At 37.9% G+C, this 57,671-nt stretch carries 48 protein-coding genes, 3 tRNA genes and 2 pseudogenes (1 of these 53 only partly in view); 23 read left to right on the top strand and 30 right to left on the bottom strand.

Annotated elements, in window-relative coordinates; genetic code table 11:
- Window positions 1–208: 208 nt before the first annotated feature.
- From NG809_RS03280 to NG809_RS03295, 4 genes are all read right to left on the bottom strand, one after another.
- Window positions 209–604, bottom strand: coding sequence for a hypothetical protein (locus NG809_RS03280; RefSeq protein ID WP_262148049.1), 396 nt, complete (start codon window positions 602–604; stop codon window positions 209–211).
- 253 nt (window positions 605–857) lie between these two features.
- Window positions 858–930: transfer RNA gene (locus NG809_RS03285), tRNA-Met, on the bottom strand.
- A gap of 46 nt (window positions 931–976) precedes the next feature.
- Window positions 977–1,049 (bottom strand) — tRNA-Met (locus NG809_RS03290).
- A gap of 46 nt (window positions 1,050–1,095) precedes the next feature.
- Window positions 1,096–1,168 (bottom strand) — tRNA-Met (locus NG809_RS03295).
- Window positions 1,169–1,270: 102 nt separating this feature from the next.
- Between NG809_RS03295 and NG809_RS03300 the strand changes: the two genes are divergently transcribed.
- From NG809_RS03300 to prmC, 4 genes are read left to right on the top strand one after another with little or no spacing between them, the layout of a single operon-like run.
- The gene (locus NG809_RS03300) at window positions 1,271–1,882 is read left to right on the top strand and encodes an L-threonylcarbamoyladenylate synthase (protein WP_262148050.1); all 612 of its coding nucleotides are present in this window, start codon (window positions 1,271–1,273) and stop codon (window positions 1,880–1,882) included.
- Window positions 1,883–1,934: 52 nt separating this feature from the next.
- Window positions 1,935–2,693 carry a peroxide stress protein YaaA gene (yaaA, locus tag NG809_RS03305; protein ID WP_262148052.1) on the top strand — a complete coding sequence of 253 codons (759 nt, stop codon included), beginning with the start codon at window positions 1,935–1,937 and terminating at the stop codon, window positions 2,691–2,693.
- A 3-nt stretch (window positions 2,694–2,696) separates the two neighbouring features.
- Window positions 2,697–4,535, top strand: a complete 1,839-nt coding sequence (locus NG809_RS03310) for an RHS repeat domain-containing protein (RefSeq protein WP_262148054.1) — start codon at window positions 2,697–2,699, stop codon at window positions 4,533–4,535.
- A gap of 5 nt (window positions 4,536–4,540) precedes the next feature.
- Entirely contained in the window at window positions 4,541–5,494 is a 954-nt protein-coding gene (gene prmC / locus NG809_RS03315) for a peptide chain release factor N(5)-glutamine methyltransferase (RefSeq protein WP_262148056.1), read from the top strand.
- A gap of 37 nt (window positions 5,495–5,531) precedes the next feature.
- On the opposite strand, the gene NG809_RS03320 is transcribed toward prmC, so the two are convergent.
- From NG809_RS03320 to NG809_RS03340, 5 genes are all read right to left on the bottom strand, one after another.
- Window positions 5,532–6,194, bottom strand: a complete 663-nt coding sequence (locus NG809_RS03320) for a rhomboid family intramembrane serine protease (RefSeq protein WP_262148058.1) — start codon at window positions 6,192–6,194, stop codon at window positions 5,532–5,534.
- An 85-nt stretch (window positions 6,195–6,279) separates the two neighbouring features.
- A complete protein-coding gene (locus NG809_RS03325) occupies window positions 6,280–8,856 on the bottom strand; it encodes a DNA gyrase/topoisomerase IV subunit A (protein WP_262148059.1) in 2,577 nt (858 codons plus the stop codon).
- Entirely contained in the window at window positions 8,849–9,328 is a 480-nt protein-coding gene (locus NG809_RS03330; RefSeq protein ID WP_262148061.1) for a hypothetical protein, read from the bottom strand. Before NG809_RS03330 ends, NG809_RS03325 begins: the two co-directional genes overlap by 8 nt.
- A 37-nt stretch (window positions 9,329–9,365) precedes the next feature.
- Window positions 9,366–11,264: a DNA topoisomerase IV subunit B gene (locus NG809_RS03335; protein ID WP_262148063.1), complete on the bottom strand. Its 1,899-nt coding sequence runs from the start codon at window positions 11,262–11,264 to the stop codon at window positions 9,366–9,368.
- A gap of 251 nt (window positions 11,265–11,515) precedes the next feature.
- Complete coding sequence (locus NG809_RS03340) at window positions 11,516–12,286, bottom strand: TIGR00266 family protein (RefSeq protein WP_262148065.1); 771 nt, start codon at window positions 12,284–12,286, stop codon at window positions 11,516–11,518.
- A gap of 87 nt (window positions 12,287–12,373) precedes the next feature.
- On the opposite strand from NG809_RS03340, the gene NG809_RS03345 reads away from it, so the two are divergent.
- On the top strand, window positions 12,374–13,522 hold the full coding sequence (locus tag NG809_RS03345; protein WP_262148066.1) for a methionine aminotransferase: 1,149 nt from the start codon (window positions 12,374–12,376) through the stop codon (window positions 13,520–13,522).
- An 85-nt stretch (window positions 13,523–13,607) separates the two neighbouring features.
- Here NG809_RS03345 and NG809_RS03350 read toward each other — a convergent pair whose 3' ends face one another.
- The 5 genes from NG809_RS03350 to NG809_RS03370 form a co-directional block, all read right to left on the bottom strand.
- The gene (locus tag NG809_RS03350) at window positions 13,608–14,372 is read right to left on the bottom strand and encodes an SDR family NAD(P)-dependent oxidoreductase (protein WP_262148068.1); all 765 of its coding nucleotides are present in this window, start codon (window positions 14,370–14,372) and stop codon (window positions 13,608–13,610) included.
- A 90-nt stretch (window positions 14,373–14,462) separates the two neighbouring features.
- The gene (locus tag NG809_RS03355) at window positions 14,463–15,410 is read right to left on the bottom strand and encodes a helix-turn-helix domain-containing protein (protein ID WP_262148070.1); all 948 of its coding nucleotides are present in this window, start codon (window positions 15,408–15,410) and stop codon (window positions 14,463–14,465) included.
- 43 nt (window positions 15,411–15,453) lie between these two features.
- Window positions 15,454–16,557: a hypothetical protein gene (locus NG809_RS03360; RefSeq protein WP_262148071.1), complete on the bottom strand. Its 1,104-nt coding sequence runs from the start codon at window positions 16,555–16,557 to the stop codon at window positions 15,454–15,456.
- Between the two features lie 88 nt (window positions 16,558–16,645).
- Window positions 16,646–17,737, bottom strand: a complete 1,092-nt coding sequence (gene ychF / locus NG809_RS03365; protein WP_262148073.1) for a redox-regulated ATPase YchF — start codon at window positions 17,735–17,737, stop codon at window positions 16,646–16,648.
- Between the two features lie 194 nt (window positions 17,738–17,931).
- Window positions 17,932–18,483, bottom strand: coding sequence for a ferritin (locus tag NG809_RS03370; protein WP_262148074.1), 552 nt, complete (start codon window positions 18,481–18,483; stop codon window positions 17,932–17,934).
- Between the two features lie 444 nt (window positions 18,484–18,927).
- Here NG809_RS03370 and NG809_RS03375 point away from each other — a divergent pair, with 444 nt between their 5' ends.
- A complete protein-coding gene (locus NG809_RS03375) occupies window positions 18,928–20,121 on the top strand; it encodes a dicarboxylate/amino acid:cation symporter (protein ID WP_262148076.1) in 1,194 nt (397 codons plus the stop codon).
- 1,154 nt (window positions 20,122–21,275) lie between these two features.
- On the opposite strand, the gene NG809_RS03380 is transcribed toward NG809_RS03375, so the two are convergent.
- Complete coding sequence (locus tag NG809_RS03380) at window positions 21,276–21,665, bottom strand: DUF779 domain-containing protein (RefSeq protein ID WP_262148078.1); 390 nt, start codon at window positions 21,663–21,665, stop codon at window positions 21,276–21,278.
- Window positions 21,666–22,093: 428 nt separating this feature from the next.
- Window positions 22,094–23,623 carry an aldehyde dehydrogenase family protein gene (locus NG809_RS03385; RefSeq protein ID WP_262148080.1) on the bottom strand — a complete coding sequence of 510 codons (1,530 nt, stop codon included), beginning with the start codon at window positions 23,621–23,623 and terminating at the stop codon, window positions 22,094–22,096.
- Between the two features lie 184 nt (window positions 23,624–23,807).
- Between NG809_RS03385 and NG809_RS03390 the strand changes: the two genes are divergently transcribed.
- Both NG809_RS03390 and NG809_RS03395 read left to right on the top strand, forming a co-directional pair.
- Entirely contained in the window at window positions 23,808–24,728 is a 921-nt protein-coding gene (locus NG809_RS03390; RefSeq protein WP_262148082.1) for an AraC family transcriptional regulator, read from the top strand.
- A gap of 158 nt (window positions 24,729–24,886) precedes the next feature.
- A complete protein-coding gene (locus tag NG809_RS03395) occupies window positions 24,887–29,506 on the top strand; it encodes a fibronectin type III domain-containing protein (RefSeq protein ID WP_262148084.1) in 4,620 nt (1,539 codons plus the stop codon).
- Window positions 29,507–29,813: 307 nt separating this feature from the next.
- Here NG809_RS03395 and hemL read toward each other — a convergent pair whose 3' ends face one another.
- From hemL to NG809_RS03410, 3 genes are all read right to left on the bottom strand, one after another.
- A complete protein-coding gene (hemL, locus tag NG809_RS03400) occupies window positions 29,814–31,088 on the bottom strand; it encodes a glutamate-1-semialdehyde 2,1-aminomutase (RefSeq protein ID WP_262148085.1) in 1,275 nt (424 codons plus the stop codon).
- A gap of 109 nt (window positions 31,089–31,197) precedes the next feature.
- Window positions 31,198–32,247 (bottom strand): glucosaminidase domain-containing protein, encoded by a 1,050-nt coding sequence (locus NG809_RS03405; RefSeq protein WP_262148086.1) that lies wholly within the window; start codon window positions 32,245–32,247, stop codon window positions 31,198–31,200.
- Between the two features lie 66 nt (window positions 32,248–32,313).
- Window positions 32,314–33,216 carry a 1-aminocyclopropane-1-carboxylate deaminase/D-cysteine desulfhydrase gene (locus NG809_RS03410; protein WP_262148088.1) on the bottom strand — a complete coding sequence of 301 codons (903 nt, stop codon included), beginning with the start codon at window positions 33,214–33,216 and terminating at the stop codon, window positions 32,314–32,316.
- Window positions 33,217–33,282: 66 nt separating this feature from the next.
- Between NG809_RS03410 and NG809_RS03415 the strand changes: the two genes are divergently transcribed.
- Window positions 33,283–33,885, top strand: coding sequence for a hypothetical protein (locus tag NG809_RS03415; protein WP_262148089.1), 603 nt, complete (start codon window positions 33,283–33,285; stop codon window positions 33,883–33,885).
- A gap of 46 nt (window positions 33,886–33,931) precedes the next feature.
- Window positions 33,932–34,531, top strand: coding sequence for a hypothetical protein (locus NG809_RS03420; RefSeq protein ID WP_262148091.1), 600 nt, complete (start codon window positions 33,932–33,934; stop codon window positions 34,529–34,531).
- Here the strand turns inward: NG809_RS03420 and NG809_RS03425 are convergent, their stop codons facing one another.
- Window positions 34,532–34,864 (bottom strand): hypothetical protein, encoded by a 333-nt coding sequence (locus NG809_RS03425; RefSeq protein ID WP_262148093.1) that lies wholly within the window; start codon window positions 34,862–34,864, stop codon window positions 34,532–34,534.
- Between the two features lie 43 nt (window positions 34,865–34,907).
- Here NG809_RS03425 and NG809_RS03430 point away from each other — a divergent pair, with 43 nt between their 5' ends.
- A complete protein-coding gene (locus tag NG809_RS03430) occupies window positions 34,908–35,090 on the top strand; it encodes a DUF5522 domain-containing protein (RefSeq protein ID WP_262148096.1) in 183 nt (60 codons plus the stop codon).
- A 1-nt stretch (window position 35,091) separates the two neighbouring features.
- Window positions 35,092–35,622, top strand: a complete 531-nt coding sequence (locus NG809_RS03435) for a DUF4136 domain-containing protein (RefSeq protein WP_262148097.1) — start codon at window positions 35,092–35,094, stop codon at window positions 35,620–35,622.
- Window positions 35,623–35,715: 93 nt separating this feature from the next.
- Here NG809_RS03435 and NG809_RS03440 read toward each other — a convergent pair.
- Window positions 35,716–37,282, bottom strand: a pseudogene (locus tag NG809_RS03440) (IS1182 family transposase).
- 110 nt (window positions 37,283–37,392) lie between these two features.
- Window positions 37,393–38,301 (bottom strand): SPFH domain-containing protein, encoded by a 909-nt coding sequence (locus NG809_RS03445; protein ID WP_056032003.1) that lies wholly within the window; start codon window positions 38,299–38,301, stop codon window positions 37,393–37,395.
- Window positions 38,302–38,521: 220 nt separating this feature from the next.
- On the opposite strand from NG809_RS03445, the gene NG809_RS03450 reads away from it, so the two are divergent.
- Window positions 38,522–39,190, top strand: a complete 669-nt coding sequence (locus NG809_RS03450; RefSeq protein ID WP_262148099.1) for a hypothetical protein — start codon at window positions 38,522–38,524, stop codon at window positions 39,188–39,190.
- A gap of 30 nt (window positions 39,191–39,220) precedes the next feature.
- Here the strand turns inward: NG809_RS03450 and NG809_RS03455 are convergent, their stop codons facing one another.
- Window positions 39,221–40,576 (bottom strand): deoxyguanosinetriphosphate triphosphohydrolase, encoded by a 1,356-nt coding sequence (locus NG809_RS03455; RefSeq protein ID WP_262152551.1) that lies wholly within the window; start codon window positions 40,574–40,576, stop codon window positions 39,221–39,223.
- Window positions 40,577–40,646: 70 nt separating this feature from the next.
- Here NG809_RS03455 and NG809_RS03460 point away from each other — a divergent pair, with 70 nt between their 5' ends.
- Window positions 40,647–41,381, top strand: coding sequence for a DNA-formamidopyrimidine glycosylase family protein (locus NG809_RS03460; protein ID WP_396124805.1), 735 nt, complete (start codon window positions 40,647–40,649; stop codon window positions 41,379–41,381).
- A 621-nt stretch (window positions 41,382–42,002) separates the two neighbouring features.
- Here the strand turns inward: NG809_RS03460 and NG809_RS03465 are convergent.
- The 3 genes from NG809_RS03465 to NG809_RS03475 form a co-directional block, all read right to left on the bottom strand.
- The gene (locus NG809_RS03465; protein ID WP_262148103.1) at window positions 42,003–42,419 is read right to left on the bottom strand and encodes an arsenate reductase ArsC; all 417 of its coding nucleotides are present in this window, start codon (window positions 42,417–42,419) and stop codon (window positions 42,003–42,005) included.
- Window positions 42,420–42,549: 130 nt separating this feature from the next.
- Complete coding sequence (locus NG809_RS03470; protein ID WP_262148104.1) at window positions 42,550–43,020, bottom strand: DUF6428 family protein; 471 nt, start codon at window positions 43,018–43,020, stop codon at window positions 42,550–42,552.
- 58 nt (window positions 43,021–43,078) lie between these two features.
- Window positions 43,079–43,405: an ArsR/SmtB family transcription factor gene (locus NG809_RS03475; protein WP_262148106.1), complete on the bottom strand. Its 327-nt coding sequence runs from the start codon at window positions 43,403–43,405 to the stop codon at window positions 43,079–43,081.
- 158 nt (window positions 43,406–43,563) lie between these two features.
- On the opposite strand from NG809_RS03475, the gene NG809_RS03480 reads away from it, so the two are divergent.
- From NG809_RS03480 to NG809_RS03490, 3 genes are all read left to right on the top strand, one after another.
- Complete coding sequence (locus tag NG809_RS03480) at window positions 43,564–44,286, top strand: AAA family ATPase (RefSeq protein ID WP_262148108.1); 723 nt, start codon at window positions 43,564–43,566, stop codon at window positions 44,284–44,286.
- Window positions 44,287–44,447: 161 nt separating this feature from the next.
- Window positions 44,448–45,182: a DUF6882 domain-containing protein gene (locus tag NG809_RS03485; protein WP_262148110.1), complete on the top strand. Its 735-nt coding sequence runs from the start codon at window positions 44,448–44,450 to the stop codon at window positions 45,180–45,182.
- Window positions 45,183–45,368: 186 nt separating this feature from the next.
- Complete coding sequence (locus NG809_RS03490) at window positions 45,369–46,100, top strand: hypothetical protein (protein WP_262148112.1); 732 nt, start codon at window positions 45,369–45,371, stop codon at window positions 46,098–46,100.
- A gap of 627 nt (window positions 46,101–46,727) precedes the next feature.
- Here NG809_RS03490 and NG809_RS03495 read toward each other — a convergent pair.
- Window positions 46,728–48,294 (bottom strand): annotated as a pseudogene (locus NG809_RS03495) (IS1182 family transposase).
- Between the two features lie 127 nt (window positions 48,295–48,421).
- A complete protein-coding gene (locus NG809_RS03500) occupies window positions 48,422–51,415 on the bottom strand; it encodes a LamG-like jellyroll fold domain-containing protein (RefSeq protein ID WP_262148114.1) in 2,994 nt (997 codons plus the stop codon).
- 350 nt (window positions 51,416–51,765) lie between these two features.
- Between NG809_RS03500 and NG809_RS03505 the strand changes: the two genes are divergently transcribed.
- The gene (locus NG809_RS03505) at window positions 51,766–52,341 is read left to right on the top strand and encodes a hypothetical protein (RefSeq protein ID WP_262148116.1); all 576 of its coding nucleotides are present in this window, start codon (window positions 51,766–51,768) and stop codon (window positions 52,339–52,341) included.
- Window positions 52,342–52,391: 50 nt separating this feature from the next.
- Here the strand turns inward: NG809_RS03505 and NG809_RS03510 are convergent, their stop codons facing one another.
- Window positions 52,392–53,369 (bottom strand): IS110 family RNA-guided transposase, encoded by a 978-nt coding sequence (locus NG809_RS03510; protein WP_262148117.1) that lies wholly within the window; start codon window positions 53,367–53,369, stop codon window positions 52,392–52,394.
- Window positions 53,370–53,761: 392 nt separating this feature from the next.
- A complete protein-coding gene (locus tag NG809_RS03515) occupies window positions 53,762–54,628 on the bottom strand; it encodes a helix-turn-helix domain-containing protein (RefSeq protein WP_262148119.1) in 867 nt (288 codons plus the stop codon).
- 67 nt (window positions 54,629–54,695) lie between these two features.
- On the opposite strand from NG809_RS03515, the gene NG809_RS03520 reads away from it, so the two are divergent.
- The 5 genes from NG809_RS03520 to NG809_RS03540 form a co-directional block, all read left to right on the top strand.
- Window positions 54,696–55,262 (top strand): sugar O-acetyltransferase, encoded by a 567-nt coding sequence (locus NG809_RS03520; RefSeq protein ID WP_262148121.1) that lies wholly within the window; start codon window positions 54,696–54,698, stop codon window positions 55,260–55,262.
- 11 nt (window positions 55,263–55,273) lie between these two features.
- Window positions 55,274–56,452: an NAD(P)-dependent alcohol dehydrogenase gene (locus NG809_RS03525; RefSeq protein WP_262148122.1), complete on the top strand. Its 1,179-nt coding sequence runs from the start codon at window positions 55,274–55,276 to the stop codon at window positions 56,450–56,452.
- Window positions 56,453–56,462: 10 nt separating this feature from the next.
- Window positions 56,463–56,936, top strand: coding sequence for a cyclophilin-like fold protein (locus tag NG809_RS03530; protein ID WP_262148124.1), 474 nt, complete (start codon window positions 56,463–56,465; stop codon window positions 56,934–56,936).
- Between the two features lie 12 nt (window positions 56,937–56,948).
- A complete protein-coding gene (locus NG809_RS03535) occupies window positions 56,949–57,446 on the top strand; it encodes a cupin domain-containing protein (RefSeq protein WP_262148127.1) in 498 nt (165 codons plus the stop codon).
- Window positions 57,447–57,533: 87 nt separating this feature from the next.
- Window positions 57,534–57,671, top strand: the beginning of a protein-coding gene (locus NG809_RS03540; protein WP_262148129.1) for an aldo/keto reductase. 1,020 nt of this gene lie beyond the right edge of the window; the window shows 138 of its 1,158 coding nt (coding positions 1–138); the start codon lies at window positions 57,534–57,536; its stop codon lies beyond the right edge, outside the window.

Raw genomic sequence — 57,671 nt, forward strand, 5'->3', positions numbered from 1 at the left:
AAGATTTCATTTAATCAAAAATAAAAATTTTATAAATAAAAATTGGGGGCTTTAAAACGCACTAAAATATTTGTCATCACAGGCAGTATTCTTGTATGAACTTTAAAAACGCTTTACGTTTCGCTAAAAACCTTTTGTCCCTTTTGTGGAACCAAAAAAAATGAGAACCAAAGTTGATTCTCATTTTGTAATATTTACGTTTTGCCAATTAGCTCACGATATACTCAGTGATAACCGGCTGGTCTTTTTCGTTATCCCATTTCATTTTCCAGTCTTCTTTTACATCCATATCGATGTTTGCCTGCTTCATCGGAGCGACATATCTCACGTTGAAAGCAATATCAAACTCATCTTCAGAAGTTTCTGTTACTTTAATGTCTGAAACATGGTGCGTGGTGTTTCCCAGCATGCTGTTTTTGGACTCTGTGAACCAGTTGTTGAATCCTTCGTGACCAGTGAACTCGTCATTTCCGGGGAACTTCATTTTTACATCGTCAGAAAGATACTGTGTGAAGTAACTGTTCTCGTCAAGCTGATCAAAACGAGTAAACCACGTTTTCATAAATGCTTCAATTTTCTCTACCTTTTCCTGTTGTGTGCTCATAGATTTTATTTTAATGTGAATTATACTATAGTTGACCGATCAATTTAGATTTAAAAATCTGATTTTAATTTAAAATAAATTCCAGCCTAAATTCAAATGCAATCTAAAAATTTTAATTCTGAATTTCAATAAAATTTTGAAAATTATATTTCTTTTTTCATCACAGGATCCAAAATATCCATTTTTTTAAATGAAAATAAGGTTTAGATAAAAAAAAAAGAGAACTACTTTCGTAATTCTCATTAAAATCTAGTAGCGGGAACCGGACTCGAACCGATGACCTTCGGGTTATGAGCCCGACGAGCTACCTACTGCTCCATCCCGCGGTATTTCTTTTAAATCGTACCGACTGTAACGATTGTAATAAATTAGTAGCGGGAACCGGACTCGAACCGATGACCTTCGGGTTATGAGCCCGACGAGCTACCTACTGCTCCATCCCGCGGTGTTTCTTTTAAATCGTACCGACTGTAACGATTGTAATAAATTAGTAGCGGGAACCGGACTCGAACCGATGACCTTCGGGTTATGAGCCCGACGAGCTACCTACTGCTCCATCCCGCGATATTGGATTGCAAATATACGACAATATTTTACAATTCCTAATATTTCTTTTAAATAAAGGATTTCGCAGGAAATAATTTTATTTATTACTATCTTTGTTCTATGGCTAAAATACTCAGAATCTACCCCGACAATCCTCAGGAAAACCTTATCAACGAGGTCATTAAAACCCTGAACAACGGCGGACTCATCATCTACCCGTCTGATACAATCTATGCTTTGGGATGCAATATTTTCGACATCAAAGCCATGGAAAAACTTGCACAAATCAAAAAGCAGAAGCTAGAGAAAGCAAAATTCTCAATTATCTGTAATGATTTGAGCCACCTTTCTGATTTTACAAGACCTATTGACACTTCAGTTTTCAGGTTTTTGAAAAGCCACCTTCCGGGACCTTTCACTTTTATTCTGGAAGCCAACAAAAGTCTACCTTTAGCCTATAAAAATCACAAAACAATCGGGATCAGAGTTCCTGATCATCCGATTCCGCAGCTGATTGTGGAGAAACTGGGACATCCTATTGCCTCCACTTCCATTCACGATGATGACGAAATCATCGAATATTCTACCGATCCGGAACTGATTGCCGAGAAATATGATCATCTGGTTGACATCGTAATTGATTCCGGATATGGCGATAATGTTGCGTCTACGATTGTTGACCTGACATCGGGGGAACCGGAAATTATCCGTCAGGGAAAAGGTATTGTTTAGTTTAAGGTTTAAAGTTCAATGCTTAAGGTTTTTAGATTCAATTTTTATTTTTATGAAACTTATTACTTCGCCAGCCAAATTGATGAATGTAGAAAATACGACTGATCTTCTGAGATCTTCTACGCCGAAATTCATTGATGACGCAGCACATATTCACAAATATTTAAAGGAGAAAACACCGAAATATCTTTCAGATTTAATGGATATTTCGCCAAAACTCGCTGACGAGAACTGGGAAAGAAATCAAAAATGGAATGCCAAACCGACAGCAAAAAATTCCGCGCCGGCAATGTTTGCCTTTACGGGCGAGGTTTACAGAGGTTTAGATGCGAAAACTCTGGATAAAAAAGCGGTGGATTATCTTCAGAAAAATTACAGAATTCTTTCCGGATTGTACGGTTTGCTGAAACCTTCGGATAAAGTAATGCTTTACCGTCTTGAAATGGGTCGGCCGTTTGAATTTGAAGAGTATAAAAATCTTTATTCGTTCTGGACAGACAAAGTGACTGAACAGCTGAATTCTGAATTAAAAAAGAATGAAATTGTTCTCAATCTTGCGAGCAATGAGTACTTTAAAGTGATTGATAAAAAGAAACTCAATCATCAGGTCATCGATTTTGATTTTTATGAATTGAAAAACGGAAAGCCAAAAACAATCGTTGTTTACACGAAACACGCAAGAGGTTTGGTCGTAAGGTTTTGTGCTGAAACCAACGCAAAAAATTTAAATGATGTAAAAGCTTTCAACTATGAAGGCTACAGGATTGATGAGGAAAAATCTACAGATACTAACTTGGTTTTTGTGAGGTAAATCATGAAAGTCCTGACTGAACTGTTACAATTCGCCCTAAAACTTGTTTTCACAATGAGTTTCATGGTTTGCTGTTCGCAGGAAAAGAAAATCCTTTCAATCAACGGATTTCTTGACAATGATACTTATAACAGTGCTTACGAGGACACAATAAAATATACTTCAAAAAATATTTTCTCTGTAACTGAATATAAAAAACCCCAGAATAAAGGGAGCATTTCTGCCAGATTCAACGGAATTCCTTACACGAAGCAGACCTATACAGAGTATTTACAGGATGGAAGGAAAAAGTACAGTCAATACAGATCTTCTGAAACATTTATAACTGAGAAATTTCACTATGATAAGAATGAGTTGATTCTGAAAGAAACTGCTGAAAGTAAATATGGAAATTCTTACAAATGGCTTTTCTATAATCCTGACGGACTTTTAGATGAAGAAATTTATTATAAATCTGATCAGAGAAAGAAAAATTTCTTTGAAGGCTACACCAAATATCATTATTCTTCAGATGAGAAAAAAACTAATGTTAAAATAATGGATTACGGTTATGATTCTTTGGCCAACGAAGAAAAATACGAATTTGAATTCCCGATACTTACTAAAACAACTCCTCTTTACCAATCCAAAGTTCATGAATACCGTTGGATCAACGGAAAATATCAACCTACTAAAATAAAAGATTACATTGTAGAAAATCGTGACGTAACCTTTGAATACGATGAAAGCGGTCGTTTGACATCGGAAATTTGGTATCAGAATCACAACAGTCTTGAAAATAAAACCGAATTTTCTTATTCAGACAATTATAAGAACCAAACCGAACAGCAATATCATATTTTAGGAACTGAAAAGTCTACGAAAATAACCCGAAAATATGATGAGCACAAAAACCTGGTTTTTGAGCAAAGTATAGAATACACAGGGCATCCTCTGAGCGAAAATACGTTTGAATACGTATACGATAAACAGGGAAACTGGACCTCAAAAAAACATTTCAGAAAAGATGTGGATTCGGGAATTAATGCAGAAAAAGAACTTATAGATTATGAATATCGTGAGATAAAATACTACAATTCTGCCACTGTTCAAAGAAATTTTAAGTTACCTGAACTTCCTGAAATAGCAAATTCGATACGAAACAATATTCCTAAAATTGCAATTCATAAGAAAAAGAAAATTGAAGATTTTGATACCGCAGTAAAAAACGGCGATTTCGAAACCCAGATCAATCTGAAAAAAGCCAAAAATATTGAAGATTTTACTCCGGAATTCTGGACTTTAAAAGCCAAAGAATTTGGTAATCTGGATGACGAAGCCGGCGATGAAGCCGTTTGCGTTTATGAAACTCCAATTGAAGGAGATTTGGGATTCGAACAGGCACTTGTAATCTTTAAGAAAGCAGGTGAAGACTGGACTTTGTGGCATCAATCTACCAAACCCGTACTGTCTACAGCCCACGGCGGAATGATGGGAAATCCGTTTGAGGGAATCAGCATTCGAAATAAAACAATAATTGTAAGTCATTTTGGCGGAAGCAGGCAAAAATGGAGTTACACCCATCGGTACAGATTTCAAAATCAAAACTGGTACCTCATTGGTGCAAGCGTAAATTTCGGTTCGCCGTGCGATTACTTTGACTCTTTAGATTACAATTTATCGACGGGAATCGCCGTGTTTGAGCACAGTTCGGAAGACTGCAGTGATAATATAGACAAACCGAAAACAAGCCGCTGGAAAGAAACAGTCAGCAAAAAAATACAGTTGCCTCTGATGGATGAATTTTCTGTCGGTGAAAACAGAATTGAACTAAAAACAAGAAAAACAGAGATGTTTTATTAGAAAAAATGACATTTTCAGATTTAAAAAAACATTTTATACAGCAACTTTCAGAGATTTATTCCGAATCTGAAAGCGGTTTTATTTTTCAGATATTTGCTGAGTCAATTTTTGAATTGAATGCAGTTCAGCAGCGGCAGTTTTCTGATGAAAATGTTTCGGAAGATATTCAGATTCAATTTGAAAACATTATTTCAGATTTGAAAACCGGAAAACCGTATCTACAGATTTTAGGCGAAACCGAATTTTATGGAATGATGTTTTTTGTGGATGAAAACGTTTTAATTCCAAGACCTGAAACTGAGGAATTGCTGGAAATTGCTATTCAAAAAATTTCAAGGCTTCGACAAGCTCAGCCTGACACGAAGCTCCCGCAACTTTTAAACCCTAAAACCCTGGAACCCTCTGACTCTCAAACCCCAGAGTACTCCCACCCTAAAACCCCCAAACTCTCAAACCCTCAAACCCTCAAAATCCTCGACATCGGAACCGGCAGCGGCATCATTCCTTTGGTTTTGAAGAAGCATTTTCCCGACGCAGAAGTTTCTTCCATCGATTTTTCTGAAAAAGCTCTGGAAACGGCAAAGAGAAATGCAGAATTTCATGATTTGAATATTAATTTTATTCATGCAGATTATTTAAATTTAGATTTAAATGAAAATTTCGACGTCATTATTTCAAATCCACCGTACATCGGAGTAGATGAAGAAACGGAAATCGCTGATTCTGTAAAAGAATTTGAGCCGAAAATGGCTCTTTTTTCTCCAACTTCAGATGCTTTGATTTTTTACAGAAAAATTGCGGATGACTGCGGAAAATATTTAAATAGAAACGGTTTGGTTTTCCTTGAAATCAATCAGAAACTGGGTCAGGAAACTTTAGATTTATATCAAAATTTAGCGCATTCTGAGCTGGTTCAAGATCTGAGCGGAAATGACCGTTTCGTTTTTGGAATTAGATAAATTTCAATAAAATTTTCACAAAAAAAATCGGTTACTTTTAACCGATTTTTTTTCTTACAAATATTTCGAATGCCAAATAAAGCAACGGCAGCGACATAATGAATAAAAATAACGCATTTTCCATAGCCAACTGTGGAAACATCGAAACTGAAATAAGTAAACCAAAAAAAGCTCCGCCTAAATGTGCTGCGTGACCGATATTATCGTTGCTTCTGGGATTCAACATGCTGTAAACTGAATAACCAAAATAAAGCAGGCCAAAAATGTAACCAGGCAATGCAAATGCAGACGGAAGAAAAATAATTCCAATTCTAATTACGTCAGGATCTAGAGAAACTCCGGCAAATATAATTCCGGCAACACCTCCACTTGCTCCTATAGCCGAATACCAGCCTTGGTTCTTGTAGATTAATAATGAAAAAAGATTTCCCACCAAGATTGACCCAATATAAATGAGAAGAAAGCCGACGAGCCCAAAAGCTTCCAAAACATAGGGTCCAAACATGTACAGAACATACATATTCAGAGCAAGATGGATAAAATCGGCGTGTAGAAAGCCTGCTGAAAGCAATCTTACATATTCTTTACTGTACTTAATGGCTCCCACATTAAACTTGAATTTTTCAAAGTTCGGGGATCCTGCGGGAGCGGCGAAGCTCGCAATACAGGTGAGTGCTATGATTAAAATAATGATGTTCATGTTCGATTTTTTTTTTGTTTTTCAAAATTTCGCTTCTAAAACTTTGTCAAAGTTAATCTTGCTCAAAATAAAACTTTGACAAAGTTTAATTTTCTCCCTCCTGAAACAGATCACCTATCATTCCGCCTTCATCGTCCTGAGATGGCGCAAAATCGGGCTCTTCATACACTTCAGGCTCCTCCTCTACAGGCTCGGGAACAGTTATATTAATAGTTTTCACTTTAAATTTAGTGAACTGATTTCCGATGGCCTTAATTCCTTTTACTGAAATAAATTCGTCAATGTTGATGGTTTCAGGGTCACGGTCTTTGCCTTTGTCTTTGGCAAAAATAATTTCCGCTGTTGCTCCGTTGCTCACGATTACATTTTCAATGAATGATTTCGGATGTTCCGATGGCATAAAGGTCTGGATATGCGTATTGTTTTCAAATAAAAACCTTTTGATGAAATACATATCCTTCTCGCCATCGTAATAAATACACGTTACAGGCTGCTCCGGTTTCCATTTTTCGAGAATTAAATATTCATCATCAAAACGGTTTCCAAGATCGAATGAAACCAGTTTGGCTTCTCCGTTCGTATTGACTGTCAGAATTTTATCATCTCCCTTGAAATTACCTAAGAAAGTTCCGCGAACGTCTGCATTCAGCCTTCTCACGGTATCATCGTACCAGATTTTTCTCGGAGCTAATGTGGACACACCTTCTTCCTTTAAATCCACCTTTTTGATGGAATATTTGGTAACCAGATTTCCTTTGGAATCCCTTCCTTTGATCGCCAGTTCAGAAAAATCAATGTCCATTTTATTCTTTCTGATTCTCGGGTTTGGTTTAAGCAAAACACTTACCGTTTCCGCCTCACCATTCGGATTTGCCGAGAAATAAAGCGTTTCTGAGAATTTTTTATCTGAGGCCAAAGGATAATCTGTATTTCGTGTGACGCCGGTCACAGAAAAACGCTTCATGTAATAAGGTCCTTCCCTGCCTTCACGGTAGATCATATTGTAAACCGTTCGTTTATCGTTTTTCTTCCAGATGGCGACGTGCAGAATATCTTTTCCGATGAACGTTTTAGGTTCTACTTTTACCACTTTCATGCGCCCGTCTTTTCTGAAAGTAATGATGTCGTCGATGTCTGAACAGTCGAATAAATACTGATCTTTTTTTAGCGAAGTTCCGATAAAACCTTCTTCAAAATTGGCGTAAAATTTCTCGTTGGCTACCGCAACTTTTGTTGCATCAATAGTATCAAAAATTCTGAGTTCAGTTCTTCTTTCTCTGCCTTTTCCGTATTTTTTCTGGATGTTTAAATAGTAATCAACCGCATACTGAATCAAATTGGCGAGATTAAATCTCACCTGCTCAATCTTACCTTCCAATGCAGCGATATTTTCTTTAAATTTATCTAAATCGAATCTTGAAATCCTTTTGATTCTGATTTCCGTTAATCTTAAAATATCTTCCTGCGTCACAGCTCTCAGAAGGTGTGCTGTGTGAGGTTTTAATCCATCATCAATGGTTTGAAGAACATCTTCCCATGTTTCAACCTCTTCAATATCATGGTAAATCCGGTTTTCAATAAAAATTCTCTCCAGTGAAGAAAAATGCCAGCTTTCCTGCAATTCATGAAGCTCGATTTCAAGTTCTTTTTTGAGAAGGGAAACCGTATGATCGGTATTCATTTTCAGAATTTCCGAAACATTCAAAAACATCGGCTTATCACCAACAATCACGCAGGCATTAGGAGAAATCGTCACCTGACAGTCGGTAAATGCATAGAGAGCATCAATCGTCTTATCGGGAGAAACATCGTTGTGAAGGTGGATTAAAATTTCAACTTTATCCGAAGTATTGTCTTCAATTTTTTTGATCTTAATTTTTCCTCGTTCATTGGCTTTCAGGATAGAATCAATAAGATCTGATGTATTTTTTGAGAATGGGATCTCTGTAATCACCAAAGTGTTTTTATCACTCTGCGAAATTTTGGCTCTGGCTCTCACCTTTCCGCCTCTGTGCCCATCGTTGTATTCTGATACATCAAGAAATCCGGCGGTTAGAAAATCAGGATAGATTTCAAACTTTTTTCCTTTAAGATAAGCAACTGAAGCATTGATTAATTCGTTGAAATTATGCGGAAGAATTTTCGTGGAAAGTCCAACGCCGATTCCTTCAACACCCTGCGCCAGAAGCAATGGAAATTTTACAGGTAAATCAACCGGTTCGTTATTTCTTCCGTCATAGGATTTAGACCAAACGGTGGTTTTAGGATTAAAAACAACTTCGAGCGCAAACGGAGTCAGTCTTGCTTCAATATATCTCGCTGCTGCTGCAGAATCTCCGGTATAAATATTCCCCCAGTTTCCCTGAGTATCGATTAATAATTCACGTTGCCCGATTCCCACCATGGCATCCGTAATGGAAGCATCGCCGTGTGGGTGATACTTCATGGTGTTTCCGACAATGTTGGCGACTTTGTTGTAACGTCCGTCTTCCAGCTCACGCATAGAATGCATGATTCGGCGCTGTACGGGTTTAAAACCATCAAAGACAGAGGGTATTGCTCTGTCTAAAATTACATAAGATGCATAATCAAGAAACCAGTCTTTGTAGAGTCCTGAAACTTTTTTCAGGCTTTCACTTTCGTGAGAGTGTTCTTCATTCATTATTTACTTTCTCCTTATTGTTTTTTACCACTTTATTGAGTGAAAATTTTAAATCGTTAAGCTCTTTTCCAGACAGATAAGAGATTTCATATTTTAGGATCGTATTGCCGCTTTTGCTGTTGATGGTGATGTAGAGCCTTTTAAAAAAAAGAAAAGTAAACGTTTCAAATTTCACAAATTTGTATTTCGGAAACTCATCGCTCAGTGGCGTGCTCAAAAAAGGAACAATATTTCTGTTTCTGAAGTGTAAAGCCTCGCCATCACTGTCGTATTCAAAAATCTGTCTTCCGTTAAGATAAAAAACAATTATCAAAATTGCGGGAACCGCAATCAGAAGATACGCCTCCATTCCGAGCAGTTGAAACCTCATCTCTTCGGCAAAGAAAGCCAAAATCCCTATCACCAAAAGCATAATTAATGCGGTGTTTATAAAGTTGTAAAGCGGAGCTTTACGTTTATTACTGAGTCTCATTTCTAAATCAAGTGTGTTTCAGTTTAGTCTTAGTTTTTTAAATCGCTTCTGAAATAATTTCTTTTTTGTCAATTTCAGAATCGTCTTCCACTACAAGGTTCTCGAGGATAAAAGTCTGTCTGTCGGGCGTATTTTTTCCCATGTAAAATTCCAGAAGCTGATCGATGGTCTGATCTTTTCCTAGAACCACAGGCTCCAGACGGATATCTTTTCCAATAAAATTTTTAAACTCATCAGGGGAAATCTCTCCAAGACCTTTAAATCTCGTAATCTCCGGATTTTTCCCTAATTCATTCAAAGCCTTTACCCTTTCGAGTTCAGAATAGCAATATCTTGTCTCTTTTTTATTTCGTACCCTGAAGAGTGGCGTCTGAAGAATATACAAATGTCCATTTTTAATCACATCAGGGAAAAACTGAAGAAAAAACGTAATCATCAGCAATCTGATGTGCATACCGTCCACATCGGCATCGGTGGCAATAATCACCTGATTGTATCTGAGATCTTCAAGACTTTCTTCGATATTCAGAGCCGCCTGAAGAAGGTTAAATTCTTCATTTTCATACACTACTTTTTTGGTTAAACCATAGCAGTTTAAAGGTTTTCCTTTTAACGAAAATACAGCCTGAGTTTCCACATCTCTTGACTTTGTGATGGAACCTGATGCAGAATCTCCTTCGGTAATAAATATCTGAGTTTCAGCTTTTCTCTCTGCTTTCTGGTCGTTGTAATGCTGTCTGCAGTCACGAAGTTTTTTATTGTGAAGCGAAACTTTTTTTGCTCTTTCTCTCGCCAGTTTCTGAATTCCGGAAAGTTCTTTTCTTTCTCTTTCAGAAATTAATATTTTGCGTTGGAGAGCCTCGGCAATTTCAGGGTTTTTATGAAGGTAATTATCAAGTTTATTTTTTAAATAATTGATAACAAAGGTTTTAATCGTCTCCAATTCTTTACCATCTTTATCCTGACCCATTGTTGCAGAACCCAGTTTGGTTTTGGTCTGAGATTCAAAAACCGGATTTCCAACGTTGATGTAAACCGCTCCGATAATGGCTTTTCTGATATCGGTAGCTTCAAAATTTTTATTGAAAAACTCACGGATGGTTTTCACATAAGCTTCTTTAAAAGCGTTCAAATGCGTTCCGCCCTGCGAAGTGTACTGTCCGTTAACAAATGAAAAATAGGTTTCAGACTGAGATTTGTCTGAATGCGTGATCGCAAGTTCCATATCATCATCCTTAATGTGAATAATAGGATAGACGATTTCGCCGTCGATTTCCTCTTCCAACAAGTCTTTCAAACCGTTTTGAGATTCGTAGACTTCTCCGTTAAAATATATTTTTAAACCTAAATTCAGATACGTATAATTGCGGAGCATTTTGGCAACATACTCATTTCTGAATTTGAAGTTGATAAAAATGCTCTCGTCAGGCAGAAAAGTAATTTCTGTTCCGTTTCGCTCGGAAGTTTCAGCTTCTTCATGAAGAATATCCAGCCTTCCCTCACGGAATTCTGCAATTCTCATTTTACCTTCCCTTACGGATTTTACTTTAAAATAGGTCGATAGAAAGTTAACAGCCTTTGTACCAACACCATTAAGACCGATAGATTTTTTAAAGGCACCGTCATCATATTTTCCACCCGTGTTCATAATGGAAACCACGTCCACAATTTTTCCCAACGGAATTCCACGGCCATAATCACGCACAGTTACAGTGCCGTCCTTGATTTTCACATCAATTCTTTTTCCGGCCTTCATTCTGAATTCATCGATGGAATTATCGAGAACTTCTTTCAGTAAAATATAAATTCCGTCATCTACCGAAGAACCGTCTCCCAGCTTCCCGATGTACATTCCCGGCCTAAGCCTTACGTGCTCGCGGGGTTCGAGGGTTCGGATATTTTCTTCGTTATAATTCGGCTGTAAATCTTGTGGCATATTTAAAAATCAGTAAACAGACAAAAATACGGAATTGAACAAAAAAATCCGAATTTTTAAGACTTATTTTTCCATGATTTATTAAAAATAACTAAAAAGCAGTATATTTAATTTAATATTAAAAAACCACCCGTGTTCTAAGCCGTAATTTAATTGAATGTCGACAATTGCATTGAAAAAAATCTATTGAACCAACACGAAAAAAGACGCAACAAAATCTGTTACGCCTTCGATATTTTTGCATTAAAATTTTAATCCAGAAGACTTCCCAAACCTCCTAAAATACCACCTTCTTCTTTATGGCCTCCTCCTCCGAACTGTAAGATTTTTCCTGCCAAACGCGAAATGGGCAAGGTTTGAATCCAGACTTTCCCCGGACCTTTCAGTTGGGCAAAAAACAATCCTTCACCTCCGAACAAAGTATTTTTTACACCGCCCACAAACTGAATATCATAATCTACATTTTTTGTAAAAGCAACGATGCAGCCGGTATCGATTTTCAAAATTTCGCCGGGCTGAAGTTCCTTTTCCATTACGTGACCGCCACTGTGTACGAAAGTCATCCCGTCACCTTCAAGTTTCTGCATGATGAAACCTTCACCACCGAAAAGTCCGGTTCCCAGTTTTTTCTGAAACTCAATTCCAACAGAAACCCCTTTTGCTGCACAGAGAAAAGCGTCTTTCTGACAAATCACTTTTCCGCCCAACGCATTCAAATCCAGGGGAATAATTTTCCCTGAATACGGTGCTGCAAAAGTCACCTGCTTTTTGGTCTTATCAATGTTGGTAAATACGGTCATAAAAAGATTTTCACCGGTCAGCATTCTTTTTCCGGCAGAGAAAAGTTTTCCCATCAAACCTTTTTCGTTTCCGTCACCGAACATGGTTTCCATTTTTACACCTTCGGTCATCATCATAAAACTTCCGGGCTCTGCGATGACGCTCTCCTGAGGATCAAGCTCAATTTCCACACACTGCATTTCTTCGCCGTGAATTCTGTAGTCAATTTCGTGATTGTTCATGTTTGTTTTTATTTTATTTAGTTAAGTTTTTCTCTCTTTTATTTAAAAAATGCCCTAATTTTAGATATTCAAATTAAAAATTGCCCGATGATACAACTTCCTTTATCTAAACTTTCCAATGTGGGAACCACCATTTTCAGCCAGATGACACAGCTTGCCAATGAAAATGAAGCCATCAATCTTTCTCAGGGTTTCCCAGATTTTCCTGCAGATCCCGAATTACTGAATCTCGTAGATCACTACCTCAAAAAAGGATTTAATCAGTATGCACCGATGGGTGGAATGTTACCGTTAAAAGAAGAAATTGCTAAAAAAATAGAAAAATCCCATCAGGCGATCTATCATCCGGATACCGAGATTACGGTTACTGCGGGAGGAACTCAGGCGATTTTCACAGCCATTGCAACTTTGGTAAAAGATGGAGACGAAGTGATTATTTTTGAACCTGCCTACGATTGTTACGAGCCCACAGTAGAGCTTTTCGGAGGAATTGTAAAAAGATTTAAAATGACCCCTCCCGATTATGCCATCGACTGGAATGAGGTTAAAAAATTGGTTTCAGACAAGACGAAATTAATTATTCTTAACAATCCGAATAATCCGGCAGGTAAAATTTTAAATGAAGACGATCTTCAGGAACTGATTTCTATCGTAAAAGGAACTTCGATTTTTATTCTGAGCGATGAAGTCTACGAAAATATTGTGTTTGATGGAAAGGAACACCTCAGCGTCTGTAAATATCCCGAACTGAAAGAACGAAGTTTTTTGATTGCCTCCTTCGGAAAACTTTTCCACGTCACAGGCTGGAAAATCGGATATTGTGCTGCTCCTAAAAATCTGACTGACGAGTTCAGAAAAGTGCATCAATTCAATGTTTTTTCTGTTAACACTCCTATTCAATTAGCCTTTGCTGATTATATGAAAAATGAAGAGAATTATTTAAATCTCAATCAGTTTTTCCAACAAAAAAGAGATTTGATCAGAAACGGACTTTCAGGAACATCGTTTGAACTTCTTGATTGTGAAGGAACGTATTTTCAGGCTGTGAAATACGATAAAATTTCAGATAAAAAGGATCTTGATTTTGCACATGAACTTACTGTAAATCATAAAGTTGCCACAGTTCCCTTTTCGTCATTTTATAAAGATAAACTGAATGAAAATGTTATCAGACTCTGTTTTGCCAAAAAAGATGAAACTTTGGAAAAGGCTTTGGAGAATCTGGCTAAACTTTAAAATAGAAATCCCGCAGATTAAAAAGATTTTACAGATAAAAATCTGCACAATTTGTTTAATCTGCGGGAAAATTTAAATCTTTGATCTAAAAAAACATTCCTCCCGAAACTTCAATTCTCTGAGCCGTGATCCATCTGGCTTCTTCAGTACAGAGAAAAGCAACTACTCCACCAATGTCATCCGGCAATCCGGCTCTTCCCAGGGCAGTATTTGAGGAAACCATTTGATTAATATTTTCGTCATCGCGTGTTCTTCCGCCGCCGAAATCCGTTTCGATGGCACCTGGAGCCACTGCATTAACTTTGATTTTTCTTGCTCCCAGTTCCTTCGCCATATATTTGCTCAACTGGTCAACAGCTGCTTTCATGGAACCATAAACCGAAGAACCCGGCATTGCGAATCTCGCCAAACCCGATGATAGATTTACGATTCCTCCACCATCATTGATGAACGGTAAAAATTTTTGAGTCAAAAAGAAAACTCCTTTAAAATGAATGTCTACCATATCATCCAACTGTTCTTCTGTAACATCAGCAATCGGCTGGTACAAAGCAGTTCCGGCATTATTGATTAAGAAATCGATATTTCGGCTTCCTGTATTTTCTTCAAGATGGTCGCCTACATTTTTGATGAATTCGTCAAATGATTTTACGTCTTTCGTATTCAGTTGATATGCAATTGCTTTTCTACCTAAATTTTGAATTTCAGCAACGGTTTTGTCAGCTTCTTCTTTATTTGAATTGTAGGTAATAATTACATCCAGACCTTTTTCTGCAATCTTCAGGGCTGAATTTTTTCCTAATCCACGGCTTCCGCCTGTTACCAGAGCAATTTTTGTTCTTGTTTCCATTTTTTATTGATTGTTTTTGATGTTACAAAGTTGAGACAATTTCAAGCCAAAGACTTTGTCCTAATCAAACCAAAATTTGCAAAATTCAAATCAAAGTCTGAATTCCAACGGAGCGAGAGATGTTTTCTTTTTAAAAAAGTTTGAGAAATGAGCGATTTCTTCAAAACCTAAAGCGTAAGCGATTTCAGAGATGCTCCAATGGGTTTGTTTTAAAAGGATTTTAGCTTCTTGAATGACTCTTTCAGCAATAATTTCGGTGGTGGTTTTGCCGGTGCTTTCTTTTAATTTTTTATTTAGATAATTCACATGCACCGCCAATCTGTCGGCAAAATCCTTAGCAGATTTCAGCTGTAGTCTTTGCTCTGAAGTCTCAATGGGGAACTGTCTTTCGAGAAGTTCTATAAATAACGAAACTACTCTCATTGAAGAATCATTTGAAGTTGAAAGTTTTGAAGCTGGTTGCAATTTTTGTCCGTAATGAATCAGTTCCTCCACATAATTTCTGATGAGATCATATTTAAAAATATACTCAGATTCTATTTCACTTTTAATTTTATTAAATAAAATCTGAATTTCATCTGCCAGATTATCGTCAATTTCAAAAACAGGAGTGTTCCCGGGCTGAAAAATCGGCAACTCCTGAAGGTTGCTGTGTGAAAGGTTTTTCAGAAAAAAATCTTCTGTGAAAACGCAGAAACTTCCTGCCTGATTCTCATCCTCAGGAACATAATGGTAAGGAACCTTCGGCGTTGCGAAAAGCAGGGCATTTTTCTCAATGGAAATTACTTTATCTGCATACTCTGCTCTGTTTTTACCTCTGATTAAACTTATTTTGTAATATTTCCGTCTGTTGTAAGGCATTTCACTGCTTGCCCGTAAACGTTCGATTGTTTGGGCGATATCAAAAACATTGAAATGACCGATGTCTTTGTGTAAACCTTTTGGAATAAGCGTGTCTACATCTCTTCCCAATTTAACGGCAATTTCTCTGTAGAAATCTTCAAGAGAAGCGTAAGAAGTGTGAGCGGATTTTTCCATCGAACGGATTTGTAAATATCAAAGGTATGAATGAATTTTATTTTCAGATAACAATTCCGCCACTTATTTCCAAATACCACTTTCCGTTTTTGTATTGTGCGGTATAGATTGTAGTGCTACTGTTGCTCCAGTTTTGAATATAGAACATATCAGGATTTTTTTTATTCTTTTTAATCCTTCCAACGCCGTGATGTATTACATCTGAAATCTTCAGATAATCTGATCTTTTCCTGTCGTCCAGCGGTATAAACAGCACTCTGTATTTTGGATTGACTTCATGAAAATAATCGCAATCGCTGGCAAAAACTTCAAAAAAGTATTTTTTATCTGTCATATTTTCATGTCCGTAATTAGGCATGAGACTTTCGTAAAGTGCAGTAAATTTATTTTTACCTGATTTATACATCGGATTTAAGTCTTTAAAATCATCAATTCCATCAGCATCAGAATCTTTATTAGTAGGATTTAAACCAAACGTCGTTTCAAAAATATCATTATAGCCGTCACTGTCGGAATCTTTGAAGAGATCTTTTAATTTTATTTTAAATAATTTCCCATCTTCGATTGCAGAATAATCTTTATAACCTGGCAATCCACCTACTATTGTAATTTTCACGAAACTGCCTTCTAGTTCCATATATTCTTTATTGATAATGGGTCTATTCTGAACCTTATTGATGCAATAATGACTGAAACTTAAGCCTAAAAAATAAGCCTTTGGTGTATTATCTTTAATTTCAAGGAGCCAAAATCCCAGTGAATTTTCTCCAAACGCATATTCTGTTTCACCAACTTTCTGACAGTGTGAAAATTCAAACTGATCATTAAATTTTTTGCTGAACAGAGCAAATTCGATTTGATGTTTCTTCCATATTTCCTCTGCATCCTTACCGGAAATTTCGTTCTGATATTCAGCACTGTCAATTTTAAAACTTCTGAATTTTTTAAGACTGACAATCTGAACATAATCAGGTTTTTCTGCAATTATTTTATCTGCGTCAAATTTTATTGACTCTTCGAAAGTATTATCAGTCTGATCTGCATCAGTCTGAAAATCGCTGATCAGTTTGTGGTTCGATTGAAAACAGTTGTCTTCAACACTTTTTGAACATGAAAAAACAAATAGTAACAGAATGAAATATTTCATAAAATTATTTTTCAGAATGCAACAAAAAACGCTCCCAAAACTAATTTTGAAAGCGTTTTTCTATATAACTAACTTTTACTTGGTCTTCTTAGACGTTGAATCTGAAATGCATGATATCGCCGTCTTTCACGATATATTCTTTTCCTTCAACTCCCAGTTTTCCGGCTTCTTTGATTTTTGCTTCAGAGCCGTAAGTCATGTAATCATCATATTTGATTACCTCCGCACGGATAAATCCTTTTTCAAAATCTGTGTGGATTACTCCTGCAGCCTGAGGTGCCGTCCAGCCCTGTCCGATTGTCCAGGCTCTGACTTCTTTTACACCCGCTGTAAAGTAGGTTTGAAGTTTCAACAAATCGTATGCCTTTCTGATCAGGCGGTTAACACCCGGTTCAGTTAAACCCAATTCGTCAAGGAAAATTTCTCTTTCTTCAAAAGTTTCAAGCTCATTGATGTCGGCTTCAATCTGTGCTGCCAAAACAACGACTTCAGCGTTTTCAGCTTTAGCCATTTCTTCGATTTTGGTAATCCAGTCGTTTCCATTTTTGATGGAATTCTCGTCTACATTACAAACGTAAAGTACCGGTTTATTGGTCAGTAACTGAACTTCGCTGATAACGGCTTTCATACTGTCATCTGCAGCAAATTCCCTGGCGTTTTTACCATCCTCCAAATGCTTCTGAAGATTCTGAAGTGTTTCGTAAGCCAAAATATCTTCCTTTTTACCGGATTTGATGAACTTTTTAGCCTTTTCAACAGCTTTAGCCACTGTTTCCATATCTTTCAACTGAAGCTCGATATCGATGATTTCCTTGTCCCGCATAGGATCTACAGAACCTTCCACGTGCACAATATTTCCGTTGTCAAAACATCTTAAAACATGAATAATCGCTTCACACTCTCTGATATTTGCCAAAAACTGATTTCCAAGACCTTCACCTTTACTTGCCCCTTTTACAAGACCCGCGATGTCGACAATCTCTACGACAGCAGGAATTACTTTTTCAGGGCTAATGATTTTTTCAAGCTCGAATAATCTTTGATCCGGCACAGAAACCGTTCCCAAATTGGGCTCGATAGTACAGAAAGGATAGTTTGCTGACTGTGCTTTTGCGTTGCTCAGACAGTTAAAAAGAGTTGATTTACCTACGTTTGGCAAGCCTACGATTCCACATTTCATAATTTCGATTCAAAATTTAATATTCAATATTCAAAGTTTATTAATTCTGGATTCAATCTAATTTTTAAATATTGAATTTTAAACCTTGAATTTTAAGTGTGCAAAGATAAAGAAATAAAACAGAGAATCATAACAAAAAAAATCTGTCAAAAAACTGACAGATTTCCTTGAAATAATATTTCTTGCGTAGCATTTTATGGGTTTGGCCCTGTGGCATTCTGCGCCAGCTCGGCATCATCCGGTAGTGATTCAAGAGTTTTATCGAGAGTAAATAATGACTCGTCGCTTGCTCTGTCGCCACCTGCGATTTTTAATTTATCAATCAGGTTCATGGCAAATGTTTCTTCTTCAATCTGTTCTTTTACGAACCACTGAAGGAAATTCCATGAAGCCCAATCCTTTTCGTCAAATGCGATATTTACTAAGTTATAAATTGCCGTTGTATTGTCAACTTCATGCTGAAAAACAAGATCAAAACAGTTGGACAAACTTGTAGGTTCTGCACCGGGAGCTTCAAGTGCCGTAATTGTTGGTTTACCACCTCTGTTCAGTATATATTGCATAAACTTCACGGCATGGTCTCTTTCTTCCTGCGCGTGACGGAAAAGAAAATTCGAAATTCCACCATAACCCTTGTCAGCTGCCCAAATTCCGTATGAGTAATACACTCTTGACTGTAAATCTTCTGTATTCATCTGGTCACTTAAGGCCTGCTCAAGTCTTTGTGAAAGTCTGTTGGTATTCATAATTGTATATTTTTAGTGATAGCTTAACAGATACAAAAATGGTTCCGTGAAGGCGTTTTGGTTTTAAAATGTTTAATTTATAGTTATTCTAAAAAGTGGTTTTTATGATATTTTAGATAAAGCATGATTATTCTATTGAGTTTAAGCTTTAAAATCTTTTTAAATAAAATTAAGAGCCTGTTTATATTTTTTTCAAATAATTAATTATGGTTCAAAAACTCTTTGACAAGCTCAGAGTGACACCGTTAAATGGAGCGATTAGTATTAGATTTGTCAGTCTGAGCCTGTCGAAGACTCAATTAATCAAAGTATTAAAAATCAATATATTCAAACAATTTTAATAATTTTTAAACAGGCTCAATATATATTTCTATTTAAATTTAAACAGGGTCATATTAAAAGGAATAGATTTTATTGATTTATATTTGAATAAAATCACAGGAAATGCAACAGGTCTTAAAAAACTATTCGGGAATTCTACTTTTACTTTTCGGAATTACAGTCGGCAGCATCATCGGAATTGTCGCTCCTCAGGTTGTCGATTTTCTAAAACCTTTAGGAGATATTTTTCTGAATCTCCTTTTTGTAAGCGTTGTTCCGCTGGTATTTTTTGCAGTTGCCAATTCAATCGCTTCGCTCGAACAACAATCTAAGTTTGGGAAGATTATGCTTATCATGGGCTTTACTTTTCTGTGTTTCATCATTACAGCAGCAGTTTTTACCATTATTGTTGTTTATTTTTTCCCTGTTTCGGGAGTTTCCGGAAGTAGGGAGATTGTGGATGATGTAGCCAATAACGACAGTTGGGGCAACCGAATCGTAAGTTTTTTCACGGTAGGAGAATTTACGCAGCTGTTTTCAAGACAGAATATGCTGGCACTTTTGATTTTCTCATTTATGACAGGTTTCTCAGCAAGAAAAGCAGGTGAAAAAGGTCAGCCTTTCAGAACATTTATTGCATCAGGGTATGAGGTAATGAAAGAATTACTTCTAATGATTATGAAAATTGCACCGATTGGTTTGGGTGCTTACTTCGCATATCAGGTCGCAACTCTGGGACCTCAACTGTTTGGATTTTACGCCAAACCATTAGGGCTTTATTATATTGCAGGAATCGTCTATTTCATTTTGTTTTTTTCGCTGTATGCATTTATGGCTAAAGGAAAATATGGCGTAAAAAGTTTCTGGACCAATGCCATTTATCCAACGCTGACAGCTTTAAGCACCTGCAGCAGTTTCGCGACCATGCCCGCGAATTTACAGGCTGCATCGAAAATTGGAGTTCCTGCCAACATCGCCAATCTTGTCATTCCCATTGGAACAACATTACATAAAAACGGATCGTCGATGTCTTCCATCATTAAAATTTATGTTGCTTTTCTCATTATCGGAAGAGATTTTTTTGATCCTGTGAATTTGCTTTTGGCTTTGGGAATCACAGTTTTTGTAAGCATCGTTGCCGGCGGAATTCCCAACGGCGGATATATTGGTGAAATGCTGATGATTTCTGTTTACCAATTACCACAGGAAGCAATTCCTGCTGTGATGATTATCGGTACACTGGTTGATCCGCTGGCTACGGTTTTGAATGCGGTTGGGCAGTTGGTGGCATCGATGTTTGTGAGTAGGTTTGTATGATACTTATTTCAAGAATTTTGGCGACTTAAAAAAATTGTCTGGTGCCCGGTGTTTGATTTTAAACCAACATTTTCATAGATATTTTGCACAAAAGACACCACTTTTTGCGGAAGAAAAATTGCGCACGGATTTCACAGATTTTCATCGAGTTTGTTGAATTTATGTGTGAATTTTGTTGAACCACGACGTGGTTGTGATGTTGTGTTACTGCTGGTGTTCCATGGGTTTTACCCACCGTTACTGATATTAAACCACTGCGTGGTTTTGAGGTAATCTTTCTGCTAATTACATATTAAGTTTATTCGTGGTATTAAAATCAGAAATTTTTGACGGGGCATCTGTGAAAATCTGTGCAATCTGTGAGAACAATAGCGCACGGATTTTCACAGATTTTCTTCGAGTTTGTTGAATTTATGTGCGAATTTTGTTGAACCACGATGTGGTTCTGATGACGCTATCGTTTTTTTTCCCATGGGTTGCACCCACGGCTACCAACATTAAACCCTTGCGGATTGTGTGGATTTTCTAAAATTCAGTTCTGCAAGCCGGCTCTTCTAACTGGCTCTCCCATGGGTTTTAACTAAGGTTAATAACATTGAACCACTTCGTGGTTCTGATGTTATATTATTGCTGTTGTTCTATGGGTTTCACCCACGGCTATTGATATTAAACCACTGCGTGGTTTTGAGGTAATCTTTCTGCTAATTACATATTAAGTTTATTCGTGGTATTAAAATCAGAAATTTTTGACGGGGCATCTGTGAAAATCTGTGCAATCTGTGAGAACAATAGCGCACGGATTTTCACAGATTTTCTTCGAGTTTGTTGAATTTATGTGCGAATTTTGTTGAACCACGATGTGGTTCTGATGATGCTATCGTTTATTTTCCATGGGTTGCACCCACGGCTACTGATATTAAACCCTTTCGGGTTTGTATGAAGGAAATACAGTTCTTTTCGCAGTCTCTAATACTTGTTTCTTCTTTCTTTTTCCTTGGCTCCTTTCCATGGGTTGCACCCACGGCTACTGACATTAAACCTATGCGGGTTGTGTGGAATTTTTTACCGAAATAGTTCTGCTGGCGCTGTTTATCACTTGGCTCTTTTTACTTTTTACCCGGCTCTTTTTACTTTTTATTTTGTCCTTTCAAAACCTATACACTCCGTTTTACATCTTCGAGATTTTTCAGTTCTTCCGGTGTGAATAATCTGTAATGCACTTTAAAAGTTTTTCCCAGAGGTGTTTCCAGGGAAAAGCCGCCGGGACCAAAGCCTTCGAGGATGTCTAAGGTGAAATGAGAGTATTGCCAGTATTCAAAGAGATCGCGGTCGATCCAGAATTCGTGGCCGTTGATGGTGCCGATCATGGCATCGTTCATTCTGGGAAAATAGCCGCCTTTTTCAAAACACTGAGGCTGTGTGCCTTCACAACATCCGCCTGCCTGATAAAACATGAGTTCGCCATGTTGTTTTTCGAGCTGCCAGATGACTTCGAGGGCTTTCTCTGTGACGGAGAGTCGGGATATTTTATTCTGTGTTTCCATTTTTAATTTTAATTAAAGTTAAAAAAAGTCCGGCGAAATCTGTCGCCGAACTTCAACCAAGTCTATAATTTAAGCTGCAGGCTTGCTGCAGGTGTGAAAAATTATTTCTGTTAAGAAACTTGTCAAGGTTTTAAACCCTGACAAGAATTGAATATTGAATCTTAAATATTGAATTTTCGCCTGTTCTTTTAAAAAGCAGAAATCAATGCTTTTCTTTTTTAAAATCAAAGTGAAAAGAAGATTTCCTCCCGCGTGAGGGATAGGAAGGGCGGCGAGGAACGAGCCGGTACGCAGCAAAGCGGAGTACCGAAACGAAGTGGAGCCCTGCATAGCCCGACCCGCTTGCATTGGGTGGGGGAACGCCGGCAGGGTTCAAAACCCTGCCAGCGTTGTGGGTTGGCCATGCAAAGGGGCACGCCCAAATGATCTTAAAAGAAACCTAATTTGTTTTTATTGTAGGAAATCAGCATGTTTTTGGTCTGACGGTAATGATCGAGCATCATTTTGTGATTTTCTCTTCCGATTCCCGACTGTTTGTACCCTCCAAACGGCGCTCCTGCAGGATAGGCATGGTATTGATTGACCCAAACCCTGCCCGCTTCGATGTGACGCGGAATGTTGTAAAGCTGATGCGCATCTCTCGTCCATACGCCGGCTCCAAGACCGTAAATGGTGTCATTGGCAATTTTCAGGGCTTCATCTTCGTCTTTGAAAGTGGTAAACGCCAGAACAGGTCCGAAAATTTCTTCCTGAAAGATTCTCATTCTGTTGTTGCCTTTGAAGATGGTTGGCTGAATGTAATATCCGTTTTCCAGACCTTCGCCTACGTGATTAACATCACCGCCTACAAGCACTTCTGCTCCTTCTTCCTTACCCAATTTGATGTAAGAGAGTATTTTATCTTTTTGAATCTGAGATGCCTGAGCTCCCATCATCGTGGTTTTATCCAACGGATTTCCTACCTTGATGGATTTCACTCTTTCGATTACTTTTTCGATGAAGGCGTCTGCAATATCTTCCTGAACGAGAAGTCTTGACGGTGCCGTACAGATTTCGCCCTGATTTAAGGCAAATAAAACTGCACCTTCGATCGCTTTGTCTAAAAACTCATCGTCTGCATCCATTACCGAAGTGAAGAAAATGTTTGGAGATTTTCCGCCTAATTCCAAAGTTACCGGAATGATGTTTTCTGTGGCGTACTGCATTACAAGACGGCCTGTTACTGTTGATCCTGTGAATGCTGCTTTGTTTACTTTAGGATTGGTAACTAAGGCTCTTCCCAATTCTGCTCCGAAACCGTTGACGATGTTTACAACACCTGCCGGAAGCAGATCGCCGATCAGTTCCATTAAAACTAAAATCGACACCGGTGTACTTTCTGCCGGTTTCAAAACTACGCAGTTTCCTGCTGCCAATGCCGGAGCCAGCTTCCAGACTGCCATTAAAATCGGGAAATTCCATGGGATAATCTGTGCAATAACCCCGAGTGGCTCGTGGACGATCAATGAAACTGTGTCTTTATCGAGCTCGTTGTGCGAACCTTCTTCCGCTCTGATCACTGATGCAAAATATCTGAAATGGTCTACCGCCAAAGGAATGTCGGCTGCAAGGGTTTCCCTGACCGCCTTACCGTTGTCGATTGTTTCGACTGTAGCAAGATATTCTAAATTCTGCTCAATTCTGTCGGCAATTTTGTTTAAAATAATGCTTCTCTCCGTGGAAGAAGTATTTTTCCAGGATTTGAAAGCTTCGGTTGCTGCGTTGACGGCTACTTCCAGGTCTTCTTTTGAGGAATGGGCTGCCTGAGTGAAAACTTTTCCGTTTACAGGAGAAACGACATCGAAGTATTTCCCGTTGACAGGAGCGGTAAATTCACCGTTAATGTAGTTATTATACTGACTTTTGAATTCCGGCCACTGCAATAGTGTGTCTGATTGATTTTGTGTTGCTGTACTCATTTTTATTTGAATTTTTAATTTTTCTGTGATACTAAGTTACGGGGATGCATCGCATTTGAATAGCAAAATCGTGCAGAAAAACTGTAAAATCGTACAAACATAAAAACTTTATGCTTTGCTTAACATTTGCTTTTGTTTTTAAATTTTTATCTTTGATAAGAACCTTACACCAAAAACTCTCACAATGAACGACCATAAATATCTTTTGCAAAAACCTGAATTGAAGGTAGAAAATCAGTTGGTAACGCTGGTGGAAAATCAGACAAAATTCAATTTGAAGAATTGCGAATTCAGTATTTATGAAACCCACCAATCTGCTTTTAATGTAAAACTGCACTTTGATACTATAGCTTTCACGGCAATGATCAGAGGTAAAAAGCATTTAAAGTTGGAGAGTAAAGCCCAGTATTTTGATTATTTTCCGGGAGAAAGTGTTTTGGTATCGCCTGGAGAAACCATGGTGATTGATTTTCCTGAAGCCGATGAAACACCGTCACAGTGTATTTCTTTAAGTTTAAATCCTGAATTTATTGAAGATTCTCTTAATCATCTCAACTATCAGCTTCCTAAAATTGATGAAACCAGCAGCTGGAATTTAGATTTAAATGAATATTTTCTGTTTAACAATAAGTCTTTAGCCTCAGCCACCAACAATATTATGCGGATCGCGATGGATGATAATTCCCAAAAAGATGTGATGGCTGATTTTGCTTTGAAAGAACTTCTGATAAGATTAATGCAGACTCAGGCACGTGGAATGGTTGAGAAAAATGTCGCTAAAAACAAATCAAGAATCAGTTTTGTGGTTGATTATATCCGAAAGAATCTTCATCAGAAATTATCTATTGATAATATTGCAAAGTTGGCGTATGTAAGCAAATCAAATTTCTTCAAAATGTTTAGAGATGAACTGGGCACATCACCTAACGATTTTATTCTTCAGGAAAGAATCAGCAGAGCGAAGGAACTTTTGGCAACGCAGAACAGCATCAAGGAAACCGCTTTCCAGACAGGGTTTTCTGACGCGAATTATTTTAACAGAGTGTTTAAGCAACTCGTTGGCGATACGCCTAAAAATTATCAAAAAAAATATACATTTCTATAATCGCTGATTCATCATTAAGATTTAAATTAAAAACTTATTGAATTTCAATCAATTCGTGCCGTTTTAAGAAAAACCTTTCAAAGCCCTTTCTGCGGCTCAATTTTCTAAATGATTATTTTTGTTTTAGAAAATAATAATTCAAAAATAATCGTTTAATTATGAAGAAAATTTTTACTTCATTTATGATGCTGTGGCTGGTAACTCAGGCGGGCATGATGAGCCACATCCGTGCTCAGAGTCCTTCCCCATTGCCCTATACGCAGAATTTCAATACTGCCAACGATCTCACCCTGGTGAATGGCAGTGAAACCAACAAGTGGCAATACGGCTCTGCCATCGGAAACACGGGAAGTTCTCTCTATATTTCCGACAACAGTGGTGCAAATAATCAGTACAACATCAACTCTGCAAGCATTGTTCATGCTTACAAAGAGCTCACCATCCCAACCGGATCTACACTTGCTAATTTTAGTTTCGACTGGAAGTCAATCGGCGAGGTTGGCTTCGACTACATGAGAGTTTGGCTGGTACCTGCTACGTTTACTCCAACTGCGGGAACAGCTATCACTACAGGTGGTGGAAGAATTCAGGTGGGCGGAGAATTCAGCAATCAATCGACATGGCAAACCTACGTAATCAACAACCTTACGGTAACGAGTTTTGCAAACAATACCATGAGATTGGTTTTTGAATGGAGAAACGGAAGCAGCCTTGGCACACAACCTCCTGCAGCTATTGATAACATTAATCTATCTTTAGTAACTTGTTTCCCTCCAACGGCTCTTACGACAACGGCAACAACCCCCAATACAGGAACAATTAGCTGGACTGCTCCTGCAACAGCTCCTGCAAATGGATTTGAATATTATTATTCTACGACCAATACGCCACCGACGGCAACTACAGCTGCTTCGGGAACAAGTACAGGAAACAACACGACTATTAATGGTCTTTTACCTAATACAACCTATTATTTCTGGGTAAGATCTGTTTGTAGTGCTACCGATAAAAGCTCTTGGTCTGCTGTTGCGAGTTTTACAACTACTCAAGTTCCTGCGACAATTCCTTACACGCAGAATTTCAATACTGCGAATGATTTTGGATTCGTCAACGGAAATCAAACCAACAAATGGGCATATGGAACAGCAACGGGAAATACCGGAAGCTCTATCTACATTTCGAACAATAACGGGACTGCAAATGCTTACAGCACAGGTTCAACTTCTGTTGTGCATGCTTATCGTGATATATCAGTGCCTTTGGGTGCAAGTGTGGCAACATTCTCTTTTGACTGGAAAGCATTAGGTGAAGGTTTTACTACGACAAATTATGATTATTTTAAAGTTTGGTTAGTTCCCGCTACTTTTAATCCTACAGCAGGAACACAGATTACTGCAGCTGCGGGAAGAATTCAAGTGGGTGGAAATATGAACAATCAGACAACATGGATTAATTACCTAAACTCAACATTAAATATCAGTAGTTTTTCTAATTCTACAATGAGGCTGGTTTTTGAATGGATAAATGATGGAAGTTTAGGCAGCCAGCCACCAGCAGCTATTGATAACATCAACTTGTTTATTCCTTCATGTGTGATGCCAACTGCTTTAGCGGTAAACAATATTGCACCAAATGGAGCTACCATCAGCTGGACGGCACCTACCCCGGCTCCGGCAAACGGATATCAGTATTTTGTGACCACAACCAATACAGCGCCTACAGCTGCGACGCCTCCGACAGGAACTACAACGGCAACGTCAGCGGTATTAGGAACTTTAAACCCAAATACAACGTATTATTTCTGGGTTCGATCAGCATGTGGAACCAGCGGTACAAGCATCTGGACGGCAGGACCTTCATTTACAACTCCTCAAATACCTGCAACAATCCCCTATTCGCAAGCCTTTACGGGAGGAAATGATTTCGGATTTGTAAACGGAACCCAAACCAATCAATGGGCTTTTGGTGCAGCGACCGGAAATACAGGAAATTCAATCTACATTTCAAATAACAACGGTACTGCAAATGCTTACACGATTGGTTCTACATCAGTTGTTCAGGCTTTCCGTGATATTACCGTCCCAACAGGTGCAACTGTCGCAACTTTATCTTTCGACTGGAAAGGTATTGGTGAAGGATTTACCACAACCAACTATGACTACCTGAGAGTTTGGATGGTTCCTATCACATTTGTTCCGACTTCTGGTACACAGATTACTGCAGGAACAGGAAGAATTCAGGTTGGTGGAAATATGAACAATCAGGCAACGTGGATTAATTATTTAAATTCAAATTTAAATATCAGCAGCTTTGCCGGATCTACTATGCGTCTTGTTTTTGAATGGAGAAATGACGGTAGCGGCGGAACTCAGCCTCCGGTGGCTATTGACAATATTAACCTTACAATACCTTCATGTATTAACCCAACGGCAATCGCTGTAAATACAATCACCGCAAACGGAGCTACCATCAGCTGGTCAGCACCAATTCCGGCTCCTGCGAACGGTTATCAGTATTATATTTCTACAACAAACACAGCACCTACGTCGGCAACTCCTCCAACAGGAAACGCTACAGGAACTTCTGTTACAGTAGGAAGTTTAAATCCAAATACCACTTATTATGTTTGGGTAAGATCAGTTTGCAGCGCAACAGACTCAAGTCTATGGTCTGCGGGTCCTTCATTTACAACGACTCAGATTCCTGCCACAATTCCTTATATTCAGAATTTTACAGGACCTAATGATTTTGGTTTCAGTAACGGAACTCAGACTAACAAATGGGTTTATGGATCTGCAACCGGAAATACAGGAAACTCACTTTATATTTCTAATAACGGAACTGCGAATGCTTACACCATCAGCTCAACATCTGTGGTACAGGCTTACAGAGATATCATTGTACCTGCAGGAACTACAGAAGCACAGTTTGGTTTTGACTGGAAAGCTGCTGGCGAAAGCACTTACGATTATTTAAGAGTCTGGTTGGTACCCGCTTCTTATCAGCCGGTTGCCGGAACTCAGATTACTGCAGGAGCAGGCAGGATTCAAGTGGGAGCAAATTACAATTTGCAGACCAACTGGCAGAACTTCCTGAATGCAACACTCAATATCAGCAGTTTTGCAGGTACGACAATGCGCGTTGTATTTGAATGGAGAAATGACGGAAGCGGCGGAACTCAGCCTCCTGTTGCCATTGATAATGTAAGATTATTAGTTTGTAACAACGCAACACCAACGGTAACTGTAGGAACTTTAACACAAAATTCAGCGGTCTTAAACTGGAACCAGGATATTAATGGTGCAAATTATGAAATCAGATACAGACCTGTAGGAGCAACAACATGGCAGACTCAATCTGTAGGTGCAGCGCCATATCCTGCAACCACAAATACTTTTACATTAACCAATTTGCTTCCGGCAACTCAATACGAAGTTGAAATTGCAGCAGTGTGTAAAAACGTAGCGGGTGTTTATTCGCACAATACATTTATCACAAGATGCGACCCAACTCCACCGAACGTTACAGTTACTAATATAACATCAAATTCAGCATTGGTGACGTGGAATCCTTTGGCAGTAAGTGCTACCTACGAATTACAGTGGAGAGAAGTGGGAACAACGGTCTGGAATACACCAACAATTCCTCAACCACCGGCAAACTCGTATGTTTTAAGCGGATTAGCTTCTTATAAAACGTATGAAGTGATGGTAAGAAACACTTGCGTTGGCGAAACAACACCAAATCCATGGTCAAGTCCGCAGGTCTTTACGACAGATAGAATATGTGAAATTCCGCCTCCGGGATTGACGATCACCCAACTTAATCCTACTTCAGCAGAAGTGACCTGGGAACCTTACACAGGAACTGGTGCGACCAACAGCTATATTTTGAGATACAGAAAAGTTGGAATTCCGAGCTGGACTAATATCACGGTAAACAATACGACAACGTACACCATTACAGGACTATTGGAATTGACAAAATATGAAATGCAGGTTGCAAACATTTGTACCGGAACGCCAGGGAACTTTACACCGCTTTATTATTTCACCACTCCAACAGTAGTGTACTGCCAGATGTCTTCAACGAACTCAGGGGCGGAATTCATCAATAAAGTAACCGTTACTCCTTTCAACAGCGCAGCGAAAGAAAATGCTTCCGGAGCATCCACTTATACTGACTTTACAGGAGTTCCTTCTACGTATATCACTTTGGTTCAGGGATCGCAGGGTAACGTTGTTAAAATTGACAAAACTTCAGCAGCAGGCTCAAATACAGGCGTTGCGGTTTGGATCGACTTCAATAGAAACGGATATTTTGACGTTAATGAAAAAATCCTTTCCAACGGCCCGAACAATCAGACTTCTGTAAGCGGAGCATTTACTGTACCTGAAGATGCTTTTGTGAGTATGACAGATTATAAATATGTTGTAATGAGAGTGGCAATGCAGAAAGACGGTGTACCTGTAAACTGCACCAGCTTTGCAGACGGTGAAGTTGAAGATTACACGGTAAGAATTCAGAAAAAACCTGTAATAAATGCTTTGGATCAGACTGAAATCATTTTATATCCAAACCCTGTAAAAACGGTGTTAAATATTAAAAATATCAGTGCAAAAGCCAATTATAAAATTTACAGTGCTGCAGGACAACTTGTTTCTTCAGGATTAATTGTCAATAACAAAATTGATGTTTCAAGGCTGATCAACGGTCTTTACATTATCGATGTTGTTGATGGAAATATCACTGTTCAGAAAAAATTCATCAAAGAATAATGATTTAAATTATATCAAACAGCTGCCGTAAAAAGCAGCTGTTTTTTTGACCAAAAAAGATGAAGCCAAAACTGACTTCATCTTTTTTTTATATCTGAATTTCAGTAAAAGATCTTACAGCATTCAGCCTAGCCTTGGTTCTCAAAATTTAAGATTTCATTGATGGGAAAATCACTGTTCGCAAAAATTTCTGAAACAACAATGATTTAATTTAAATCAAACGGCTGTCGCAAAATCAGCTGTTCTTTTTCAAAAAAAAGATGAAGCCAAAACTGACTTCATCTTTTTTTTTATCTCAATTTTAATATTAAAAAGTTCTTACAGCATCCAGCGTAAGATTGATTTCTGAATCTTTGATGGCATCGCTGATGAAATACGTTTCATACCCACTCGGCGGAAGATAAATTCCGTTTTCAAGCATGTGATGGAAGAATTTATTGAATATAGTATGATTTGCTTTCTGAGCATCATCAAAATCTGAAACCCGATCAGTATCAAAGAAAACAGACATCATCGAACCTTTTCTGTTGATCTTGTGCTGAATTCCTTTTTCAGTTAGAATCTTACCGATTTCAATATCTAATACTTCAGTTGTTTCCTCAAGTCTGTTGAAAAATTCAAAGTCATTTTTAATCAGCTGAAGCGTTTTCAAACCTGCTCTCATCGCCAAAGGATTTCCACTTAAAGTCCCTGCCTGATACACGCCGCCTTTTGGAGCAAGATGATCCATGATTTCGTTTCTTCCTGCAAAAGCACCTACCGGAAGTCCGCCTCCGATTACTTTTCCGTAAGTTACAAGGTCTGCTTTTACATTAAACAGTTCCTGTGCACCGCCAAAAGCCAGTCTGAAACCGGTCATCACTTCATCAAAAATCAATAAAGCTCCGTTTTCATCACAAAGAATTCTCAGTTTTTGGAGAAAATCATTTTCAGGCCAAACACAACCCATATTTCCGGCAACTGGTTCAATGATGATGGCTGCAATTTCGTCTGGATTCTGTTTAAACAATTCCTGAACCTGCTCAAAATCGTTGTATCTCGCCAGCAAAGTATCTTTCGCAGTTCCCGCAGTTACTCCCGGAGAATTAGGATTTCCGAAAGTAGCAGCACCACTCCCCGCTTTTATTAAAAATGAATCTGAATGACCGTGATAACAACCCTCAAACTTCACAATTTTATCTCTTCCCGTGAAACCTCTTGCCAGTCTCACAGCGCTCATACACGCTTCCGTACCCGAAGAGACCATTCTGATCTGATCAATATTCGGAACATTTTCTGTGATGAATTTTGCGATTTCTGTTTCCAATTCTGTCGGCGCACCGAAAGAAAATCCTTTCTCAGCCTGAATTTTAAGTTCCTCTAAAACCTCAGGATGCGTGTGCCCTAAAATAGCCGGTCCCCACGAATTGATGTAATCTACGTAAACATTGTCGTCAGCATCTGTAAGGTAAGCACCCTTAGCAGATTTCATAAAAACGGGAACTCCGCCTACAGATTTGAAGGCGCGAACGGGCGAATTTACTCCGCCGGGAATGTATTGGTAAGCTTCATCAAATAAAGCTGAACTTCTTTGGTATCTCATTGATATTTTTTGATAAATGATAAGTGATGATTGATGATTGATGATTGATGAATTATTTGTGATAGACCAAATTGACTATTCACCATTCACTTTTCACCATTCGATACAACTAATTTCTTGGCTTTTTTGAAATCAGATAAATTAACTGTCCTGGCGCAGGTTTTTGGCCTTCATCCATTCTGTTTTTTGCGTAAAGTTTATTAAGTTTAATTCCGAATTTCTGGGCAATGTCGTGCATATCTTCATAAGATTCGGCTTTGTAGGTTGCAGTATTTCCATCTGAATTTTTAGATTCAAGGAAGACAATTTCGTTTTTACTTAATTGATTGGTTTCCAGTTCATTCCATTTCATCAGTTTTTCTTCACTGATTTTAAATTTGTTGGCAATAAACTGAATATCTGTATCTTCCGGAATAATCACATATTTTAAACCACCATTAGGATGACTTTTAATTAAAATAGAGTTTAGAATTTCTGATTTGGTCTTCACACGTTCCTTTTTCGGAGCTTCAGCGTACACTTTTTTAGGAGCCGGTGCGGGTTTTGAAGCTTTTTTCTTCTCAACAACCTTAGAAGATTCCAGACTTGCCATGTATGCCTGATCATCTTTCAGGCCGGGATACATTTTTAGAATAGCAAAATTGACTTCTTTAGAATTCACCTGATCAAATTCATACAGTCTGTACTTTTCAATCTTGCTGATGAGAATGCCTGCGTATCTTGGATTTGTAGCGTAACCTGCCTTTTTAAGACCATGAGCCCATGCCTTGTAATCTTTCATATCCAGATTAAAAAGATTGGCGTAATACTTTCTGGTGGCTAAAAAAACTGAGTGATCTTCATAAGACTGCCTCGGGTCGTCATATACTCTGAAACACTCATTGGGAGCGTCATCAGTGTGTTTCATCGTCTTTCCGGTCCATTCTTCCTTACACTTGATTCCAAAATGATTTTTTCCTTCCTGAGCGAGTCGGCTTTGTCCGCCACCCGTTTCCAGAAGCCCCTGTGCAAGCGTGATTGAGGCAGGAATTTTATATTTTTCCATTTCCTCTACTGCATATTGTGCAAACTTTTGGATGTACTGATCATCATTTGCCCAGGTTTGGGCTGAGAATTTAGATAAAACTAAAAGGCTTACGACGGTGAAAAGTCTTTTCATCTTATTATTTTTATTGTTTTAAAAGAAAGATGGAACACTAATGCGTTTCATTTTTCAGATTTAAATTTATATAATTAAATTTCTGTTCTGTTTCTGCAGAAGCAGGTTTGCTCCTTCAATTCCCTGCAAACCACCCGTGTGAAAACAGAGAATTTTACTTCCATCAGGAAAATAATCTTCATTAATCATTTCAAAAACTTTCTGCATCATTTTTCCTGTATAGATCGGTTCCAGCGGGATTTCATACTTTGATTTAAAGTTATTGATAAAACGGATATTTTCATCACTTATTTTACCGTAACCTCCGAAAGCAGCATCAGTTAGATGAAAATTTCTTTTTGACGTTAACTCCGAAATTTTTTCATCCAATGAAGCATCATCCACTACTTTAAAACCTATAACTTTCTGATTGTCTTCACAAAACTGAGAAAGTCCTGCAGCAGTTCCTCCGGTTCCGACAGCTGTGCAAAGATAATCAAAATCTTTTGTATCGTTATTGAGCATCATTTTAATGCCTTCCAACGCGTTTTTGTTGGTTCCGCCTTCGGGGATAATCAGTGCTTCTGGAAATTCAAGTTGGAGAAATTCAGTCAGTTGTTCTTTATGACGATATTCTTCACGAGAGACGAATTTTAAATTCATTCCGTTTCGCTTGGCGTAAACCAAAGTAGGATTATCACGCCATTTTTGTTCTATTTCCTCGCCCCGGATAATGCCTGAAGTTTTTAAATTAAACTGTTTCCCAAGAGCTGAAACTGCCGAAATATGATTTGAATAAGCTCCGCCAAAAGTTATGATTAAAGGATTTTCAGATTTTAACTTTAAATAATTATTAATATTAAAAAAGAGTTTCCAGTATTTGTTTCCTGAAATTTCGGGATGAATGAGATCTTCCCTTTTCATAAAGAGTTTCACCTTGCTGTCAACCGGAATTTCAACAACCGGAATTTTTACTTGGGGAGCTGTCATTGTGCAAATTTCTTTATTTTATTTTTAATGAAGAATTTTTATCTTTAGAAATGAAAAACAATAGCTATGAAACTTAAACATTACATTCTTTTGGGAATTCCCTTTCTCGGCATCTTGTTTTATTTTCTGGTTTTTGAAACTAAATGGAATCAAAAGTCAAAATTTGATATTCCGGATCAGCAAAATGATAAAATTGTGAATATGTTGAATATTCAGATTGATAAAGAGATTGAAGATCATACACAATCTACTATGTATCCAGGCTACAGTGAAAAAAGCCGACAAACAACCATTGATTTTCTAAAGACCATTAAATCTATTGAAAGCTACGCCCGATACTGTGTTGAGTCTGAAAGAGTCAGAAATAATCTGGAGCTGAAAATAATATTTAACGATGGAACTGTTGCTGAAAAAGTTTACACAGGACACAGCTGCAGCGGTTTTTTAAATCCCTGTCTTCTGATGAAAGTTGAAATGCAGGACGGAAAAGCACTAAGAGTTTTTACAAACGGACAGGAGAAAAAAGGATCTCCGGATTGGATCATCAACGATTTGAATGTCTTAATTGAAAAAGCAATTTCTTATGACATAGACAGAAATTACGAAGGCTATTTTCCACCCAAAAAGACGCAAAATGATTTCGAAAAAGAATGGGAAAAGCAGGAATAAAATTATACGAATTTTTTTTTAAATTTCACATGAAAAGTTATTCAATATGAAAATGAACAACCCAAAATTTCTGCTTTTTATAACAATCTTGGCAGCAGCTTCAGTTTATTTTTTTTACCTGAAAGACGAACTGGCAAACTCAAATTTTGATAAGATAGACCAGTCAAATCCGAAGGTTGTCACGCTTTTTAATGAAGAAATTGACCTTCAGATTGAACGTTTAAGTTCAGACATATCAAAACCAATGATTCCACAAGGGAAAAAAAATTTAGTTGAATATTTAAAAACTGTAAAAAGCATCAGAACCTACGCCCGTCATGGTGTGAAATCCACTGAAAACAGGAATTATCTTCGTATGCAGACAACTTTTAACGATGGAGAAACTGCAGACAAATCCACCGGCAGAAGCTGCTCCGGAAATCAGAAACCATGCTTGCTGATAAGAGTGGAAATGGAAAACGGACAGGCTAAAAAAGTTTTCACCAATGGTCAGGAAACAAAAGGTTCTCCGGCTGAAACCCAGCAGTATATCAGCACCATTCTGCAAAAGCTATTGATTGAAGATCTGATTGATCATAATGACAAATATTATCCTCCAAGAAAAACTCAGCAAAACTTCGATAAAGATTGGGAAGACGTAAAATAATTAATCTTTGATGTATTTCCGGAAACCCCAGAACTTTCTTTTTTTCAGGTAATTCATATCACGCTCCATTGCGTAGGCTTCACGTTCAAAAGATATTCTGCGGTAGGCTTTGTGGCCGTTTTTCAGTTTAAAAAGCCAGTAGTAAAATTCAAACAGGTAAGCGATGTAAAAGAAAATAATCAGCAACTCCAATTGCTGATGCAAATGAATTTTTTCATGGTTGATCAGTATTTTATTTTTCTTATCTTCGGGATTCCTAATAAAAATAAACGGAAAAAGTGTTATGCCACTTATTTTCAAGCGTTTTAGAGGTTTTTGGCATACAATTATCATAAACACAAATATATAGGTTTTTTGAATTTTAGCATTTAACTTTATGGCTCTATTTGATATCAAAGAGAATGAGGACTTTTATTATAACGAACAGGGATATAAAGTTTTTACAGAAAAATTTCATCTGAAGCGCGGCCACTGCTGCAAAAGCGGATGCAGACACTGCCCTTACGGATACGATAAAAAGACAGACACATTTATAAAGATCATTAAAAAAAATAAATAAAATGAAGAAATATATTTTTATTCTACTTGCAGCAAGCCTAGGTCTTGCATCGTGCAGCCCTTTTCAGGTAAGATCAGATTATGCTCAGACCGCTACTTTCAGCAATTACAGAACGTACAAACTGAGAATTGATGATTTGAAAATAAACGACATCGATAAAGACAGAGTTTTAAATGAATTGTCAAAACAACTTCAGGCAAAAGGTTTGCAGTCTGGCGAAAATCCTGATGTAATCATTAACGTGAAAGCCAATCACAAAAAAATTACTGATATCAGCACCACCAATCCGTACGGAGGAATGTGGGGCTGGGGCGGCGGTTTCGGTTGGGGAATCGGGATGAACAGAACCTGGACGAGCAACTATAACGAAGGTGCCATCATCGTTGATATGGTAGATGCAAAAACTCAAAAGCTGGTTTGGCAGGGAATAGGAAGTGGAATTTCTGTTGACAGACCTAAAGCCAAGCAGAAGCAAATTCCTCAGATTATGTCTGAAATTATGGCAAACTATCCTCCGGGAATGAAGAAATAACAAAAAAGAATCCGTCTCACAACAAAATTTGAGGCGGATTTTTTATTTCAGTAAAATGTATATTATTTTGGAAAATAGAAAAAGTTGTCCTCTTTAGGCAACTTTCTTTCTTAGATTGTGTGCTAAAGCGTGTAAACCGAACTCCAATTCTACTTTTTTCAGACCTTTGAGGGTAAACCGCTTAAAATTATTGCAATGTTTGAGATGTGCAAACACAGGTTCTACTTCAACCGAGCGTTGTTTTCTTTTTTTAATGCCTTTTTCACTGTTTAAAAGCTTTCGTATTTTCTCTTTGTAATCTTCCAAATGATGGTTCCGTTCGATGCTTCGGTTTTCTTTGGAACTGTGGCAAACGCCTCTAATTGGGCATCCATAGCAGTTTTTAGCCTGATAATGGGAGAGCTTTTGAGGATAACCGGTCTTGGTTTTGCGCGTGCTTTCGTGCGTTTTTTCCATCTTTTGTCCCATCGGACAGATATAAAAATCGCCTTCCCCGTTGTAATGCAGATTTTCTTTGCTGAAAGTCTTGTGTTTCGCCTGATAATGGGCATTCTGCTCTTTGTCGAAAGTATTGTATTTTACAAATGGTGTAATATTGTTCTGTTCCAATAATTCGTAGTTCTGCTCGCTTCCGTACCCCGCATCGGCAGTGAGTTCTTCCAACTCTTCCATTCTTTTTTTACCAAACAATTTCTCAAAATTTTCCAAATGACGCTCCAAAGTATTGATATCATTGGTTTGCTGATGGATGGTATAATTGACGATGATTTGATTTTGACTTCGTCGAATCTTCGATTTCTGTGGAAATCTGTGCATTATAAGCCGGTTTGAGCTGTCCATTCATCATGTGATCGTCCTTCATTCTCATGAAAGTAGCATCTTCATCGGTCTTGCTGTAGGAATTCCGCTCTGCTAAAATAGCTTCCTGAGCTTCGTATTTATCGAGGTTTTTCTCAAAATTGTTTTTAATGTAATTCAGTTTGGCTTTGGCTTTTTTGTCGGAATCGGTTTTACCCCCGCTGCCTTTTAATTTGGCATTGATATTTTCTGCCGTTTGCCGGATTTTTTCTTTGCTGATCTCTTTGAACTCCGGCGGTTCAGGGTCTTTATCTTCTTCCTTTGCCACACTTTGAGCGTATTTCCAGAGCTCTTCCAGTTGACGAAGCATTTTTTCTTTGTTGGTTTTGATGGAATTTGCCCAGACAAAAGTGTAGCGACCCGCCTGTGCTTCAATTTTGGTTCCGTCTACAAACACCTGTTTCAGGCTCACCAAACCTTCTTCTGCCAAAAGCAAAACCACCTGGGAGAAAATATTTTTGAAGGCGGCTTCAAGTTTATGGGCACGAAAACGGTTCACGGTATTGTGATCTACAATACTCATGTTGGAGAGCCACATGAAGTTGATGTTTTCACGAAGCGCTTTTTCGATTTTCCGCGATGAATAAATATTGTTCATATACGCAAAAACCATCACCTTGAGCATCATCACAGGGTGATAACTGGGATTTCCTTCTTTACTGTAAGCTTTCAGGAGCGGGTCAATGTTTACCTTCTCCAAAATATCATTAACGATCCGAACAGGATGATTTTCGGGAATCAAATCCTCAAAACTATAAGGAAACAAAACCAACTGATTTTGATTATAATGCTTAAAATTCATAAACAACTATCTGATTATCAGATATAAATATACGAAATCCTGCAATAATTACCAAAAAAAACCGCCTCAGTTGTGAGACGGATTCTTTTTTTATACTTTTTTCTGAGAACTTATTTTTTAGGTGGAAGATTTAAATCATCCAGATTTTGCGTGGCAGCCATTGAAACCACTAAATCATTCAACATAGAACTTGCTGCTGTCGGTGAATTTGGCAACAATACCAAATTACTTCTGTTATTAGCCCCGATAGACTGAAGGGTATCATAATGCTGCGTAACCACGATTAATGCAGAAGCTTCCTGAGGTTTAATATTCACAGAATTCAGCATGTGCACGGATTCCTGAAGACCCTTTGCAATTTCTCTTCTCTGGTCTGCAATACCTTGACCTTGTAACTTTTTAGATTCAGCTTCAGCTTTTGCAACAGCAACAATTCTGATTCTTTGTGCTTCAGACTCATATTCCGCAGCTGTTTTTTCCCTTTCAGCAGCGTTGATTCTGTTCATCGCATGTTTTACCTGCTCATCCGGATCAATATCAGTCACCAAAGCTTTGATGATATCGTATCCATAACTTTGCATCGCTTCCTGCAATTCACTTTTTACTGCAATAGCGATATCATCTTTTCTTACGAAGACGTCGTCCAATTTGGTTTTTGGAACTTCAGCACGCACAACGTCAAACACGTATGAAGTAATCTGATTTTCAGGATTTTCCAGACGATAGTACGCATCCTTTACATTTTCCCGGATAACCTGATACTGCACGGAAACTTTCATTTTAATAAAAACGTTATCCAGAGTTTTGGTGTCTATGATAACATCCAGCTGCTGGATTCTCAGATTCAGACGTTTCGCAATCTGATCAAGAAAAGGAATTTTAAGATGTAAACCTGCGTGGCTTACTTTCAGGAATTTACCCAATCTTTCCACAACTGCAGCAGATTCCTGCTTTACGGTGAAAAATGAAGCAAATAAAGTGATCAGTCCAAAAAAGACCAGAATACCTAAATAAATCATACAATATTTTTTGATAGTTAGTCTTTAAATATACACAATAATTATTTTTTTTACGAATTTTCAGCAACATACTTTTATTTTTTATATAGTGAGAAAACAATAACCCAAAAACTAAACATCGAGCAACTGCACAATTTCATGTTCTTATGAAAATTGAATTTCCGGCTTCCAGAACCGGAAAAGAAAGGTTTATCATTACAACGGCGCCCGTGCAGTTTCGGTGGAAACCAAAAGAAAACCTTCCGGAAAATGGGGTTCGTCCATCAACAACGATTTCAGTTTTAATCCGTGGTCGATTAATTTAATGGATGAAGATATTATTGAAATTTTAAAAAGTGGCGGAATTCTCTGGGTAAGTCTGGATGTAAGAATCCTTGGTTTTCAGTCTAAAGTCGGTTTAAATATGGCCGGCGACGAAGAATACCTGAGTACACCTGATTTTCAGACACATTTTCCACAAATTTCAGTTAAAAATCTCCGTACAGAAACTATGGAATCGATGATGGAGCAGGAAAGCTGGTTGGTTCCAACTAAGGAAGAACGCCATCCGCTGGTGTTCTGTTTTAATGTCATCCACATTATTCAGGTTGGAATTGTAAGGGTTGGAGTGAGCGAGCCGTGGAAAAATATCTGCATCGGAAGTGATTTTGACGGATTAATTGAACCTTTAAAAATATGTCCCGAAGCATCTTCACTGGATGAACTCGAAGCCAATCTTCACAAATGGCTTTTGATTGCTGAAAAATCCTACGTTGAACAAAACGGCGGAAAAGCCGTACTTGCCGACAAACCACAAAAGGAAATCAACAAAATTATCACAGGAATAATGGGACAAAATGGAATTGATTTTTCAGAAAATGGAAGAATAATTTTCAGTGATAGATGTTAATCCAGCTTTTATAGGTGCGTGATTCATTTTTTACATCGTCATTCCAATATCAATCCCTTTGATTTTTCTGTATAAATCTGTCGCATAATTGTCCGTCATCCCCGAAACAAAATCGATCACGCCCAAAACTTTCTGATAATCTGAACCTTCTTCATACACAAACTGTTGCGGAAGAAGTTTCAGTGCCATTTTATCGTAAGATTTAATCTCATTTTTAGACTTTAAAACCGAGGGAATGAAGTGATCTAAAAGTTCGTACATTACGTTGTATCCGGCGTTTTCAATCTCAACAACCGCTTTATGATTGTAAATTTTATTGATTGAAAAAGTTTCAATATCCTTTAAAGTATTTTTCTCGGATTTATAAATATCAAGAAGTGCTTTATCCAGACTTCCGTCGAGGATTTTACTGAAATTGGCTTTATAAATTTCAATGGATTGGTTTATTAAAGCATTAATAACCTTGGCTCTCAGATAAGAAATCCGTTCGTTTTCGTTTGAAATTAAAGACAGTTTATCTTTTACTTTTTTGATGTCATTCGTCTCTGATTTTACCAGTTCGAAGAACAGATTCTCGCAGTCTGCGGTCGATACAATTCCCAGACGGTGCGCATCTTCCATATCGATAATATTGTAGCAAATATCGTCTGCCGCCTCTACCAGCCAAACAAAAGGATGTCTTTTGAAAATATACGGTTCATCATTTTCCTGTACAAGCTGCGTTGCTGTAGCGATTTTCAGGAAAGTATCTTTCTCATTCTGGAAGAAACCAAATTTCTTACGATGAAGAATTTTTTTATCTCTGGCAACGGCTTCACAAGGGTATTTGGCAATGGCAGAAAGTGTAGAATAGGTCAATTGAGTTCCTCCCAAATCTTTGCCTTGTTGCTGATGCGTCAAAACACGGATGGCGTTGGCGTTTCCTTCAAAATTGACGAGATCTGCCCATTCTTTTGCATTGAATTTATCTTTAATCTGATTTTCGTTTTTATCAAAATAACTTGCAATCGCATCTTCGCCCGAATGCCCGAAAGCCGGATTCCCAACATCATGACAAAGACAGGCAGCGGCAATTACGTTGCTGAGATTATGAGTGTAAAAGCTTTTTGAATCTTCGGTCAAAACGGATTCGAAATTTTTAACAATAAAATCTCCGATAATGCTTCCCAAACTTCTTCCTACAGAGGAAACTTCAAGAGAATGCGTTAATCTGTTGTGTACAAAAACACTTCCGGGAAGCGGGAAAACCTGAGTTTTATTCTGCAGTCTTCTGAAGGCAGAAGAAAATATAATTCTGTCGTAATCTCTCTGAAAATCGGTGCGGGAGGCCGCTGTATTTGGATTGTTGCCGGTACGCTGACTGGTAAAAATCTCATTCAAATTCATCATTTTTCAAAATTAAAGCAAATTTTATTTTTAAAGGAATAATATTTGACTTTTTATAGAAAAACAAGCTATGCCCGAAGGTCCAACCATAATTTTAATGAAAGAAGATCTGCAAAAATTTGCAGGCGAAAAGGTCACTGAAGTGAATGGCAGCGAAGTTCCTGAAAAAGCCAGAATCAAAGGAGAAATTCTTCGTGAAATAAAAACCTTTGGCAAGCAAACCTATCTCATTTTTGATGAAATAATTTTTAAAGTTCACCTGATGATGTTTGGTTCCTACAGTTTATTCAAAAGAAAAGACATAGACACGCTAAAACTAGGATTGACATTTAAAGACGGCGGAATTTACTTTTACACCTGTGTTGTAAAGGTGGTTGACGAAAGCGATTTATCCAAAATCAATTGGGAATCTGACATCATGAGCAAGAAATGGAGTGATGAAAAAGCAATTGAAAAAATGCAAAAACATCCTGAAATGTTGATTTGCGATGCTATGATGAATCAGGATATTTTTGCAGGTGTCGGGAACATCATTAAAAATGAAGCTCTCTTCCGTGCAGGAATTCATCCCGAAACTTTAATTAAAAATTTAACGAAGGCTAAACTTAAGCTGATTATCAAAGAAACGAAAGATTACAGTTTTGAGTTTTTAAAATATAAACGTACCGATACTTTGAGTAAGACATTTCAGGTTTACCATAAAAAGACCTGTCCGATCTGTGGCGTGGAGATTTTAAAAAAGGAAACCGGAAAAAGCAAACGTATGAGTTTTTTCTGTATCAAAGATCAGCAACTGATGAAATAAATAATCCTTCAAAACTTTTATTTCTAATGCTAAGTTTTGTTTAAAAATTCCATTTTTTTGAATGCAAGACATACTATTTTAGCATTCTTTCAATTAACAAGTCCGCAATGACTAGTGCACAATAATTATTAATTTGATATTTTTTTACTAATTTAATAATTAAAAACAGATAGTTAAATCAATATTCCATTGTAATTCTCCAATTTAAAAACATATTAAAAAGGCATTAAAACCGCTATCAACAGTGACAAACATCATATTACAAGGTTTGCAGGTTATAAAAAATGCCGTAAATTTGCATTATAGAATTCGCAACTAAATTTAAATAAAATAAAAATTCAACAATTATGATCGCTTATATCGGAATCGCAACTTGTGCAGTGTTAGTATCATCTTATTTTGCAACTGCTAAAAAAGAGGGAAATTAATTTTAAACAAAATTACAGACTATAGAAAAAACACTTACAGATTAGAATATTCATATTCATTTAACTAAATTATTTTTTACAAATTGATCAAACATTGCGTTTGATTTTTTTTTTGGACAAATCTCGGTGACTAAACACTTCGAATACTCTTAAATATTGTCAGACATTTTAGTCAACCGTTCCTGTCATTAAACTATAGATTTTTGAGAACGAAACTGTGACAATAGTCTTTAATCTGTTGCCTCACATTTCTGAATTCTTCAGCAATTTCTTCGTCTGTTCCAATGGCTTTTGCCGGATCGGGAAAATTGTAATGAATCTTCTGAGCATTTGTCGGAAAATACGGACAGCGCTCTTTTGCATTATCACATACCGTAATCACATAATCAAAATCTATATTCCGATATTCGTCAATATTATTGGAGGTGTGATTTGAAATATCAATTCCGTCCTCTTTCATGGTTTTGACTGCCATGGGATTTACGCCGTGAGTTTCTACACCTGCGCTGAAAATTTCGGCTTCCTGTCTGGCAAAATATCTTAAATAGCCTTCTGCAATCTGGCTTCTGCAACTGTTACCTGTGCAAAGCACCAATATCTTTTTTGTCATAATTTAAACGAATAACCAAATGATATTGATAATACAAAACTTCGGGTCGAAGCCGAAAAGAAGTTGCAAGACAATAACAGATGATGTGATTATAATAGGTTTTTTATATCTGATCAGTTTTGCTTTCATCCTAACAACATCCGGAATTTGGTTTGCAGCCATTTTGATTTACGGACAGATCAGCTAGATTTTTTTTCTGTTTTTCAGACGGAATTCCACATGCATCCACAGCCAGACAAGCTGCAGTTTTGTTTTTCAGGACAAATGTTTTTCCGTTAAATTCTAAATCATATTTGCCGATAGTCTCCGTTTGATATTCTACTTCAATTTCATGATCTTCGATGCCTAATTTCTCTTCTGAAAGCCTGATGATGTCGAGCAATCTGTCTGGCTTCAGGCGGTGATCAAAATCGTCAGCGCTCCACAATTGAAAATTCACAGTGTTTTCTGTACGAATGACACCACCACAGTCAATAAACGTTTTGGTACTCGTTCCTACTTCGGTCACGTGAAAATGTTCTGGTACAAAACTTTCGTTTTCCAATTGAAATTCCACATTTTCTAATGTCTGCAAAATCTGTTTTACTTTTGAAAGATTCATTATTAATTTAATTTATAGTTTAATTGCAATATTACGATACAAATTTTTAAAAATATGCCTAGCAGCATTTGGCTTTAGACACAGTTTCTACGATGTTGGAGAAATAGATATTTAAAATATTGATTACATTCTCATCAATACAGTAGCAAATCGAATTTCCTTCTATATTTCCTTTTATAATACCTGCACTTTTAAGTTCTTTAAGATGTTGAGAAACGGTCGGTTGGGCCAGCGGAAGTTCGTTTACAATATCTCCGCAGATACATTCTTTTACTTTCATTAAATATTCAATAATCGCAATTCTCGCAGGATGTCCCAGTGCTTTTGCGATGGTCGCAATTTGGTTTTGCTGATCCGTGAAATGTTCTGTTTTAGTAGCTCCCATATACCCTGATTCTATATTGCAATATTACGATAATAATTGAATGAGATATGATTTTTTCTGATGTTTTTATAAAATTTTCAATTTAGAAAATTGTTAAGTGCGTCTTGTCTGAGGATCAGGCATAAAAATTATCTTTGCATTTTATTAATCGGAAAATAATGAATCTGTACAACCTAATCATTCAGGACAAAGAAGCGGTGACGCTCGATGATGTTTTTTTGGAACCTCAAAATAAAAATCAAATTGTACAGCTCATCAAAGAACAGAAATACGCAGACGAGCTGCAGAAATACGGACTTCCCGTCAACAATAAAATCCTTCTCGAAGGAAGTTCAGGTTGTGGCAAAACCATGACTGCAAAAGCGATTGCGAATGCTTTGGACAAGAACATCATTATTCTCAACCTCAGCAATATTGTTTCATCAAGAATTGGCGAAACTTCCCAAAACATCAAAATGATTTTCGATAAAGCGGCGAGAGAACGCTCCGTTCTTTTCCTTGATGAACTTGATCAGATCGGAAAAGCCCGTGGAAGCGATGACAAAGACGTTGGCGAAATGCGAAGACTGGTCAACACATTGATTCAGCTGATCGACTATTATCCCGAAAATGCGCTTCTCCTCTGCGCCACCAACCACGCAGAAATCATCGACACCGCCATCATCAGACGTTTTCAGCTGAAATTACAATACGAAATGCCTTCAAAAGATTTTCTGGATTCTTTCTATGACAGTGTTTTGTTAAAATTTCCAGAAGATCTCAGTAATATTGATAGAAAATACAATATTTCTTTTGCTGAAGCGAAGGATTATGCTTTTACGATGGTGAAAGGGAGGTTGATTGAGAGGTTAGAAAACCAAAATAATACTAAATCTATTTAAGCAACACTTTATCATCGTATCTTGAAATAAAATTGTTTTAATTGACTATTTTATTTATTTTTAGCAAAATTATTTTGGATTGACGCAATGCGTGAAGCCAAAAGTTACCTGCCATTTTGCAGAACAGACCGTAAACATTGAAAAAACACAAAAACTAACATATGGGATTTTTAAACAAATTATTTGGACAAAGCGACAAAAAGGAACAAACTAACGAAACAGAAACTCAACAAAATTTGACACCTTGTAAAACTGAACAAGAACTTATTGAACGGTTTGGTGGTATTGCTTTTGACAAACAAATTGACTTGGGCGAAGTAATTGGCGAAAACAATTGGAATGTTGATATGACAAAAGGCGAAATTAGTTTTGGAGCTAATCTTGTGTTTCCAATTCAAGTTTTAGGAACATTTTCTCATTCATCTGAAACTTGGCTTTGGTCTTGGGCAAATTCAAAATCAGGACTTCCTCAAAACTTAACACAGCAAGCTGAACAACTTAAAAAATATGGAGAAGATAATGGAATTGACTTGTTGAAGAATAGTGATTTTGACGCTTCAAAAGACGATTTACATTTAATCGGACTTATTGCTTCGGGAATGTTCAATTCAAGCGGTTATTACATTGCCGATTATGGACAAGGAGCAATGGTAGTAACAATAAAAAGCGACAAAGTGGACAAAATCCGCCAAGACAAGCATCACAGAATTTTGACTGTTTTTCCGCAACTCATTTCACAATATGAAATGAACCATAATTTTGCTTTGACAAATTATTTGACAAATAAGGGTTACAATATTTCCGAAAACGGAAGTAAATTAGTTGCAACAAAAAACGGAAATACAATAAAAGCTGAATTTGACAATAAAGCAAGACTGACAAAACTAAACGGCTAAAAAAACGGCAGGTAACATGAACTGTGTAAAAAATCCCCCTGCACAAATCCTCCTGACTTTGAGCTCATCTCAAAAAAACCTCGCCCCCAAAGCGAGGTTTTTCATTAAAAAAAAATCACACACGCGTCACAAAATCCAAAAATATTTTTATATTTGTTATGCTAACAATTTAAACACAAATGACTTATGGCATCAACATCCGAAACCGGACACGCAAAAAACATTGCTAATTTCCAGACATTAATCGAATACGTTCAGGGCTACGGCTCAGCCTACAACCCTTCAAAACAAAACATTCAACTGTCCGCTTTACTTGCACTCAAAGGTTCAGGAGATGCAGAAATGGCGAATACTTTGTCAAAAAACAACAATTACAAAAACAGAGTAAACGAAAGACAATTGGCGTTCAGTGATATCGAAAAATTGGCTTCACGTTTAGTCAACGCTCTGGAGGCTACAGATGCATCTGCAGGAAGCATCAAAAATGCAAAATCGTTCCGACAGAAAATTCTGGGCAAACGCGTTGCCCCACCCAAAGCGTCCACAGATCCGGAAAATGAAAATCCCAAAACCAATTCTGTGAGTCAGAAGTCTTTTGACCAAATCACTGAGCATTTGTCCGGACTGAAAACTGTGCTGGAGTCAGAACCCAGCTATGCACCCAATGAAACAGAATTACAGGTAGCCACAATTACAACAAAAATTCAGGATTTACGGGCTAAAACAACCGCAGTGAACGCAGGCCTTGCCGAACTCAATAATTCCAGAATCAGCAGAAATAAAATCCTTTATACTGATGAAAACAGCATTTACGAAACAGCTGCCGATGTGAAAAAATACATCAAATCCGTATTCGGTCCCTCCAGTCCGGAATTTAAACAGGTTTCCGGATTGAAGATTTCAGGTTTAAAAAAATAATTTTAATTAAAAATCGCCGACAATTTTTCAACTGATCGGCGTTTTTTTTGTTTCCAAATCATTTCCCAAAGCGATAGCACTCCACCAAAAAGAAATTCAGCTCCATCCGAAAGCAAGCATACTATTTTCTAAAGAAATTCCACTCCACTCATCAGCAATATTACTCCATCCAACAGCAATCTTACTTCTCATAAAAACAATCATCCTCCATCTAAAAGAAATTTCGCTCCACCCAAAAGCAATCACACTCCGACCAAAAGTAATCCTGATCCACCCAAAAGCAATCATACTCCGACCAAAAGAAATCCTGCTCCACCCGCAAGCAATCAGGTTACCGCAAAACACTTTTCCTATCCTCAAAAAGTAAACGAAATGTCTTCCAGAAAACTACACAAACACACACAGCAACAATTCACTCTCACAACACATACTTTCAGCCATTAAAAAGATTGCCGGATTGCTTAATCCATCACCATTCTGCTTCCTCAGAGGGATGGACTCGAACAAAGGGAAGAAGTCTGGATAGTTTCCAACAAAAAAAGAATCCGTCTCACAACAAAATTTGAGGCGGATTTTTTATTTCAGTAAAATGTATATTATTTTGGAAAATAGAAAAAGTTGTCCTCTTTAGGCAACTTTCTTTCTTAGATTGTGTGCTAAAGCGTGTAAACCGAACTCCAATTCTACTTTTTTCAGACCTTTGAGGGTAAACCGCTTAAAATTATTGCAATGTTTGAGATGTGCAAACACAGGTTCTACTTCAACCGAGCGTTGTTTTCTTTTTTTAATGCCTTTTTCACTGTTTAAAAGCTTTCGTATTTTCTCTTTGTAATCTTCCAAATGATGGTTCCGTTCGATGCTTCGGTTTTCTTTGGAACTGTGGCAAACGCCTCTAATTGGGCATCCATAGCAGTTTTTAGCCTGATAATGGGAGAGCTTTTGAGGATAACCGGTCTTGGTTTTGCGCGTGCTTTCGTGCGTTTTTTCCATCTTTTGTCCCATCGGACAGATATAAAAATCGCCTTCCCCGTTGTAATGCAGATTTTCTTTGCTGAAAGTCTTGTGTTTCGCCTGATAATGGGCATTCTGCTCTTTGTCGAAAGTATTGTATTTTACAAATGGTGTAATATTGTTCTGTTCCAATAATTCGTAGTTCTGCTCGCTTCCGTACCCCGCATCGGCAGTGAGTTCTTCCAACTCTTCCATTCTTTTTTTACCAAACAATTTCTCAAAATTTTCCAAATGACGCTCCAAAGTATTGATATCATTGGTTTGCTGATGGATGGTATAATTGACGATGATTTGATTTTGACTTCGTCGAATCTTCGATTTCTGTGGAAATCTGTGCATTATAAGCCGGTTTGAGCTGTCCATTCATCATGTGATCGTCCTTCATTCTCATGAAAGTAGCATCTTCATCGGTCTTGCTGTAGGAATTCCGCTCTGCTAAAATAGCTTCCTGAGCTTCGTATTTATCGAGGTTTTTCTCAAAATTGTTTTTAATGTAATTCAGTTTGGCTTTGGCTTTTTTGTCGGAATCGGTTTTACCCCCGCTGCCTTTTAATTTGGCATTGATATTTTCTGCCGTTTGCCGGATTTTTTCTTTGCTGATCTCTTTGAACTCCGGCGGTTCAGGGTCTTTATCTTCTTCCTTTGCCACACTTTGAGCGTATTTCCAGAGCTCTTCCAGTTGACGAAGCATTTTTTCTTTGTTGGTTTTGATGGAATTTGCCCAGACAAAAGTGTAGCGACCCGCCTGTGCTTCAATTTTGGTTCCGTCTACAAACACCTGTTTCAGGCTCACCAAACCTTCTTCTGCCAAAAGCAAAACCACCTGGGAGAAAATATTTTTGAAGGCGGCTTCAAGTTTATGGGCACGAAAACGGTTCACGGTATTGTGATCTACAATACTCATGTTGGAGAGCCACATGAAGTTGATGTTTTCACGAAGCGCTTTTTCGATTTTCCGCGATGAATAAATATTGTTCATATACGCAAAAACCATCACCTTGAGCATCATCACAGGGTGATAACTGGGATTTCCTTCTTTACTGTAAGCTTTCAGGAGCGGGTCAATGTTTACCTTCTCCAAAATATCATTAACGATCCGAACAGGATGATTTTCGGGAATCAAATCCTCAAAACTATAAGGAAACAAAACCAACTGATTTTGATTATAATGCTTAAAATTCATAAACAACTATCTGATTATCAGATATAAATATACGAAATCCTGCAATAATTACCAAAAAAAACCGCCTCAGTTGTGAGACGGATTCTCTTCTAATGAATATGAAATTAATTAAGTGTGCTCTTATTTTTTACTGAACGATAATTTTAAAATTGCTGTTCAGATTGTCGCCGGAAACATTCAGAATATAATTTCCTGAAACTCTTTTACCTGCGATATTCAGATGAAAGACTCCGTTTCCGTTTGCTTTCACCTCTTCTTTAAGGATTACTTTTCCGCTCATATCAATAACCGTAGCCGTAAGACTTGATTTTTTATACTCAGGAAGTTTAATGTTGATCTGATCTTTCACAGGATTCGGGTAAACTGATCCTACATTTTTGCTGATGCTGAATTCCGCATTTGCCAACACTGCCTGACTGTATAGGGCATTGATTTCAGCGGGTGTTAAAGCATAATTATACATTTTCAACTCATCAAATGCACCTTTGTAAGGAGCCGAGGCGTTCGCCGTAGACTGGAATTCAAGTTCACCAATGTTTCCGATAACAAAATCACTCGCTTCACCAATTCCACCTACCGCAGTTTCGTCAGTTTCAGTCATGAATACACCATTTCTGTAAATTCTGATCTTGTGAGCCGTAATATCTCTCTGAAGAACCACATGCACCCATGTTCCGTTAAAATACTGGGCAATAGGTGAAGTAATTTCCTTTTTAGTCACATCATCATCGATGGCAAATCTTAACTGGCCACCTTTCATTTCTACATTAAAACGCTTTCCGGTTGCACCCGTTGCTGTATTTTTAGTAATCGAACCCTTACACAATACATAAAGACTCGTTGCAGAAGAAGACGGGATCATACTTGCCGGAGCTTTCATCCAGTAAGAAACCGTGAAAGAATTGGTATTAAACATAATCTGTTCCTGATGCGGAATGCTTGCTATGTAAGGCGTGACTGAAGTTCCCGGAGCGGTAGCCAGATCCAGAGCAAAATTTTCTTTCCCCGGAACCCTTACACTTGCATTGTCGTAAGCTACATTCAAAGTTCCGTTGTTGGCATAAGTAGTTACATCAGCAATCTGCTCACCATCCCCCGGTGTTTCAGAGAAAGGCCAGTTTCCTACCAAAGACGGCGTCAAAGGACGGAAATTCCATACATCACCTGTTACCGAACCAAGAGTATTAGAAGAATCGATTCTCCAGTAATAGTTGGTTGCCGTGCTTAAATTGCTCATCTGATAAGAAGGCGCTGCAGAATAAGGAACCGTTGCCACATTGGTTAAATTCTGTGGATCAGTTCCGAAATAAACCGTAAAGTTGGTTGTATTGGTACTTCCTGTCCATTTTAAAAGTAAATTTCCATTGGCAAAATCTACATTTAAATTATTGTTGGCAGGAGTTGGAGCTGTTGCTTTAGTTGGGGCTGAAGGTACGGGTGGCGTCGTCACAGAAGTATTTGACGAATATACCGAAGAATCTGTGGCATTTACGGCTTTAACTCTGTAAAAATACTGCGTATTTGGCGTAAGACCACTGTCATTATAACTTGTAGAGTTAGCAGGAAGTGTAGCAATCACCGCAAAATTATTTGCATTGGAAAGCGAACGTTCCAAAACATAACTGGTTTCATTGGTAGCATTATCTGCCCAGTTCACCGTTAAAGAACTTGCAGCCGGTGTTCCCGAAGTAAGTGCATTGGTGAAATTCACTCCCGTTGGCGGATTTACAAAATCCGGTGCAACCGTATTCGGAAGACTGTTGATGTACACTTCTATATTCAGATAAGGTGCGTTGGTGGTGCTGACGTTTAAAGCATCAGCAACGTTTGGATTTAATCCGTTTGCGGTTTCCCAGGCATCCGGCATACCGTCATTATCTGTGTCTAAAGGAGCCGGCGCGCCGTAGATGTGACCTGCACCACCGTTCACAAAACCGTATTGTGCAGTTAAGTCAGACTGTACATAAACGTATGCGGCTGAAGTTCCTTTCGTTTCCAAATCTGAAATCATCAGCTGATCTACCTGATCTCTTTTAGGATAAGATGCTCCTACACTTGCCACCACTTTATTGTATGCTTCCAGAGCAGATAATGTCGGGTTTTTCATCGGATAATCATACGAAGTTGTTTGTATCGCATTGATATCTCCAACAGGGAATCCCGTTAAATCCTGTGGAACTAAAGTACCATCTAAAGTGCCGTTTTTATTATTGTCAAAATAATTTCCCGGACCGTAGAGATTAAAGTTGGCATTTCCCACACTGAAAGGTGTTGTCACCGAATTGCTTGTGTGCGGGCCTCCGATAAAGTAATTGTTGATGATATTTACAAAAGAACTTCCGGCAGAATCTCCACCCATGATATACGCTTCACCGGATTGTGTATGTCCGTAAGTATTGCCGTAATTCCCCCAGTTGTAAACCACATTGTTCACAAACTCGTTGATTCCTTTTACTTTGTTGTTACGGGTTTTATTGGAAGTGTATAAATTTCCGATAAGACTGATTTTTCCTCCTGCAGATGGCTGCATCAACCCTCCTGCAGAGTGGTTGTGACGGTGAAGACCCTGCCCCATAATAGAGTTCTGAATAGTAATATTATCCGGGCTGTTTCCGTTGTTATCCCAGTTGATAGAGAAAACCTCATCGGTTCCCCAGCTGAAAGTCATGTGATCCAAAATGATATTGGCACCATTTGAAATCCCTGATGCATCCTGATTCTGAGCCGTGCCACCATATCTGATACGGACATATCTTGCGATGGTATTATTTGAACCTGAAAAAGAAACTCTGGAACCTAAAAATAAAATCCCTTCTCCGGGAGCGGTTTGCCCTGCAATTGTAGTATTGGGAGCAACTGCAATCACGGACTGCGGAGTGATAATTCCTCCCACCTTAAAGATCACAAATCTTCCCGGCTGGCTCACCGCATCACGGAAAGAACCAGGTCCGCTGTCATTCAAATTCGTTACCAGATAGATCTGAGGATTGGCAGCACCTCTTGCCCCTGTCGTAAATCTTCCGAAACCTGTAGCTTCGGGAAAAGCCAAAGTCTGCGCATCTAAACCCGCCGCGGATAAAGTCAATCCACATACCAGCAAAGATTTTAGAGCTTGCTTCATGAGTAAAGTTTTCTTGTTCATTTAATATTAATTTTGTGTTAACCAATCTACCCACATTGGCAAATATGAGCATCCTGCCCCATCCTGCTACCTTATTAAAAATCAAATAATTACGTTTTAAATCATATTATTTACACTAAGTTAAATTAATTTTAATGGACTGAAAATCATTGGGAGAAAGGAGTCGATAATATTAATTTTAATGAAGCTTAAAACTTAATTTTTTCTATAAAGTTAATTGACTTGAAGGGATTTTAATGAATCAACTGTTGAAGATTTTTGTTATATTTGATTATAGTTTGGATTGACGCAATGCGTCAATCTGAAAGTTATCTGCAATTAAAAAAACTATGGATATTAAACGAAACCTTTACATTTTAAAAATTCTTAAAGAATCATTTGGAGAAAATCTAACTGACCCTGTTATAAAAAGTAGTATAAGTTTTTCAAATTATTGGACAGAATTTGAAGAAATGATTTCACAACATAAAATACAAACTAATCCAGATATAAAAAGACTAGCACAAGCTCGTGGAGTTGATTTATTTCAGAAAACTAGAATATTCAGTTTTCTAAATATCATTTTCTTTATTTCTGGAGTAATTTTTCTTTTTTTTAATTGGAAAGTATCTACTGTTCTTTTTGCAATTCTTCTAATAAATTTCATTTACATAAAATCTTTGAAGAAAAAATTAATTCAAAATGAAATTAATATTTTCAACGAAGTTATGATGAACAAAGAAAATGATACCGAAAGATTTATAGAAATAATTAAATATTATTGTACGGGTGGAATACAACTTATTACTGAAAAAGGAAGTGCTTTTCTACCAGTATTACCTGAAACTTGTATTACTGGAGTTCAAACATTTCCTCATCATAAATATGAAGAAGAAAAAAAAATACTTGAAAATTATAAAGAATAAAGTGAAAAGATAACTGCAGATAACATGAACTGTGTAAAAAACCAAACATTTTAGGCACTTTTTACAAAAAAATTATCCTGGTACGCTGTTTTGTTTTTTACCACCCCAAATACAATCTTGAGCAGCTTGTTGCACACTGCAATTACAGCTGCTTTTTTGTTTTTTCCTTTCTCTACCAGTCGGTCAAAAAGGGTCTTACATTGAGCATTGGTCTTCTTCGCATTTAGGGCACACATGTACAGAATATGGCGCAACTGTTTTCCGCCCTGTTTGCAGATACGGACCCGTCCACGGATGCTGCTTCCGCTCCGATATTCTGTGGGACTCAGACCTGCATAAGAGATCAGTTGTTTATACGAATTCATGTCTTTAAAACCTTGGGTATAGATGATCAGTTCTGCTGCAGCTCTTCTGCCAATGCCTTTTACGCTGGTAACCAATTTCAACATTTCTGCTTCCCAGGCAATGAGTTTCTGTTGCAGAATTATCTCTAAATTCAACTTCTCTTCCCGAAGTTTTTTGATGATTTTCTCAAAGCTTTTTTCAATCGTTTTTGTATCAAAAGGACACTTTTTAATGCTGTGAATCTGATTGCTGAACTTGGTAATTTCTTTCGTCAGATCATGGATCGCATTATTTAAAGAACGGCACTCAAAGTACTCTGTATCGGGCATTGCGTAAATTTCAGGTCGGCGTTCAACACCATATTCATAGATTCGTTTCGCATCTTTTTTGTCTGATTTATTGCGTTCCAAATGCATCTGGATGTAGCGCTTGATCTGCAGCGCATCCACAACACTGAAAGCAATATTCTGTTCCTTTAAAAAGAAAATCAAATGAAGGTGATAAACTCCCGTAGCTTCCATCACAAAGTGAGTTTCCCGGCCTGCTGATCGGATCATTTTCCGAAATCCGGTAACCGTATTTGTGACCTGTAAATGTTGAAGAACTCCTTCTTTATTTTTAAAATAAAGATCTAACGTCTCGCTGGAAACATCAATACCGCAGTAGTTGTTTTTTTCTTCCATTTTTTATACTTTTATTCTTTCTTGAGAGAACAATTCTTGACTGCAACCAACGATCCTAACACGAACTTTATGTTCAAATAAACTGTACGGTTTCGAGCAAGAAAATGAGCAGGGATAATCATGTTAGTGAAGCTTAAATGCTTAAAGGGTTTGCCTATCTTATTCTGCTCATTCGTTCTTTCTTTTTTATAGTTTATATTTAATAAATTTAAGGAATTGCAAACATAGGAAGGGTTTTGCAATAGTGGGGCGAAACTGCAAAGTTCAACGATATTTCTTCGGTTCAACTCTTGTACAAAATTGAAGATTTGTACTTCGATTGCCCCACCATCGCAAAGCCCCGAAACATTAGCGGAAACCCTACCAAGCCAACGCAAAACGACAGACATTGGCTACCTCACCCTATTCCTAAACGCACTCGGGCTCACGCCCAAAACCTTTTTCACGTATCTTGTAAAAAACGAGCGGCTCGAAAAATGCATTTCGTCGGCAATTTCGGAGATGTTCAGGTTTTGGTTTTGCAGTAAAATCAACAGGCGTTCTTTGGCGTGGCGCTGTATCCATTCCGATGCGGTAATGCCTGAGTGGATTTTGCAGAGGTGGTTGAGATATTTGGGTGTGATGTTCAGCATATTGCTGTAATACTGCACTTCCCGCTCTGTGAGGCAATGCTGCTGCAACAGATGGATGAATTGCTGGTACAGCGTTCCTGTTTGCAGGCTGTGGCGGCGCTGCTCGTATTCATTAGCAAAAGTTTGCCACATTTCCAGGATGAAAATGCGCATTTGAAGGTTCAGTGCTTCATCGTAAAAGCGGTGTTCCGTTTCATTAAAACGCTGGTTCATCCATTTGAAATTGTTCAGAATTCTTTCTTTTTCTTCCATCCCCGCAATATTTTTTACCGGAAAAACCCTCGAATGTAATTGCGCATTGATACTCCATCCCTGGTCTGGAATATTATCGGTAAGAAAATCTTTTTCCACCAGCAGCACAGTGGCTTTAAACCCTTTACTGGTCTGTATTTGCGCCAGTCTGCTTTCGGCAAACCAAAACAGAAACTGTCCGGCTTTGCAGGTCATCGGCGTTTCATTAAACAAAAATTTGATGCTTCCACGATGGCAGAACAAATGCGTATGATACTGTTTCAGCATACTTTCAGTAAAAGCAGTATCGTCTTTTATTTCAAGAAAAATGATTTTTGGAAGGGTATTTTTCGGCATCGCAACAATTTTAAAACTAAAATACGTAATATTTGACATTTTTTGCGCTATAAATGTAACAAAACACGGTTTGCATCTGGCTACCTTTGTCTGTAAAAATAAGACAATGGCAACAGCAGATATTTTTGAACGGTTGAGAAATGGCGAAACCATTTCTTCCAGCGATGCCGAAGCATACAAAATGCGTGAAGCTTCGTTTGCAACAAAAAAACTGGCGGTACAGATGAATACCGCTACTGAACCATCAGAAATCAGACAGATTTTAAGCCATATTACAGCAACGGAAATTCACGAAAGTGTTACCGTTTTTACGCCTTTGCACATCAATTACGGAAAGCATACCAAAATAGGCAAAAATGTATTCATCAATTTCGATTGTGTGTTTCTCGACTTGGGCGGCATTACCATTGAAGACAATGTATTGATTGCACCAAAAGTGAGTTTGCTTACCGAAGGGCATCCCATCAATCCTGCAGAAAGACAATCCTTAGTTCCAAAACCTATCCATATCAAAAAAAATGCGTGGATTGGTGCCAACGCAACCATTCTGCAAGGGGTAACGATTGGCGAGAACGCTGTTGTAGCAGCAGGTTCAGTTGTTTCAGCGGATGTTCCGGACAATGTTATCGTAGGTGGAATTCCTGCAAAAATTATTAAAAATATCTACACTTAAAACGAAAAAATATGTCAAACGATAATCACAATTCCCGAAGAAAATTTATACAACAGACAACGATTGCGGGTGCAGGTTTGGCGCTTGCCGGACCGCTGCAGATTTTCGCACAAACCAATAACAGAACAATGAGTAAAAATATAAAAGCAAGAGGCTACGCAGGAAAAGATGCAGCCGGAAAAATGGCGCCGTGGAATTTTGAAAGAAGAGCCGTGGGCGACAATGATGTTTTAATTGAAATTAAATATTCTGGTATTTGCCATTCGGATATTCATACCATAAAAGGCCATTGGGGACCGCAAAAATATCCGCAGGTTCCGGGGCACGAAATTGCAGGTATTGTAACGGCGGTTGGTAAAAATGTGACCAAATTTAAAGTGGGCGACCAGGCCGGTGTGGGCTGTATGGTAAACAGCTGTATGCAATGCGAAAGCTGTAAAAGCGGCGAAGAACATCACTGCGAAACAGGCGGAATGGTAGGCACGTATGGTACGCCCGAAGCCTCATCGCCTACCGGAATTACCCAGGGTGGCTACGCCAACAATATTGTGGTAACCGAACATTTTGCCATTAAAATCCCTAAAACCATTGACCTGAAATATGCAGCGCCACTGCTTTGTGCGGGTATCACCACCTATTCGCCAATGATGAAGGTCAATTTCAAAAAAGGAGATAAAATCGGTGTGATTGGCATCGGCGGTTTGGGGCATATCGCTGTGAAATTAGCCGTATCGAAAGGTGCGGAAGTGTATGCATTTACCACATCGCCTTCAAAAGTAAATGACATTAAAAGTTTTGGGGCAAAAGAAGTTATCGTGGTACAATCGGCAACAGATTTACAGCCGTACAAAGGTAAACTCGACTTTATGATTTCTACCGTTCCGTATGCGTTTGAAATGTCGCCTTACATCGACTGTGTGAAAAAGTACGGCTATTTCACGCAGGTTGGACAGCCTGTAAACGGCGAATTGACCATCAATAATTTCAATATGATTTTTAACCGTGTCAATTTCAACGGCTCGCTGATTGGCGGTATTCCCGAAACCCAGGAAGTGATGGATTACTGTGCCGACAACAGAATTTATCCGCAAATCCAAATCATTAAAGCCTCAGAAATAAACGATGCGTGGGACAAAGTGGTGAATAAAGAAGCGAGATACAGATATGTAATTGATGCCTCAACATTTTAAAATAACAGGTATGAAATCTCTAATACCAATTATCGCCGTTCTGTTTACATTTTCCTGTTGCACCGCAAGTTGCAGTAAAGAAGATGAACCTACTTCAACCGAAAATAACGGCAGTGTAAACACCAATCCATCCACAACAAAAATGAAAATTACCATTGGCACCGCAGTTTTTACCGCAACGCTGTACGGCAATTCAAGTGCGACAGCTTTTAAACCCCTGTTGCCCCTTACGGTAAATATGGCAGAATTGAATAGCAACGAAAAATACTTCGATTTACCCAATCCGCTTCCCACCAATGCATCGGTTGGTGGTGCAATTAAAAACGGCGATTTAATGCTGTACGGAAGCAATACGCTGGTGCTTTTTTATAAAAATTTTAATACCTCTTACAGCTATTCAAAACTGGGAAATATCGATAATCCTACCGGGCTTGCCGAGGCTTTGGGCAATGGAAATGTGGTGGTGAAACTTGAGAACAATTAAATATCAATCATAATGAAAAAGAATTTAAAAAACTTTTCAGTGATAGCCGTTTTGGCGATAATCCTGCTATCGTGCAACAATAAAAATCAGGAAAAAATGGAAACAGATAAAAGTGAATTAACAGAAATTTTCCCGAAAGGCGAAAAAGGGGCAAGCGAAAATTTTACCGGAAATGCCTACAATATTGGTTTGGTAGATGCAGACAGTCTGCTCACAACGGCGGTAGGCAATGTCTATTTTGAACCCGGCGCAAGAAGCAATTGGCACAGTCATCCAGCCGGACAGATTTTAATTATTACAGACGGAATTGGCTACCATCAGATAGAACGACAGCCAATTGAAGTCATAAAAAAAGGAAGTGTGGTAAAATGCCCACCCAACGTCCGTCATTGGCACGGAGCCAGTGCAGAGGTAGGTTTACAGCAACTATACATCGTCCCCAACACCGAAAAAGGAATTGTAAACTGGCAGGAAGTTGTGACGGATGAAGTTTATAAAAGTGTAAAGTAATTTGTTGAGAACAACTTCTGGCAAAGAAAAATCAACTGTTTATAAACGCTGTAAAATCATTTATATAACTGATAAAAAGTGGCGAATATGAAAAATGAAAATAAAAAAACCAATCCCCTAATGCGGAGAGACTTCCTGAAAGCGGCTTCTGTATTGAGTTTGGCAACAGTAGCTTCGGGAACGCTGATGAGTTTTGGTTCATCGGACAGGAATGTTGCTGACAAG

It is taken from the genome of Chryseobacterium foetidum, assembly GCF_025457425.1.
Taxonomy (GTDB): domain Bacteria; phylum Bacteroidota; class Bacteroidia; order Flavobacteriales; family Weeksellaceae; genus Chryseobacterium; species Chryseobacterium foetidum.

Coding starts and splice junctions, on each gene's coding strand:
- NG809_RS03475 (WP_262148106.1), bottom strand. CDS start 43,405: ATGGGAGCTACTAAAACAGAACATTTCACGGATCAGCAAAACCAAATT.
- NG809_RS03375 (WP_262148076.1), top strand. CDS start 18,928: ATGCAACAGGTCTTAAAAAACTATTCGGGAATTCTACTTTTACTTTTC.
- NG809_RS03535 (WP_262148127.1), top strand. CDS start 56,949: ATGAAAAAGAATTTAAAAAACTTTTCAGTGATAGCCGTTTTGGCGATA.
- NG809_RS03525 (WP_262148122.1), top strand. CDS start 55,274: ATGTCAAACGATAATCACAATTCCCGAAGAAAATTTATACAACAGACA.
- NG809_RS03340 (WP_262148065.1), bottom strand. CDS start 12,286: ATGAACAATCACGAAATTGACTACAGAATTCACGGCGAAGAAATGCAG.
- NG809_RS03345 (WP_262148066.1), top strand. CDS start 12,374: ATGATACAACTTCCTTTATCTAAACTTTCCAATGTGGGAACCACCATT.
- NG809_RS03425 (WP_262148093.1), bottom strand. CDS start 34,864: ATGATAATTGTATGCCAAAAACCTCTAAAACGCTTGAAAATAAGTGGC.
- NG809_RS03420 (WP_262148091.1), top strand. CDS start 33,932: ATGAAAATGAACAACCCAAAATTTCTGCTTTTTATAACAATCTTGGCA.
- NG809_RS03415 (WP_262148089.1), top strand. CDS start 33,283: ATGAAACTTAAACATTACATTCTTTTGGGAATTCCCTTTCTCGGCATC.
- NG809_RS03390 (WP_262148082.1), top strand. CDS start 23,808: ATGAACGACCATAAATATCTTTTGCAAAAACCTGAATTGAAGGTAGAA.
- NG809_RS03530 (WP_262148124.1), top strand. CDS start 56,463: ATGAAATCTCTAATACCAATTATCGCCGTTCTGTTTACATTTTCCTGT.
- NG809_RS03455 (WP_262152551.1), bottom strand. CDS start 40,576: ATGAATTTGAATGAGATTTTTACCAGTCAGCGTACCGGCAACAATCCA.
- NG809_RS03430 (WP_262148096.1), top strand. CDS start 34,908: ATGGCTCTATTTGATATCAAAGAGAATGAGGACTTTTATTATAACGAA.
- NG809_RS03480 (WP_262148108.1), top strand. CDS start 43,564: ATGAATCTGTACAACCTAATCATTCAGGACAAAGAAGCGGTGACGCTC.
- NG809_RS03460 (WP_396124805.1), top strand. CDS start 40,647: ATGCCCGAAGGTCCAACCATAATTTTAATGAAAGAAGATCTGCAAAAA.
- NG809_RS03360 (WP_262148071.1), bottom strand. CDS start 16,557: ATGAAATATTTCATTCTGTTACTATTTGTTTTTTCATGTTCAAAAAGT.
- NG809_RS03515 (WP_262148119.1), bottom strand. CDS start 54,628: ATGTCAAATATTACGTATTTTAGTTTTAAAATTGTTGCGATGCCGAAA.
- NG809_RS03435 (WP_262148097.1), top strand. CDS start 35,092: ATGAAGAAATATATTTTTATTCTACTTGCAGCAAGCCTAGGTCTTGCA.
- yaaA (WP_262148052.1), top strand. CDS start 1,935: ATGAAACTTATTACTTCGCCAGCCAAATTGATGAATGTAGAAAATACG.
- prmC (WP_262148056.1), top strand. CDS start 4,541: ATGACATTTTCAGATTTAAAAAAACATTTTATACAGCAACTTTCAGAG.
- NG809_RS03485 (WP_262148110.1), top strand. CDS start 44,448: ATGGGATTTTTAAACAAATTATTTGGACAAAGCGACAAAAAGGAACAA.
- NG809_RS03330 (WP_262148061.1), bottom strand. CDS start 9,328: ATGAGACTCAGTAATAAACGTAAAGCTCCGCTTTACAACTTTATAAAC.
- NG809_RS03280 (WP_262148049.1), bottom strand. CDS start 604: ATGAGCACACAACAGGAAAAGGTAGAGAAAATTGAAGCATTTATGAAA.
- NG809_RS03310 (WP_262148054.1), top strand. CDS start 2,697: ATGAAAGTCCTGACTGAACTGTTACAATTCGCCCTAAAACTTGTTTTC.
- NG809_RS03380 (WP_262148078.1), bottom strand. CDS start 21,665: ATGGAAACACAGAATAAAATATCCCGACTCTCCGTCACAGAGAAAGCC.
- NG809_RS03395 (WP_262148084.1), top strand. CDS start 24,887: ATGAAGAAAATTTTTACTTCATTTATGATGCTGTGGCTGGTAACTCAG.
- NG809_RS03385 (WP_262148080.1), bottom strand. CDS start 23,623: ATGAGTACAGCAACACAAAATCAATCAGACACACTATTGCAGTGGCCG.
- NG809_RS03320 (WP_262148058.1), bottom strand. CDS start 6,194: ATGAACATCATTATTTTAATCATAGCACTCACCTGTATTGCGAGCTTC.
- NG809_RS03350 (WP_262148068.1), bottom strand. CDS start 14,372: ATGGAAACAAGAACAAAAATTGCTCTGGTAACAGGCGGAAGCCGTGGA.
- NG809_RS03355 (WP_262148070.1), bottom strand. CDS start 15,410: ATGGAAAAATCCGCTCACACTTCTTACGCTTCTCTTGAAGATTTCTAC.
- NG809_RS03410 (WP_262148088.1), bottom strand. CDS start 33,216: ATGACAGCTCCCCAAGTAAAAATTCCGGTTGTTGAAATTCCGGTTGAC.
- ychF (WP_262148073.1), bottom strand. CDS start 17,737: ATGAAATGTGGAATCGTAGGCTTGCCAAACGTAGGTAAATCAACTCTT.
- NG809_RS03490 (WP_262148112.1), top strand. CDS start 45,369: ATGGCATCAACATCCGAAACCGGACACGCAAAAAACATTGCTAATTTC.
- NG809_RS03300 (WP_262148050.1), top strand. CDS start 1,271: ATGGCTAAAATACTCAGAATCTACCCCGACAATCCTCAGGAAAACCTT.
- NG809_RS03500 (WP_262148114.1), bottom strand. CDS start 51,415: ATGAAGCAAGCTCTAAAATCTTTGCTGGTATGTGGATTGACTTTATCC.
- hemL (WP_262148085.1), bottom strand. CDS start 31,088: ATGAGATACCAAAGAAGTTCAGCTTTATTTGATGAAGCTTACCAATAC.
- NG809_RS03325 (WP_262148059.1), bottom strand. CDS start 8,856: ATGAATGAAGAACACTCTCACGAAAGTGAAAGCCTGAAAAAAGTTTCA.
- NG809_RS03405 (WP_262148086.1), bottom strand. CDS start 32,247: ATGAAAAGACTTTTCACCGTCGTAAGCCTTTTAGTTTTATCTAAATTC.
- NG809_RS03510 (WP_262148117.1), bottom strand. CDS start 53,369: ATGGAAGAAAAAAACAACTACTGCGGTATTGATGTTTCCAGCGAGACG.
- NG809_RS03470 (WP_262148104.1), bottom strand. CDS start 43,020: ATGAATCTTTCAAAAGTAAAACAGATTTTGCAGACATTAGAAAATGTG.
- NG809_RS03505 (WP_262148116.1), top strand. CDS start 51,766: ATGGATATTAAACGAAACCTTTACATTTTAAAAATTCTTAAAGAATCA.
- NG809_RS03335 (WP_262148063.1), bottom strand. CDS start 11,264: ATGCCACAAGATTTACAGCCGAATTATAACGAAGAAAATATCCGAACC.
- NG809_RS03520 (WP_262148121.1), top strand. CDS start 54,696: ATGGCAACAGCAGATATTTTTGAACGGTTGAGAAATGGCGAAACCATT.
- NG809_RS03445 (WP_056032003.1), bottom strand. CDS start 38,301: ATGATTTATTTAGGTATTCTGGTCTTTTTTGGACTGATCACTTTATTT.
- NG809_RS03370 (WP_262148074.1), bottom strand. CDS start 18,483: ATGAATACCAACAGACTTTCACAAAGACTTGAGCAGGCCTTAAGTGAC.
- NG809_RS03465 (WP_262148103.1), bottom strand. CDS start 42,419: ATGACAAAAAAGATATTGGTGCTTTGCACAGGTAACAGTTGCAGAAGC.